59 protein-coding genes (1 of these 59 running past the window's edge) are annotated in these 57,671 nt (G+C 41.4%); 34 read left to right on the top strand and 25 right to left on the bottom strand.

The annotated features are described in order from the left end of the window. From potE to C9I86_RS06735, 4 genes are all read right to left on the bottom strand, one after another. On the bottom strand, positions 1-1,096 hold a 1,096-nt coding region (potE, locus tag C9I86_RS06720; protein ID WP_107275985.1), incomplete at its 3' end, for a putrescine-ornithine antiporter. Positions 1,097-1,788: 692 nt separating this feature from the next. Continuing rightward, positions 1,789-2,256: a glycine zipper 2TM domain-containing protein gene (locus tag C9I86_RS06725; protein ID WP_080159257.1), complete on the bottom strand. Its 468-nt coding sequence runs from the start codon at positions 2,254-2,256 to the stop codon at positions 1,789-1,791. 130 nt (positions 2,257-2,386) lie between these two features. Then, the gene (locus C9I86_RS06730) at positions 2,387-2,968 is read right to left on the bottom strand and encodes a tRNA-uridine aminocarboxypropyltransferase (RefSeq protein WP_080159256.1); all 582 of its coding nucleotides are present in this window, start codon (positions 2,966-2,968) and stop codon (positions 2,387-2,389) included. An 81-nt stretch (positions 2,969-3,049) separates the two neighbouring features. Then, positions 3,050-3,469: a hypothetical protein gene (locus C9I86_RS06735; RefSeq protein ID WP_107275986.1), complete on the bottom strand. Its 420-nt coding sequence runs from the start codon at positions 3,467-3,469 to the stop codon at positions 3,050-3,052. A gap of 61 nt (positions 3,470-3,530) precedes the next feature. Between C9I86_RS06735 and C9I86_RS06740 the strand changes: the two genes are divergently transcribed. Next, positions 3,531-3,989 carry an EVE domain-containing protein gene (locus tag C9I86_RS06740; RefSeq protein WP_080159254.1) on the top strand — a complete coding sequence of 153 codons (459 nt, stop codon included), beginning with the start codon at positions 3,531-3,533 and terminating at the stop codon, positions 3,987-3,989. Positions 3,990-4,060: 71 nt separating this feature from the next. Here C9I86_RS06740 and C9I86_RS06745 read toward each other — a convergent pair whose 3' ends face one another. Together C9I86_RS06745 and C9I86_RS06750 are read right to left on the bottom strand one after the other, a co-directional pair. After that, on the bottom strand, positions 4,061-4,864 hold the full coding sequence (locus C9I86_RS06745) for a Cof-type HAD-IIB family hydrolase (RefSeq protein WP_080159253.1): 804 nt from the start codon (positions 4,862-4,864) through the stop codon (positions 4,061-4,063). Positions 4,865-5,028: 164 nt separating this feature from the next. Then, the gene (locus tag C9I86_RS06750) at positions 5,029-5,997 is read right to left on the bottom strand and encodes an alpha/beta fold hydrolase (protein WP_107275987.1); all 969 of its coding nucleotides are present in this window, start codon (positions 5,995-5,997) and stop codon (positions 5,029-5,031) included. A 202-nt stretch (positions 5,998-6,199) separates the two neighbouring features. Between C9I86_RS06750 and rhtB the strand changes: the two genes are divergently transcribed. Then, positions 6,200-6,817 carry a homoserine/homoserine lactone efflux protein gene (rhtB, locus tag C9I86_RS06755; RefSeq protein ID WP_080159252.1) on the top strand — a complete coding sequence of 206 codons (618 nt, stop codon included), beginning with the start codon at positions 6,200-6,202 and terminating at the stop codon, positions 6,815-6,817. Positions 6,818-6,883: 66 nt separating this feature from the next. Further along, complete coding sequence (locus C9I86_RS06760) at positions 6,884-8,110, top strand: EAL and HDOD domain-containing protein (RefSeq protein ID WP_107275988.1); 1,227 nt, start codon at positions 6,884-6,886, stop codon at positions 8,108-8,110. Between the two features lie 155 nt (positions 8,111-8,265). Here the strand turns inward: C9I86_RS06760 and C9I86_RS06765 are convergent, their stop codons facing one another. The 3 genes from C9I86_RS06765 to C9I86_RS06775 all read right to left on the bottom strand — a co-directional run bounded on the left by C9I86_RS06765 (position 8,266) and on the right by C9I86_RS06775 (position 10,735). Continuing rightward, positions 8,266-8,742 (bottom strand): Dps family protein, encoded by a 477-nt coding sequence (locus C9I86_RS06765; RefSeq protein WP_107275989.1) that lies wholly within the window; start codon positions 8,740-8,742, stop codon positions 8,266-8,268. Positions 8,743-8,878: 136 nt separating this feature from the next. Continuing rightward, entirely contained in the window at positions 8,879-9,766 is an 888-nt protein-coding gene (locus C9I86_RS06770; protein WP_107275990.1) for a patatin family protein, read from the bottom strand. A 111-nt stretch (positions 9,767-9,877) separates the two neighbouring features. Beyond that, positions 9,878-10,735 carry a LysR family transcriptional regulator gene (locus C9I86_RS06775; RefSeq protein ID WP_080159248.1) on the bottom strand — a complete coding sequence of 286 codons (858 nt, stop codon included), beginning with the start codon at positions 10,733-10,735 and terminating at the stop codon, positions 9,878-9,880. Positions 10,736-10,941: 206 nt separating this feature from the next. Between C9I86_RS06775 and C9I86_RS06780 the strand changes: the two genes are divergently transcribed. Then, on the top strand, positions 10,942-11,664 hold the full coding sequence (locus C9I86_RS06780; RefSeq protein WP_080159247.1) for an SDR family oxidoreductase: 723 nt from the start codon (positions 10,942-10,944) through the stop codon (positions 11,662-11,664). Between the two features lie 156 nt (positions 11,665-11,820). After that, a complete protein-coding gene (locus C9I86_RS06785) occupies positions 11,821-12,825 on the top strand; it encodes an acyltransferase (protein WP_107275991.1) in 1,005 nt (334 codons plus the stop codon). Between the two features lie 51 nt (positions 12,826-12,876). Here the strand turns inward: C9I86_RS06785 and C9I86_RS06790 are convergent, their stop codons facing one another. Beyond that, positions 12,877-13,209, bottom strand: a complete 333-nt coding sequence (locus C9I86_RS06790) for a DUF2500 domain-containing protein (RefSeq protein ID WP_080159245.1) — start codon at positions 13,207-13,209, stop codon at positions 12,877-12,879. 183 nt (positions 13,210-13,392) lie between these two features. Here C9I86_RS06790 and C9I86_RS06795 point away from each other — a divergent pair, with 183 nt between their 5' ends. Both C9I86_RS06795 and C9I86_RS06805 read left to right on the top strand, forming a co-directional pair. Continuing rightward, positions 13,393-13,752, top strand: coding sequence for a DUF4145 domain-containing protein (locus tag C9I86_RS06795; RefSeq protein ID WP_107275992.1), 360 nt, complete (start codon positions 13,393-13,395; stop codon positions 13,750-13,752). An 857-nt stretch (positions 13,753-14,609) separates the two neighbouring features. Then, positions 14,610-14,927 carry a putative signal transducing protein gene (locus tag C9I86_RS06805; RefSeq protein WP_080159243.1) on the top strand — a complete coding sequence of 106 codons (318 nt, stop codon included), beginning with the start codon at positions 14,610-14,612 and terminating at the stop codon, positions 14,925-14,927. Positions 14,928-14,992: 65 nt separating this feature from the next. Here C9I86_RS06805 and C9I86_RS06810 read toward each other — a convergent pair whose 3' ends face one another. Continuing rightward, the gene (locus C9I86_RS06810) at positions 14,993-15,259 is read right to left on the bottom strand and encodes a DUF1145 domain-containing protein (RefSeq protein ID WP_036789251.1); all 267 of its coding nucleotides are present in this window, start codon (positions 15,257-15,259) and stop codon (positions 14,993-14,995) included. Continuing rightward, entirely contained in the window at positions 15,256-15,861 is a 606-nt protein-coding gene (gene rsmD, locus C9I86_RS06815) for a 16S rRNA (guanine(966)-N(2))-methyltransferase RsmD (RefSeq protein WP_080159242.1), read from the bottom strand. Before rsmD ends, C9I86_RS06810 begins: the two co-directional genes overlap by 4 nt. A gap of 84 nt (positions 15,862-15,945) precedes the next feature. Here rsmD and ftsY point away from each other — a divergent pair, with 84 nt between their 5' ends. The 9 genes from ftsY (at position 15,946) to glpD (ending at position 26,185) form a co-directional block, all read left to right on the top strand. Further along, positions 15,946-17,352 carry a signal recognition particle-docking protein FtsY gene (gene ftsY / locus C9I86_RS06820; protein WP_080159241.1) on the top strand — a complete coding sequence of 469 codons (1,407 nt, stop codon included), beginning with the start codon at positions 15,946-15,948 and terminating at the stop codon, positions 17,350-17,352. A 4-nt stretch (positions 17,353-17,356) separates the two neighbouring features. Next, a complete protein-coding gene (gene ftsE, locus C9I86_RS06825) occupies positions 17,357-18,025 on the top strand; it encodes a cell division ATP-binding protein FtsE (protein ID WP_080159240.1) in 669 nt (222 codons plus the stop codon). Continuing rightward, on the top strand, positions 18,015-18,947 hold the full coding sequence (gene ftsX / locus C9I86_RS06830; RefSeq protein WP_080159239.1) for a permease-like cell division protein FtsX: 933 nt from the start codon (positions 18,015-18,017) through the stop codon (positions 18,945-18,947). Before ftsE ends, ftsX begins: the two co-directional genes overlap by 11 nt. 178 nt (positions 18,948-19,125) lie before the next feature. Beyond that, complete coding sequence (rpoH, locus tag C9I86_RS06835) at positions 19,126-19,986, top strand: RNA polymerase sigma factor RpoH (RefSeq protein WP_080159238.1); 861 nt, start codon at positions 19,126-19,128, stop codon at positions 19,984-19,986. A gap of 547 nt (positions 19,987-20,533) precedes the next feature. Next, complete coding sequence (gene glpE, locus C9I86_RS06840; RefSeq protein WP_080159237.1) at positions 20,534-20,854, top strand: thiosulfate sulfurtransferase GlpE; 321 nt, start codon at positions 20,534-20,536, stop codon at positions 20,852-20,854. Between the two features lie 111 nt (positions 20,855-20,965). After that, positions 20,966-21,805, top strand: a complete 840-nt coding sequence (gene glpG, locus C9I86_RS06845) for a rhomboid family intramembrane serine protease GlpG (RefSeq protein ID WP_080159236.1) — start codon at positions 20,966-20,968, stop codon at positions 21,803-21,805. Between the two features lie 360 nt (positions 21,806-22,165). Beyond that, positions 22,166-23,536: a glycerol-3-phosphate transporter gene (glpT, locus tag C9I86_RS06850; protein ID WP_080159235.1), complete on the top strand. Its 1,371-nt coding sequence runs from the start codon at positions 22,166-22,168 to the stop codon at positions 23,534-23,536. Positions 23,537-23,656: 120 nt separating this feature from the next. Next, positions 23,657-24,418, top strand: coding sequence for a DeoR/GlpR family transcriptional regulator (locus C9I86_RS06855; RefSeq protein ID WP_080159234.1), 762 nt, complete (start codon positions 23,657-23,659; stop codon positions 24,416-24,418). 231 nt (positions 24,419-24,649) lie between these two features. Next, positions 24,650-26,185, top strand: a complete 1,536-nt coding sequence (gene glpD / locus C9I86_RS06860; protein WP_107276052.1) for a glycerol-3-phosphate dehydrogenase — start codon at positions 24,650-24,652, stop codon at positions 26,183-26,185. Between the two features lie 60 nt (positions 26,186-26,245). Here glpD and C9I86_RS06865 read toward each other — a convergent pair whose 3' ends face one another. Then, complete coding sequence (locus C9I86_RS06865; RefSeq protein ID WP_107275993.1) at positions 26,246-26,668, bottom strand: flagellar basal body-associated FliL family protein; 423 nt, start codon at positions 26,666-26,668, stop codon at positions 26,246-26,248. A 169-nt stretch (positions 26,669-26,837) separates the two neighbouring features. Between C9I86_RS06865 and C9I86_RS06870 the strand changes: the two genes are divergently transcribed. Further along, a complete protein-coding gene (locus C9I86_RS06870) occupies positions 26,838-27,380 on the top strand; it encodes a chorismate lyase (RefSeq protein WP_107275994.1) in 543 nt (180 codons plus the stop codon). Beyond that, the gene (gene ubiA / locus C9I86_RS06875; RefSeq protein ID WP_080159230.1) at positions 27,374-28,237 is read left to right on the top strand and encodes a 4-hydroxybenzoate octaprenyltransferase; all 864 of its coding nucleotides are present in this window, start codon (positions 27,374-27,376) and stop codon (positions 28,235-28,237) included. The genes C9I86_RS06870 and ubiA overlap by 7 nt, the downstream gene beginning before the upstream one ends. A 67-nt stretch (positions 28,238-28,304) precedes the next feature. Here the strand turns inward: ubiA and plsB are convergent, their stop codons facing one another. Continuing rightward, positions 28,305-30,743 carry a glycerol-3-phosphate 1-O-acyltransferase PlsB gene (gene plsB / locus C9I86_RS06880; RefSeq protein ID WP_107275995.1) on the bottom strand — a complete coding sequence of 813 codons (2,439 nt, stop codon included), beginning with the start codon at positions 30,741-30,743 and terminating at the stop codon, positions 28,305-28,307. Between the two features lie 350 nt (positions 30,744-31,093). Between plsB and lexA the strand changes: the two genes are divergently transcribed. From lexA to C9I86_RS06905, 5 genes are all read left to right on the top strand, one after another. After that, positions 31,094-31,714 carry a transcriptional repressor LexA gene (lexA, locus tag C9I86_RS06885; protein WP_080159228.1) on the top strand — a complete coding sequence of 207 codons (621 nt, stop codon included), beginning with the start codon at positions 31,094-31,096 and terminating at the stop codon, positions 31,712-31,714. Positions 31,715-31,994: 280 nt separating this feature from the next. Next, entirely contained in the window at positions 31,995-33,131 is a 1,137-nt protein-coding gene (gene coxB, locus C9I86_RS06890) for a cytochrome c oxidase subunit II (RefSeq protein ID WP_107275996.1), read from the top strand. Positions 33,132-33,149: 18 nt separating this feature from the next. Then, the gene (gene ctaD, locus C9I86_RS06895; RefSeq protein WP_080159226.1) at positions 33,150-34,739 is read left to right on the top strand and encodes a cytochrome c oxidase subunit I; all 1,590 of its coding nucleotides are present in this window, start codon (positions 33,150-33,152) and stop codon (positions 34,737-34,739) included. A gap of 11 nt (positions 34,740-34,750) precedes the next feature. Continuing rightward, positions 34,751-35,329, top strand: a complete 579-nt coding sequence (locus tag C9I86_RS06900) for a cytochrome c oxidase assembly protein (protein WP_080159225.1) — start codon at positions 34,751-34,753, stop codon at positions 35,327-35,329. Continuing rightward, on the top strand, positions 35,313-36,215 hold the full coding sequence (locus C9I86_RS06905; protein WP_080159224.1) for a cytochrome c oxidase subunit 3: 903 nt from the start codon (positions 35,313-35,315) through the stop codon (positions 36,213-36,215). Before C9I86_RS06900 ends, C9I86_RS06905 begins: the two co-directional genes overlap by 17 nt. Positions 36,216-36,252: 37 nt before the next feature. Here C9I86_RS06905 and C9I86_RS06910 read toward each other — a convergent pair whose 3' ends face one another. Next, positions 36,253-36,465: a DUF2909 family protein gene (locus C9I86_RS06910; RefSeq protein ID WP_107275997.1), complete on the bottom strand. Its 213-nt coding sequence runs from the start codon at positions 36,463-36,465 to the stop codon at positions 36,253-36,255. Positions 36,466-36,534: 69 nt separating this feature from the next. Between C9I86_RS06910 and C9I86_RS06915 the strand changes: the two genes are divergently transcribed. From C9I86_RS06915 to C9I86_RS06945, 7 genes are all read left to right on the top strand, one after another. Further along, positions 36,535-37,218, top strand: a complete 684-nt coding sequence (locus C9I86_RS06915) for an SURF1 family protein (protein WP_241956857.1) — start codon at positions 36,535-36,537, stop codon at positions 37,216-37,218. After that, positions 37,215-37,748, top strand: a complete 534-nt coding sequence (locus tag C9I86_RS06920) for a cytochrome oxidase (protein ID WP_080159222.1) — start codon at positions 37,215-37,217, stop codon at positions 37,746-37,748. Before C9I86_RS06915 ends, C9I86_RS06920 begins: the two co-directional genes overlap by 4 nt. A gap of 29 nt (positions 37,749-37,777) precedes the next feature. Continuing rightward, a complete protein-coding gene (locus C9I86_RS06925) occupies positions 37,778-38,833 on the top strand; it encodes a heme A synthase (RefSeq protein ID WP_107275998.1) in 1,056 nt (351 codons plus the stop codon). Then, entirely contained in the window at positions 38,826-39,749 is a 924-nt protein-coding gene (gene cyoE / locus C9I86_RS06930) for a heme o synthase (protein ID WP_080159220.1), read from the top strand. The genes C9I86_RS06925 and cyoE overlap by 8 nt, the downstream gene beginning before the upstream one ends. A 100-nt stretch (positions 39,750-39,849) precedes the next feature. Next, a complete protein-coding gene (dinF, locus tag C9I86_RS06935) occupies positions 39,850-41,187 on the top strand; it encodes an MATE family efflux transporter DinF (protein ID WP_080159219.1) in 1,338 nt (445 codons plus the stop codon). 115 nt (positions 41,188-41,302) lie between these two features. Further along, entirely contained in the window at positions 41,303-41,692 is a 390-nt protein-coding gene (locus tag C9I86_RS06940) for a 3D domain-containing protein (RefSeq protein WP_080159218.1), read from the top strand. Positions 41,693-41,800: 108 nt separating this feature from the next. Continuing rightward, entirely contained in the window at positions 41,801-42,181 is a 381-nt protein-coding gene (locus tag C9I86_RS06945) for a 3D domain-containing protein (RefSeq protein ID WP_080159217.1), read from the top strand. A gap of 88 nt (positions 42,182-42,269) precedes the next feature. Here the strand turns inward: C9I86_RS06945 and nfuA are convergent, their stop codons facing one another. Both nfuA and C9I86_RS06955 read right to left on the bottom strand, forming a co-directional pair. Continuing rightward, complete coding sequence (gene nfuA, locus C9I86_RS06950; RefSeq protein ID WP_199190754.1) at positions 42,270-42,854, bottom strand: Fe-S biogenesis protein NfuA; 585 nt, start codon at positions 42,852-42,854, stop codon at positions 42,270-42,272. Positions 42,855-42,983: 129 nt separating this feature from the next. Beyond that, the gene (locus C9I86_RS06955; protein WP_107275999.1) at positions 42,984-43,691 is read right to left on the bottom strand and encodes a phosphoribosyltransferase family protein; all 708 of its coding nucleotides are present in this window, start codon (positions 43,689-43,691) and stop codon (positions 42,984-42,986) included. A gap of 35 nt (positions 43,692-43,726) precedes the next feature. On the opposite strand from C9I86_RS06955, the gene bioH reads away from it, so the two are divergent. Together bioH and C9I86_RS06965 are read left to right on the top strand one after the other, a co-directional pair. Further along, entirely contained in the window at positions 43,727-44,491 is a 765-nt protein-coding gene (bioH, locus tag C9I86_RS06960; protein WP_107276000.1) for a pimeloyl-ACP methyl ester esterase BioH, read from the top strand. Between the two features lie 134 nt (positions 44,492-44,625). Further along, positions 44,626-45,084 carry an ATP-dependent Lon protease gene (locus C9I86_RS06965; RefSeq protein WP_107276001.1) on the top strand — a complete coding sequence of 153 codons (459 nt, stop codon included), beginning with the start codon at positions 44,626-44,628 and terminating at the stop codon, positions 45,082-45,084. 56 nt (positions 45,085-45,140) lie between these two features. Here the strand turns inward: C9I86_RS06965 and C9I86_RS06970 are convergent, their stop codons facing one another. The 3 genes from C9I86_RS06970 to greB form a co-directional block, all read right to left on the bottom strand. Next, positions 45,141-47,471, bottom strand: coding sequence for a Tex family protein (locus C9I86_RS06970; RefSeq protein ID WP_107276002.1), 2,331 nt, complete (start codon positions 47,469-47,471; stop codon positions 45,141-45,143). After that, complete coding sequence (locus tag C9I86_RS20035) at positions 47,389-47,565, bottom strand: hypothetical protein (protein ID WP_158258929.1); 177 nt, start codon at positions 47,563-47,565, stop codon at positions 47,389-47,391. Before C9I86_RS20035 ends, C9I86_RS06970 begins: the two co-directional genes overlap by 83 nt. A 65-nt stretch (positions 47,566-47,630) precedes the next feature. Continuing rightward, positions 47,631-48,104 carry a transcription elongation factor GreB gene (gene greB, locus C9I86_RS06975; protein ID WP_080159211.1) on the bottom strand — a complete coding sequence of 158 codons (474 nt, stop codon included), beginning with the start codon at positions 48,102-48,104 and terminating at the stop codon, positions 47,631-47,633. A 501-nt stretch (positions 48,105-48,605) separates the two neighbouring features. Between greB and ompR the strand changes: the two genes are divergently transcribed. Both ompR and envZ read left to right on the top strand, forming a co-directional pair. After that, positions 48,606-49,325 carry a two-component system response regulator OmpR gene (gene ompR, locus C9I86_RS06980; RefSeq protein WP_060997756.1) on the top strand — a complete coding sequence of 240 codons (720 nt, stop codon included), beginning with the start codon at positions 48,606-48,608 and terminating at the stop codon, positions 49,323-49,325. 3 nt (positions 49,326-49,328) lie between these two features. Then, entirely contained in the window at positions 49,329-50,660 is a 1,332-nt protein-coding gene (gene envZ / locus C9I86_RS06985; protein WP_080159210.1) for a two-component system sensor histidine kinase EnvZ, read from the top strand. An 85-nt stretch (positions 50,661-50,745) separates the two neighbouring features. Here the strand turns inward: envZ and C9I86_RS06990 are convergent, their stop codons facing one another. The 5 genes from C9I86_RS06990 to rpoZ form a co-directional block, all read right to left on the bottom strand. Then, positions 50,746-52,155 carry a uracil-xanthine permease family protein gene (locus tag C9I86_RS06990; RefSeq protein ID WP_080159209.1) on the bottom strand — a complete coding sequence of 470 codons (1,410 nt, stop codon included), beginning with the start codon at positions 52,153-52,155 and terminating at the stop codon, positions 50,746-50,748. A 274-nt stretch (positions 52,156-52,429) separates the two neighbouring features. Continuing rightward, positions 52,430-54,511, bottom strand: coding sequence for an ATP-dependent DNA helicase RecG (recG, locus tag C9I86_RS06995; RefSeq protein ID WP_107276003.1), 2,082 nt, complete (start codon positions 54,509-54,511; stop codon positions 52,430-52,432). Between the two features lie 2 nt (positions 54,512-54,513). Further along, positions 54,514-55,242, bottom strand: a complete 729-nt coding sequence (gene trmH, locus C9I86_RS07000) for a tRNA (guanosine(18)-2'-O)-methyltransferase TrmH (protein WP_107276004.1) — start codon at positions 55,240-55,242, stop codon at positions 54,514-54,516. Between the two features lie 124 nt (positions 55,243-55,366). After that, on the bottom strand, positions 55,367-57,469 hold the full coding sequence (gene spoT / locus C9I86_RS07005) for a bifunctional GTP diphosphokinase/guanosine-3',5'-bis pyrophosphate 3'-pyrophosphohydrolase (RefSeq protein ID WP_080159206.1): 2,103 nt from the start codon (positions 57,467-57,469) through the stop codon (positions 55,367-55,369). A 17-nt stretch (positions 57,470-57,486) separates the two neighbouring features. Then, positions 57,487-57,671, bottom strand: the 3' portion of a protein-coding gene (rpoZ, locus tag C9I86_RS07010; protein ID WP_036789323.1) for a DNA-directed RNA polymerase subunit omega. 94 nt of this gene lie beyond the right edge of the window; the window shows 185 of its 279 coding nt (coding positions 95-279); the start codon falls outside the window, past its right edge; its stop codon occupies positions 57,487-57,489.

Here is a 57,671-nt window from a genome sequence, read left to right on the forward strand (position 1 = left end):
TGTAAGGTACCATGTTAATGAATACGGCTAGGTTCAATAGTGCGTTGAACTGACTGATCAAGTTAGGAGAGATAGTCATTACTGCTAGTAGAATCTCAGCCGCAAGCATGATTAACATACCTGCAATCGGTGCACCTGCTTTGTTTGTTTTAGAGAAGATTTTAGGGAATAGACCTTCATCAGCCGCGGCTTTAGAAACCTGGGCGTTAGTGAACTGCCAGCCAAGTAGTGAGCCTAGACATGCAACAACTGCTGCCAGTGTAACAATGTTACCTACTGTTGGGTTGAACATGTGGCTGAAGACAAGACCAAACGGTGCAGTTGATGCTGCTAGTTCTGAGTTAGGAATAATACCTTGAATAACACCCGTTGAAGCAATGTAAACAATCGCTGCGAAACCAGTACCAAACAGTACTGCAAGGGGTACGTTACGCTCTGGGTTTTCAACCGCATCAGAGTTAGCACCTGCAGATTCAATACCTAGGAAAGCCCATAAAGTCAATGCGATACCAGAAGATACTGAGTGCATAGCTGTGTCATGATGTGGGTTCCATGCGCTCATGAATGTTTGTGGATCGAACCACCACCAACCGATGATAGATAGACCTGCAACAGGAATAATAATACCCCAAACAGTAAAGGTTGAGATTTGACCTGTGATTTTTGCACCGCCAAAGTTAGCTACCATAGTGAAGATAAGGATAGCGACTACACCGTAGAAAGTGTGCATAGGTGTATCTAGCCAAGGCATAAATGGTTTGATGTAACCTAAACAAGAAACGGCAATAGCAACACAGCTAATCACCAAACACACGTAGTAAGTGTAAGAAGAGATGAAGAAAGATGATTTTCCGTGTGCTTCTTCTGCGTAAGCTGACATACCGCCAGAGCGTTTACAAAATGCACCACATTTAGCGAATGTGTAAGCAATACACATTGCACCTAGCGCAGTCACAACCCAAGATAACATTGAGATTGCACCAACTTGCGCCAAGCTTGCTGGTAGCATAATAATACCGGAACCCATCATGTTAACTGCAACAAGTACAGTTAAGCCGACAAGACCCATTTTTTTAGTGCCAGTATCTGATGACATTATATTCACCTATGATTGAGGAGGATATAAACGCTATAAAAATAGTTTATTTATCGTAATGAAAATAAAGTCATGCTAATTAAAAAATTCAACGCCGATAAATAATTAAATTATTTTTTTGATTGTCTTACCTAACCAAAAAAATAAATTAAATATACTTTTTCATTGCTGGAATTACTTAATCTCATCACCGTTTACTTATTTAACGAGTGCTATGATGCTGCTATTTTGATAAAAAAAAAACCGTAAAAGCGCAAAGAAACGTTGCATATTTAGAGAGTAAATTAATAAAGAGTATCGTTATTCGATTGCTTAATTTCGTGAAAATTAACATTCCATTATGAGGCTATAAGGATTAATAATTAAAAAGCATTAATAACAGTAGCTTGAACTGATAACTAGATAGTGATTATGCTACAAACTCCACGTTTGCAACTGTAAGCATAAAATAGTTATGCATTAATAGTGAGGTTGCATGCCTTGTTATGTGGGCATTTATTTTACTAATAATGCGCCATAATAACCGCGACTCTCTATCTTTGAGAGGATTACCTACCAATAAACGTACAGATTGGTATGAAGCTACCGAGGAATAGCAAGGGATTTTAGTCAGTGATGACTTTCAAATATGGCTTTTTTTGAATAATAAAAAAGGAGTCGCAACTCCTTTTATCAAAATAATAGCACTATTTTTATGCAGGTGTTACTCGCGAAGTACCATCATCACTAAGGTTAACTTGTACTCGCTCTCCGGTATGAAACATAACTTGAGGATTAACTTGTTGCACAATAGATACCGTGCGACCACTATCCATTTTTATGGTTAAGTTAACCCCATTGTGTTTGGTTACTTGATTACCTGCTTCATTGCCCAGGAACCCACCCAGCAATGCGCCACCAATAGAGGCTATTTCAGCACCTTTACCACCGCCAACGCCAGAACCAAGAATGCCACCAATTGCGCCGCCAGCTAAGGTGCCGATGCCATTACCATTACCGTTTAGCGTCACAGCTTGGGTTCGCACCACTGTACCGTAGTAAACTTGTTGCATCTGGCGAGCATCATTTACATTGTAGGCATTGCCATAAGGATTGGCCGCACAGCCTGCAAGACCTAAGGTCGAAGCTATTATTACTACAGCAAGAATTTTGGTTTTCATGGTATCTGCTTCACTAAAAATACGGTGTATAAAATGGTTATTTCTAATTTGAGCCTTTTTATTTAGAAAATAAAGCAGTAAATCTGATATTACAAAAACAACTGTTAGATAGTTTAATCGCAACCGGTGGTTATTTTGCGTGACCACTTTTATCGGCGTGGTAAGTATTAATAAAATGATTAAAATAGGTTTGTAGTTGTTGTGCCGCTTGAGGTTGTTGCAGTAAATTTAATAATTCAATACCGACCTCACAGGTACATAGATGTCCTGGTTGTTGATTGCGACGCAAAGCGTAGTTAGATGTCTGCTGAGGGGTGATTGCAATACGAGGTAATTGGCTTAGCCATGGACTTTTACGCACCATTTTGCGGGCTTCTTGCCAAGTTGCATCTAGAATTATTAATAATATTTTTGCATCGGTTGCTGTTGGTAATGTTAAAGGTTGTGCCAAATGTTGTTCATCACTTGGAAAGACTAACCATGCTTGATAATGAGGATTTTGTAGTTGGTCTAGTAATCGTTGTGGTGGTTGTGTGCGGTGCCACATTTCAACGCGACAACTGGGTAGAGTTCGAGTCATTAATACGCCAGTATTAGTGTCTTTGTTGCATTCACGAGGATGAGTTAGCAGGATAAAATCGGCCGCTGATTGTAATTGTGGTTCGATGTCACAAATACAATTAAATTGAAAACCGCAACGCTGGCAAGCCATGATTTTTCTCATAGTAAACAATAAAGGTGGCAGTGTGGCATAACGCCACCTTTGAGTCACGATAGAGAATAATATTGATCGTTATTGGCGTTGCAGAATTAACCCTTCAACGCCAAGTTCATAAGTTTGACCATCGACAGTTTCTTGTTTTGTGCTTAATTGTTCACTATGAGGATCATAACTATAAATGCGTTCGCTATTTAATGGGCGTCCTTGATGGGTAGTCATTGTGACTTTGACTGTGGTGGTATTGATTGCTTGCCAATGACCTGTTTCTAATAAATCAGGATCACCATTAGTATAAGTGTAAGTCGTTGTTGCGTCATGATCGTCAGCTAAGTGAAGATGTGTCGTTAGACCCATTTCAGTATCACTTTTATAATTTCCCACCCATTGTGACTCTGCAGGATCGCTTTTAAAAGCAGCGGGTATCCAGCTAGCACAGCCCGATAAGGTGGTTGCCGCTAGCAGTAATGCAAGTGATAAACGTGGGTATGGCATTATGTACTCTCTATGGTAGGCTCAATTTCAACATTGAAATTAGCGTAATGAGGGAAAATCTATGGCGTATTGGTTATTTAAAACCGAACCAGATACCTTTTCAATAGACACCTTAAAACAACAAAAAGTTTCACCATGGGAAGGGGTGCGTAATTACCAAGCTAGAAATATGCTACGCGATGAGGTTAAATGTGGTGATCTAGTGCTGATTTATCATTCTTCTTGCAAAGCTATCGGTGTGGTTGGTATCGCGAAAGTGGTGAAAGAAGCCTATGTTGATCATTTTCAATTTGAACCAACAAGTGCGTATTTTGATCCCAAGGCCAGCTGTGAAAAACCACCGTGGGTAATGGTGGATATTGAATACCAACAACATTTGCGATTAGTAAGCTTAGCACGAATGAAAAAGACGCCTGAGTTAGCTGAAATGCCATTAGTGAAAAGAGGCAATCGACTCAGTGTGATGCCAGTAACAGCGGCGCAATGGCAACACATATTAGCCATGACGGGACAGTTTTAAATAAAACAGTGACAACATAGAGCGCTATGACTGTCACTGATTTAGATTTTTCAAGCATAAAAACGGCCAAATTAGCGCGTTAACAAATGCTGTTCTAAATAATGTGCTACTGCTTCGTCAGCGTTTGAGCCAATAACTTCATTATTTGGTAATGCCTGTTTCACTTTTTCGTGTGAGGTTCCCATTACCAGACCTTTACCGGCCATTGCTAACATTTCAGCATCATTCATACCATCACCAAATGCAATACAGTCAGCCAGTTGGTAACCCAGAGCTTCAGCGACGGCTTTAAGTGCATGACCTTTTGACACTCCCGCATCCATTACTTCAAGACACCAGGGAGTTGAAAAGGCGACGTTGGCTTTATCACCAAAATGGGTATTGAAACACTGTTCCCATTTCACTAACGCTTCATGATCTTCGTCATCACGAGTAAAAAAGATTTTAGCCACGTTTTCTACTGGGGGATTATTGGCATCATACAAGTGATAACTAAAGCTATCATGGAACTCTTTTAGCTGTTCATTATCATGATTTAAAAGCCATTGATCGCCACAATACATATGAATATGTAATGCAGGATCGTCTTTAGCGAGTTCAATTACACCACGAATAACGTCAGCACTTAGATCTTGTTGAAAGACCAGTTCGCCTTGGCTGTTATGTACGCGAGCACCATTAGAGGTGATCATATAAGCTGGAATAGCTAATTTTTCACGTATTTCTTCGACATCGATATGATGACGGCCAGTGGCGAAGACAAAATTTATTTGTTGTTGGTCAAGGCGCTGTAATACATCGCGAGTAAATGGCGCAATTTTATGGTCGGGATTTAGTAAGGTGCCATCTAAATCTGAAGCAACGATTTGATACATGAAAACTCTCAATAAATAGAAATGTAGCGAAAATAAAGATAACGAGATCAAATGTGAGTCGCTAATCTTAAACTACTATGAGAGATAAAAAGGGGTTGATGTTAGTAATAAATATTTCCGCTTTTATTTTTGTGATGGCGTAGTCTTTTTGAATTTATTTACTATTATGATGCCGCAAAATGGTTGCAAATTTCCATTAAAGCAATATTACGATATTGGTCTTTTTCAAATAATAATTCGTGACGAGCATCAGCGATCGTGACTATTTGACTGTAATTAGGCGTGTGTTGGCAGAAATGATAATGGGCTTGGTTATCGACAATATGATCGGCACTACCTTGTAATATTAAGGTTGGAGTGATGATGTTCTTAGCTTCAGCAATACAATGACGGGTCGCGGCCATACTTTGCCACACCCAACGATTACTGGCACCCCCTAAACGTAATTGGGGTTGTTGTTGGTATAAACTTTTGCTCCATTGAAAACGCGTTTCGCTGTGTGTCAGTGGATTATTTGCAAACGGTTTTGGGTAGTAAGCGCGTTGTCCTGGTGCATAAGTGGGTTGGCGATGAATGTAATCATTAAAGCGTGCTAATGGCTCAGCAAAAAAACGCAAACTGGGTTTAAGATGAATACCATGCATTGGTGCACTTAATACCGCTCGATCAATCAGTTTAGGATGACGAGCAAGCAGTAGACTACTGATAGCTCCCCCCATCGAATGACCTAATAGAAAGTGATGTTGATAACCTTGAGGTTTGACAATATCGGTGATGAAGGTATGCAGATCCGTAACGTAATCATCAAATTGATCAACATACCCCATTTCAGGATCCGCCGTTAATCGTTGTGACATGCCTTGGCCACGGTGATCAAGGGCGTAAATATGGTAGCCTTGATTGATTAAATCAAAAAATAGTTCTTGGTATTTGTAGTAACTTTCAATGCGCCCATTCACAATCACAATGACTTTATTGCTGGTACCCGGCGTTAAACTAACCCAACTTAATTGGCACTGATTGACACCTTGCAACGTGCCTTCATGCCGTTGTTGCCATAGCGCAGTAATTGGGCCTGCCATCATATTACTGAAGCTAGCTTCTTGTGAAAAATGCAAGGCGGAGTGGGTCATAACGTTTCCGAAAGTTGTGAACTACGAGGCAAAGAATTGAATGATAGTTTTGCGAACGAGCTATCTCGTTGCTTATTATCATATTTGCCAGTATACCTTATTTATTGCCCACCGCGTAATAAAGCAATAAGTTGCTTGTTTATCTAATGTCGAGGTATAACACAGCCTTATAATAGCTTGATATAATAATAAGGGAATATCAATGAGTGTGGAGATTTGGCTAACCTATGTTGTTGCAGCCATCGTATTTAGTTTTGCTCCAGGATCTGGAACGGTTAATTCCATCAGTAACGGCATGGTGTATGGCTGGCGTAAGTCGTTAGCATCTATTGTGGGGTTACAATTGGGAATGGCGGTTCATATCGTGCTTGTTGGAGTTGGATTAGGTGCATTAGTAGCGCAATCAGCAGTGGCTTTCTCGCTGATAAAATGGATTGGTGCCGCGTATTTAGTCTGGTTAGGTATTCAAAAGTGGCGTGAGCACAATGCGTTATCACTTGAAAATGTTGATAAGTCAGTCACTGCTGGATGTTTATTTCAGCGTGCAGTTTTGGTGAATTTAACTAACCCTAAAACGATTGTTTTTTTAGTGGCACTATTTCCGCAATTTATAAACGCTACGCAGCCACAATTACCACAATTATTAATTTTAGGTATAACGACATTGGTGATTGATGCCAGTGTAATGTTGTTTTATGTCTGCTTGGCGTCACGTTTTACCCACTATATTCGTTCAGCTACGATAATGACGCGTCTTAATCGTATTTTTGGTTCGATGTTTATTGGTTGTGGAGCATTGCTTGCATTGGCTCGTGCGTAATAAAAGTGGGGGTTAGTCTTGAATTAATGTGTCATTAATCGCTGTGATCTAAAAGGTATTATTACAATGTTTTCTTACGTCGCTCGTCAGCCCATTTTTAACCGTCGTCAACAAACGATTGGTCATGAGCTGCTATTTCGTAATGGAGAGTGCAATGCTTTTCCTGTAATAGAGGCTAACGAAGCAACATGTCGGCTTGTACTTGAAAACTATATGGCAATTGGTAATGAACGTACTTTTAAAGGACAACGAAACTTCATTAATTTTCCTCAACATTGCTTAGTGAGTTTAATGCCGTTACTGTTACCAAAGAGCAAAGTGGTTATTGAAATATTAGAGACCTGTATTCCCGATGATGAATTATTTTCAGCCATCAAACATCTTTACCACAAAGGCTATATTATTGCGCTGGATGATTTTGAATACGATGTAAGATGGCAACGTTTCTTTCGTTATGTACATATTATTAAGCTTGATCTATTGATGCTTGGCTTGGATAAAGCGTGTGATTTTGTGCGTAATAATCATCATATGAAGGTGAAGTTTTTAGCTGAAAAAGTAGAATCATATGATGACTTTCAGGTTGCTCTTACTGCTGGGTTTGACCTGTTCCAAGGTTATTATTTTAGTCGCCCTGAGCTTCTTAAACGACGCAAAGTTGCCTCCTCTGAGTTAACAACTATTCAATTATTACAGGCTATTAGTACTGAGCCTGTGAATTTTTCCGATATTGAAATGATCATCAGTAGTGATGTGTCATTGTCTTATTTGTTATTACGTTATGTGAATAATGCAAACCGACGCTTGATTGAGCCGATCAGCTCTTTTCATCAGGCTTTAGTTTATTTAGGCGAAGAAAAATTACGGATGTTTGTTGGCGTTGTTGCCACTGCACATGCAGCATTAGATAAGCCTAAAGCTTTGTATGTACTGTCATTACAACGTGCCAAAATGTGTGAGAAATTGGTACATTACAGCTCATTAATGATACCGTCTGAACAAGCTTTTTTGGCAGGAATGTTCTCATTGTTGGATGCGTTATTAGATAGCTCGTTAGCTGAATTATTGGTGTTATTAAAACTGCAGCCACATATTAAACTGGCATTATTACATCGCCAAGGAGACTTAGGGATGGTGCTTAATGTTGTTGATGCTTTTGATAAAGCGGATTGGCAGCAAGTGACATTAGCCGCTGGTGAGTTAGGAGTATCAGAACAGCAAGTACAAGAGAGTTATTTACAAGCCGTTGCATGGGCAGAAAAATGTACTCAACTTGATTATTCAAATGAATAAAAAAAACGGGGCCGTAAAGACCCCAAAAGAACCATATAATGTATTGCGTTAGTCAGGCGGATCGCCTTGGATAGAAATACACGGGTATGACACTTGTATATTTTTAAATGTTAGCCAGTGACTAGTTTACTAACATTTTGTAGTGTTAATTTTAGTTATTGCAGATAAGCGTTAAGCATCCACAATAATTTTTCTTGCTCGCGAATATAATCGCCCATCAATGCCGCTGTTCCTTCATCACTTGCATCGCCTGCCGCCGTAAGAATGCGACGTTGTTGACCAAGTAGAATGCTGAATCCATCGACTAAGCCTTGCACTCCTTGCTGACCATCACTGACATTTTGGTGTTCTTGGATGTCACTTGCCGTTAAATAACGACTGAAGCTGTGATCGGGTGTGTAACCAAGGGTTAAAATACGTTCTGCTAATTCATCAATTTTGATTTGCAAATCAGTATAAATTTCTTCAAATTTCAAATGCAATTCGAAAAATTGTTGGCCTTTGATATTCCAATGGTAACCCCGAGTATTCATATAAAATACTTGGTAGTTAGAAAGCAGTTGATTGAGGTCAGCAGCCAGCGCTTGGGCTTTATCACTGTCAAGACCGATTAAATTGGTTTGGTGAGCCATGGTACATTCCTCATAAAATGGTTAAAAACAAAAGCAGGTTTTGTTTTGATGAAGTTAGTATAGGTAAATAGTCTTGATAGATATAACTGTTGCTATCTATTGTAATGATAGATTTAATCTATGAATGCACGATGGCTTAGGCAACTAACGGTTCAGGATCGCAATGATCACCTTCACAAGGAATAATGCCACAGACATGATGACCTGCTTGTTTTCCTTGTAAGTAACCTTGTTCTAATTTATTGAGGTTGCGAGTTAGGCGGCCAACATGGAAATCGTGATTAGGGGCAATAACGGTAATGGTGCAATCTGCTGGCGGATGATTAATGAAATCAAGCGCTGCATTATAACGGCTAGGACGCGTCATCACGGCTTCTGCAAAGGCTGGGTGATCATGAAACATCGATTTGATTAACCATGGTAATTTGGTGTCGTGTTTATGAAACCCTAGTGGTTTTGATAAAATTACCGTGATCTTACGTGCTCCACGACGATACGCTTCAATAACTGGAATTGAATCGCCAATACCGCCATCACTCATTGCAACGCCATCAATGGTTGGATTATGACGATAAGCGACGGGTAGGGCGCAGGTTGCTTCCATTAGCGGCATAATATTATGCCGCGTTACCTTAATATATTCAGCGGCACCTGTTTCTAGATTGGTTGTGGTCGCATAAAGGGGAATTTGACGTTGTTCATATTTGAGTAGGTTTAACGGTAAATAACGTGAAGTTGTGCGCCATAACCAGTCAATATCGGTTAAATGACCGCCATGGGTAAAACGAGAAAAATTAATAAATTGGGGATCACGAGAATATTGAGTAATGATCTTATGGCTACGGCCGTAATTACCACTTAAATACCCAATTAAATTTGTCGCTCCGGCTGAGACGCCAATAGCAAAATCAAACGGTAAATAGTTATTTTCAAGGAATGCATCAAGTACACCGCTAGCAAAAATGCCACGCATTGCACCACCTTCGACAACCAAGGCATGGGAAGTGGGTTGGATTGTATTCATTGCATAACCTATTTATTTTAATCTATTTAACTGACTTTGCTCTAATTTCAGAATAAACAGATTTACAGCAATAAAAAATTCGATTTTTCTTATTGCTGTGATAGGTAAAACTTAACCATTGGATTGATGGTCAATTGCAACCTGTTGGCTTAATACTTTAATGCAAGCTGCTAACGCTGGATTTAACGTTTTAGTGGCGGGATAGCATAACCCTAAGCGACGGAACATACGTGGACCTTCTAGAGGAACAGTAACCAATTGGGTCGCACTTTCTAGGACACCCGTTGGTAGAAAAGAGATCCCTAATCCAGCTTGTACTAAATGCATTACTTGGGTTTTATGTTCAGCTTTTGCCACTAAATTAACCGATAGACCATCACATGCCAGTAAGCCTATGGTTTGTTGGTGAGCCTCACACGGCGGACATTCAATAAAATCATGTTGGTGTAATTGCTGTGGCGATACGCTGGTTAGGCTTGCTAGTGGGTGATCGGGCAACATACACAGCACATAATCTTCATCCCATAATGGCAGAAAAATCTCATCTTCAGCTTTAAACATGTCTAGTGTTAATCGCGCATCGGCTTTTTTATCATGATCGACTAATTCAATTAAAAGATTAGGAATTTGCTGGTGCAGTTGTGCTAATACAATCGCTAACTGACTTTGGCTAAGATCGGCAAAATTAGCCAGTGTTAGCGGTAAACGTTCAGTACGTTGCTGAAAGAGTTGCGGCAGGGTATTAACGTCATTTAACAATCGAATCGCTAATGGATAAAGGTAGTGTGCTTCATCGGTAAGGTTAACCCCTTTTTTATGACGAATAAAAAGCTGAGTCGCTAACTCTTGCTCTAATTGCTTGATGCCACTCGATATTGATGGTTGAGACACACAGCATCGTTCTGCGGCTAAGGTGATATTTTTTTCTTCATAAACAGCAATAAAAAATCGTAATAAGCGTAAATCCATCCGTTAATACTCGATTGAAAAAGACCTTGTTAGCCTATCACATTGCTGAAACTTATGACGGTTTGTTGTTATCCATAGTTTTTGTTGATGATAAACCAAGGAAATAGATATTTTTCAGCTGTGGTAATTCGTTCTATAGTTATTGCCATCAACAGCATCTTAGCTGGCTGCATCAATAGTGCGGTTTATTCTAGAGGAAAAAAAACATGTCGAAATCTTTAGTTGTGATCACGGGTGCAAGTTCAGGTATTGGTGAAGCTACTGCGCGTAAATTAGCTGCGGAAGGGTATCCGCTATTACTTTTAGCACGTCGTGTTGAAGCGATGGAAGCACTAAACCTACCTAATACATTGTGCCGCAAAGTAGATGTAACGGATGTTAAAGCAATTGCGGCGGCAGTTGCTGAAGCTGAGCAAAAATTTGGCCCAGTAGATTGCTTAATTAATAATGCTGGTATGATGCTACTTGGTCTTGCTGATGAGCAGGATCCTACCGAATGGCAAACCATGTTTAATGTCAATGTAATGGGGATGCTAAACGGTATTCATGTGGTTCTTGCGGGCATGAAAGCACGTAAAACAGGTACTGTTATTAATATCAGCTCAATCGCTGGTCGTAAAACATTCCCTAATCATGCAGCTTATTGCGGTACTAAATTTGCGGTACACGCTATCACTGAAAATATTCGTGAAGAAGTGGCAGATGATAATGTGCGCTTTATTACTATTGCCCCTGGCGCTGTTGAAACTGAGTTATTAAGCCATACTAGTAGTGATGCGATTAAAGCAGGCTACCAAGAATGGAAACAAGGCATGGGGGGTGTAATTGCACCGCAAGATATTGCCAACGCGATTAGCTATGCTTATAACCAGCCTCAAAATTTATGTGTGCGTGAAATTGTATTAGCTGCCACACGTCAACAGCCTTAACTATCAGGTAAAATTGCTGTCAACAATGAGTGAGTTATCGGTTAATTCATCACTGTGATAGATACTTGCTGCTAAGTGACTGCTATATTCAAAGCAGAGCCGTAAATGATTATGGCTCTGCTTTTTTGTATCTGCTTTTTATATAAGGGGCCATTGGTGAGAGAAAAAATAGGATTTTTTGATTTACTGCGAGTGGTTGCTGCCTTGGCAGTTGTCGTGATCCATGTCCTTGGCCCCTATCGAGATCAAATTGGTCAGATACCCGATTGGCAGTGGATGAGTGCAATTACGTTTAATAGCCTTAGTCGCTGGGCTGTACCGGTGTTTATTATGATCACTGGTGCTCTTATGCTTAGTGATCAACGTTCTTTTGATCCCGTCTACTATATTAAACGTCGGTTTGGCAAAGTACTGATTCCCTTTTTAGTATGGTCGGTGTTCTATGCCTTCTTCTCTGGTCTAACGGTTAATGGTTTTGATAGCGCATTAAGTTGGTCGGTACTGAAAAAACTACCGACCCATGAAACCTATTATCATCTTGGTTTTTTCTATTATTTCATTCCGCTTTATTTGGTTATTCCGGTTATTCAGTGGTGGGTACAAAAAGCAGAACCAGGACAAGTGAAGGGGGTCATTATGGTATGGCTGCTGATCACCGGTTTATATCTGTTTTATATTGACGGTTTATGGAGTGAAACCTATTTATTATATAGCGGCTATTTATTACTTGGTTATTGCCTGTATCAATACCGTTGGCCAAGTTTAAAGGTGTTATTGCCATTAGCACTGATTGCGGTTGTCGCAACTGACTATAATGTGATCAGTCATAGTTTTGCTGCTGATGAATATAAAGTCGCTCGCTGGATGTCATATAAAACCTTGAATACAGCGGTGGTTGCAGCAACGGTATTCTTACTTTGTCGAGCGGTGAGTAATAAGTTTAGTGCGTCGACTCAGACTAAATTAGGTTGGTTAAGTAAATATAGCCTTGGTGTGTATTTGATCCATCCGATCTTTTTGTGGCCATTACGTCAATATGATCTTTATTTTGCCAATCCATTAATTGCGATTCCAGTATGGACATTAATTGCTGCGAGTTTAGCTTTAGCGACCAGTTGGTTGTTGAGTCGTCATCGTTATACGGCGTGGTTGGTGCCATAACCGCATTTATCATCTGTTTGCTCATTAGACAATGAGCAAACAGTGCGATATTTATTGGCGTTGTAACGCGAAATGAATGAATTGTTGGCCACGGTAGGTCATGGTGCCGATGTCCCCAGGATTAAGCGCATGGTAATAATGAATGCCAATCATGAATTCACGTTTAGGCCCCCCTGTTAACGGTTGTACATAAAACCAATATTCTTCATCTTCCTCTCCTGGTTGGGCACCAATAATACGGTTACTTTGTTTATCTAAAATCTGAACTTCAATCTTTTTTTCTGGTGCATCAATACCTAAGATATGACGGCGATAGTTATAGATAAAATAGGTTAATGCCAGTAGTAATAGTAGGCATAGTACGACAATAATCCATGTCGGCATCTCCAAGCTCCTTGGTCGTTAATCAGCTATATTAAATAAATACAGCGATATTATTCACAGCAAATTTATACATACCTAACTATGGATAATAAAATCGTGATCTGAATACAATTATTTTACTAAAACACTATGTTGAATGGGTAGCTTAGGTAAGGTAATCATAATTGAATATTTAGGGAGGTGATGATGGATATTGAACAAGTCATTGAGAGATCACGTCGGTTAGAAGACTTATTACGCCAACATTATCACGCGAAAGGCTCTGACTTAACTCAATTAGTTGAGAGTTGTGATAATCGCTTTCCTGATGAAATCTCTAGTAAATTAAATGAAATCAATGTAATACATCAGAAGTTAATGACGGAAGATGGCTTTGATACTGAGAATTATCAATTGTTTATGGATTTATGTGCTGAGTGTGAAATGGAATTAATGCCACGCAGTAGTCGCTTAGTGTGGGGAGCTGCTGTTTTGCTTTTGGGTGGGATTACGTTAGCGGCGTTGGGGTTCTATTTTTATCATTGGCAGCACATTACGTTATAACAATGCTGAATATTCAGGGTATAGATAAAAAAATGGCGCCATTAGGCGCTATTTTTTTGTTTCTTGAATGAGGCTTAGTAAATAATAGGTAGTGTCATTAGACCAACAACAACAGCAATCATTACAAGGCCTTGTTTTTGTGAATGTGTCAGCATGTTTTCAATCCTTGGAGGTGGTGTGTTTTTTATCTTGACAACAAAGATAACATGTTTTTAACCATTTTGACAAGGTTGAGTGGTGATTATCTTGGATAAAAACATTTTAGAGTGACAATAAAAGCCTTTTATCACCATTAAAACAGTGTTTTCTTTGGTGTTATTTTTATGTTAATTAGTGTTGTTTGCTTTTCTTATTTGGTTTACTCTTTGTTTTTAATGCGATTTTTTGTTTTATTGTGAGGGTTGATTATCACTCTTAATGATTTTTGTTATAAATACGCAAAAAATGGAGATATTTAACTGTAATGCTGTTTTGGTGTTATTTTTTAAATTTATCATTTTTGGGGGTTATAGGTTTTGTATGAAAAACAGCTAAGTTGTTGGTTTTTCATTATTTTTAAATATTTAATACGTTGTTTTTATCTTTTTATTCAATGTTGGTTGGTTTTATATATTATTTTTGTTTTTTTGTGATGTTTAAAAAATAACCTTTTGTATTTTATTGTTTTTTTTGAGTGGTTTTTTATTTTTATATTGGTTGTTTTTGGGGTTTTTATGTGTTTTTGTGAGGTTGTTTTATTTACTTTACGTAGTGATTTGGCTACTGACATCATAAAATGGGTTTAATATTAGAGACAGAGATTTGATTATCTATTGCTATCTTTAAATGATGATTAGTCCGTTTATTGGAGCAGGAGTATGACGGATCAACAATGGCAATGTGTATATAGCGCAGGCAATAGTTTAGAAGCACATAGTTTAAAAGGATTGTTAGAAAACACAGGGATATCAGTACGGTTGACTGGGGAAGCATTGGCCGCGGCAGCAGGAGAGTTACCGATGAGTGTGGTTGAGGTGCAGTTATGGGTGATCGGGTCTCAATGGCAACAAGCGTTAGTGGTGATTGGTAATTATTTACGTAACGATTATCTTGATTGGTATTGTGGTCATTGTGGTGAAGTGAATCAGGGGCAATTTGAATTATGTTGGCATTGTCAGCATGATCGTGAAGAATAATGCGTCAGTGTTTGGAATAAAAGAAATAAAAGCGAGCACCAGTGATGTTGCCCGCTCAATGGATATTACATCATGTGCTTGCGACGAATATCAAGCAGCGCGAAGATACCAAAAATTAAAATTGACCAATGCTCCCAACGCGACATATTGATTTTATCACCAAACGCACCAACGAAAATCAGCATTTGCAAACCGTGCATCATGAATAAAAATGCGGTCATGATATAAAGTGCTATTGCAGAAACCCCAGGGAAAGGGTGGACGATGTTAATAAATAATATCAGCCATACTAAGGCTATCGCTATTTTGGCAGTAATGATCAGTGCTTTCATGGTTCCTCTCTAGCAAATAAACGGTAGCACACTTGGCCTGCGTTTTTTTCGCGATGTAAATGCCAGTGGCTAGGGATTGCCAACTGACCTAATTCCTTTTCTGCTTCAATATAAATCATTGCATGTGGTGTTAACCAGCCATTATTTTCTAACGCTGTGATAACATCCTGAATAAGATCTTTTCTAAACGGTGGATCGATAAAAATAATATCGTGTGGCGTACCTGTTTGTGACAAAAAGCGTAAACTGTCGCCATTTACTACGGTGGCATTGGTCGCTTTTACTGTGTTGAGGTTGATTTCAAGTTGTGCGGCGGCTTTTTTATCAAGCTCAAGCATCGTAACGCTTTCTGCACCACGAGAAAGTGCTTCAAAACTTAAACCACCACTACCAGTAAAGAGGTCAAGGCATTTAGATTGATAAATGTCTTGCGCTAACCAGTTGAAAAGTGTTTCTTTGACACGGTCAGTGGTTGGACGGAGTCCTTCGACATCATGAACGGGTAATTTGCGTCCACGCCATTGTCCGCTGATGATTCTAACGAACCCACCAGGACGATTATTTTGTGTTTTGCGAGTTGTTTGCTGTCTTCGCTGCGTCATAGATTTTTTTGACCGTTAAGAAAATGATAGTATACACCTGTTTTTAGGCCGTAAATTGTACCAATCAAGCGCTAGGATTTGCCAATGGCAGAAAAAAAGAAACGCGGATTATTTTCATGGCTAGGATTTAGCTCTGAAGATAACGACGCACCAAAGGAACAAGCTACTGATCAATCAGTAGTTGATGGCTCGGTTGATAGCCAACAATCAACACATTCCTCTGACGATGAGCCGTTGAAAGCCAGTCATAATCATGAACTTGAGCTAGAAACACCCATCGAATCAGAATTAGTAGCTGAAACGAATGATCGCCAATTGGCTGCAACGTTGCAAGAAAATGATCATCAAAAAGACACCTTAGTAACAGACAGTGTCATTGATGATGAAAATGTAATCGCAGCCAATACCAAAAAACCTTTAGCTGATGAACCTAATGATGATAGTGAGTTATTACTAACATCAGTTGAGGAAACCGCTGAAGAGGTAAGTGGTAGTGAGACAATTACCACGACAGATGATACTGATGTGGCTGTGGTTACCACTGCTGTTGAACAAGAAAAACCAAAATCAGAAGGCTTTTTTAGCCGTTTAATGCGTGGTTTAAAACGCACAAAAACCAACTTTGGTGCTGGTTTCTTTGGTTTGTTCCGTGGTAAACAAATTGATGATGAGTTATTTGAAGAACTAGAAGAGCAATTATTAATTGCTGATGTGGGGATGGATACCACATTAAAGATCATTAATAACCTGACAGATAAAGCGTCTCGTAGTGAATTGCATGATGGTGAAGCATTATACGGTTTATTAAAAGATGAGTTGGGTGAAATGCTGGCAAAGGTTGAGCAACCATTAGTGGTTGATATGACCAAAAAGCCGTATGTTATTTTAATGGTTGGTGTAAATGGTGTCGGTAAAACGACCACCATTGGCAAATTAGCCAAGCAATTTCAAGCGGAAGGCAAATCGGTAATGTTGGCGGCAGGTGATACTTTCCGTGCAGCTGCCGTTGAGCAGTTACAAGTTTGGGGTGAGCGTAATCATGTTCCCGTGATTGCTCAACATACCGGTGCCGATAGTGCGTCAGTGATCTTTGATGCGATTGAATCCGCTAAAGCGAAAAACATTGATGTTGTTATTGCTGATACCGCAGGGCGTTTGCAAAACAAAGGCAACTTAATGGAAGAGTTGCGTAAAATTGTGCGAGTAATGCAGAAGGTTGATATCGAAGCACCGCATGAAATTATGCTGACATTAGATGCTGGTACAGGTCAAAATGCCATTAGTCAGGCCAAATTATTTAGTGAAGTGGCGCCAGTATCGGGGATCACTATTACTAAATTAGATGGTACTGCTAAAGGTGGTGTTATTTTTGCAATTGCTGATCAATTTAATATTCCGATTCGTTATATTGGTATTGGTGAAGGGATTGATGATTTACGACCGTTTGCGGCCGATGAGTTTATAGAAGCGTTATTTAGCAACGAGGAATGATAAAGTGATTCGATTTCAGCAGGTAAGTAAAGCTTATCGTGGTGGTAGGCAAGCCCTACAAAAAGTAGATTTTCACCTTAAACCAGCAGATATGGCTTTTCTAACGGGTCACTCTGGGGCCGGTAAAAGTACCCTGCTGAAGTTAATTTGTGCCCTTGAGCGTCCAAGTGACGGCAAGATCTGGTTCAATGGTCACGACATCACTCGATTGCCAAATAAGCAAATCCCATTTTTGCGCCGCAATATTGGTATTATTTTTCAAGATCATAAGCTTTTAATGGATCGCAGTGTTTTCGATAATATTGCGTTGCCATTACGGGTTGAGCAAATGAATGAACATGATATCAAACGTCGTGTGAGCGCAGCGTTGGATAAAGTTGGATTATTGGATAAGGCGAAATGTTTGCCTATCCAATTATCTGGTGGTGAGCAACAGCGCGTGGGTATTGCGCGTGCTGTTGTTAACAAACCAATGTTACTGTTGGCTGATGAACCAACGGGTAACCTTGATGCAGAATTATCACAACAAGTGTTGCGATTATTTGAAGAATTTAATCGCGTTGGTGTCACCGTATTGATGGCAACGCATGATACCTCATTGCTTGCTAGCCGTGATTATCGTCGTTTAGATCTACATAAAGGTAATTTAAGGGAGCTTGCACATGGCGCGTAAATCTATTGGTTTTTTTGCAATTCATCGCCAACAAGCAAGCTCTGCATTAAAAGACATGTTTCGCCGTCCATTGGGGAATTTTTTAACCCTTGCGGTGTTAGCTGTCGCATTAACCTTGCCATGTACTTTTTATTTAATGGCAAAAAATATTACAGCAGTTGCTGACGCATGGCAAAACCCAAGTCAAATAACTTTGTATTTACAGCATGATACGACTAATGACGATGGTCAGGCTCTGGCTGATAAAATTAAAAACTGGTCACAAGTTAATAGCGTTAAATATATTACTGCCGATCAAGGATTAGAACAGTTCCGCCAAAATGGTGGCTTTGATAAAGCCCTCAGTTTGTTTGACGAGCAAAATAATCCTTTACCCGCGGTAGTGATTGTTGAGCCGAAAAGTGATTGGCAGACAACGGCTAAAGCCAATGAATTAGCTTCAAAATTAGGCCAGCAAAATCACGTTGCAGAAGTGCGTTTAGATCGTGACTGGCTACAGCGCTTAGCCGCTATTCAACAATTAGCGATTGCATTAGCGTTATTAATGTCAGGCTTAATGTTATTTGCAGTGTTCTTAATTGTTGGTAACACGCTGCGTTTACAGGTGCTTAGCCATAAAGATGAAATCCAAGTCATGAAAATGGTGGGTGCAACCAATAGTTATATTCTACGCCCTTATCTGTATGTCGGGGTGTGGTATGGCTTGATTGCCGCATTAATTGCATGGGGGTTAACCCAAGGGGTGAGTTTATTATTAGGTGATGCTGTTGCACAGCTATCTAATTTATATGGCAGTAATTTTAGAATGTTGGGACTTAGTTGGGATGAAAGCTTGATCATGATAATGGTCGCAACCTTCCTTGGTCTGATGGCTGCTCGTTTAGCAGCTGGGCGTCATTTACGTGAAATTAACCCGGTATAAGCGCTGTTGTTAAGGATTTTAAAACAACACGATAAGAAAAAATGATGCTTATAAGCATATATATTTGCGCTACGGCTTGCATTTTAACTATGTTTACAGGCATCATTGTCGGTTCACACAACGTTAGCACATGCTCAATAACCGTTGTGATCGCACAAAAATTACACGAGGTTTTCGAATGTCAAATGAGATGTCGAAATTAGTTCTAGTTTCGGCGGATAGTCTTGAAAGTTATATTCAGACTGTAAACCGTTATCCAATGCTAACGCCTGAGCGTGAGAAGGAGCTTGCTGAAGCTCTACACTATGACGGTGATATTAATGCTGCTAAAGCGTTAGTGATGTCCCATTTACGATTCGTAGTACATATTGCGCGTGGATATTCTGGCTATGGCTTACCTATTGCTGATTTAATTCAAGAAGGCAACATTGGCTTGATGAAGGCGGTTAAACGCTTTAATCCTGAAGTCGGCGTTCGATTAGTGTCGTTTGCGGTACATTGGATCAAAGCTGAGATCCATGAATATGTACTACGTAATTGGCGTATCGTTAAAGTTGCTACCACCAAAGCGCAACGGAAATTATTTTTTAATTTACGTAAATCAAAGAAGCGTTTAGGTTGGTTTAATAATGACGAAGTGAATATGGTCGCTGAACAGCTCGGTGTAGAGCCGGCTGAAGTACGTGAGATGGAATCACGTTTAGCGGCACAAGATCCGACGTTTGAAATGCAAAATGATGACGATGAACGTGACTCAACGCCGATGGCTCCCGCTTATTTCCTTGAAGATAAAGGCTCAGATGTTGCCTTGAGTTATGAAGAAAGTAATTGGGAAAATCATGCCAATAATCGCTTATCACAAGCATTAGCCAGTCTTGATGAACGAAGTCAGCACATTGTTCGTTCGCGCTGGCTTGACGATCAAAAGTCGACGCTACAAGATTTAGCTGATAGTTATGGCGTTTCTGCTGAGCGTATTCGTCAGCTAGAAAAAAATGCCATGAAGAAGCTTAAAGATGCCGTTGGTGATTTTTACTAATAAGTGTCATTAATCGATGCAATAAAAACCGACCTTAGTGTCGGTTTTTTTGTAGCTGTTGATCGCCTTAATTGGCGGTGGATAATCGTGATTTGATCAGCTGCGGTTATCTACCTGATTTTATGTGTTATAGGTCACATTTGTGAATAGTTGTGTGTATGCTTAGCTGACTTATCCACAGCTTATAGTAGGATCCGATCTACATATAGTGGATCTTTTTATAGCAAACCACATTATCAACGCAATCCACAGATTTTTCCACAGGTGGTTACTTTGTGTGCGGTTGGTAATTATAATCAGCAATAACCCCTTGTTGGTATTGAACTGTTATTGTTGTTACGGATGGTTATTATGTGGATAAAACCTTATTTTTTGGTGGGAGATACCGCAGTTAAGCTGAGGTACAATAGTCATTAACTGCCGTTTTGAGCAGATCAATTGTCAGGATCGTGTGTTGTCGATCTCATTTCGATAGCATCGATCGTGATCATAAATAGCATTTCAGCCATTGCTATTCACGATATTGTCACTCTAAAAAGGAAGACCCATGGAACAGTTTCAACATATTTCAGTACAAGATGCCCTGCAATTATTACAACAACCACAAGCCGTATTGGTTGATATTCGCGATCCCCAGTCTTATGCACTAGCGCATGCTCAAGCAGCCTTTCACCTTACTAACGATACAATGGTAACATTGATGGATGAAGTTGATTTTGAACAACCATTGTTAGTGATGTGCTATCACGGTGTCAGCAGTCAAGGCGCCGCGCAATATTTAGCTAATCAGGGTTATGAGCAGGTGTATAGCATTGATGGTGGTTTTGAAGCTTGGCGTCGTGAAGCCTTACCTATGGTACAAGCTTAGTTAAGTTTGCCATTGATAAAATAAGAATAAATTGGCATATGTTACGTGTATTTAAGTTACACGTTGCCGTTTTTACTACTTATTTATGTCCTATCCATTAGAGTGATAACTATGCATCGCTTAGCTGAATTTTATAACCCTCGTCATGCGCAAGCATTTATTGATTATATGGCTTCGCGAGGTATTGAACTGACTTTAGCGCCAGAGCCTGAAGGGAAGTTCGCACTATGGTTATCTGATAGCCAATATCTGATAGAAGCCGAAGCTGAATTAAAGGCATTTATTGCTAATCCCAATGATAGTAAATATCAAGAAGCATCATGGCAAGTTGCAGAAAGCCGTACTGCAAAATTTGATTATTCCAGCCCTAGTTTAGTGTCGATGGTCAAAGCGCAAGCGGGTCCATTTACCTTGTTGGTGATGGTGGCATCACTGGTTATTTACGGATTGTGGTTATTAGGGTTTGAATCACTGTTATTTAATTGGTTCCATTTCCCATTTATGAATGGTGATCAATGGCAGCTGTGGCGTTATTTTAGTCATGCCTTGCTCCATTTCTCAGCGCTGCATGTGATTTTTAACTGTTTGTGGTGGTGGCTTTTAGGTGGGCAGATTGAACGCCATAGTGGTTCTGCAAAACTCGTCCAGTTATTTTTGATCTCATCATTGATTTCAGGTTTTGGTCAATTCTGGTTGGATGGACCTAATTTTGGTGGCTTATCTGGAGTCGTTTATGCCTTATTAGGTTATATCTGGTGGATGGGTTGGCTTGCACCACAGCGTGGGTTAGTGATTGCTCGCTCTTACGTGGTATTTATGTTGGTGTGGCTTGTTATTGGTTTTGCTGAACCGGCTGGGATTGCAATTGCCAATATGGCTCATCTAATGGGACTATTAACTGGCTGTGCGATTGCTTTCGTGGATGCTAAATTACTGCGTTCTAAACACTAGCTTTGTGCTTGTTTCCCCTGCAACTACCACGGTGATGTTAAGCCTACTAATATCACTGTGGTAGTGATTATTATATTGATATTAACTAAAGCTGTTGATTATTTGATAGTGAGTCCAATGTTGATATAAACCCGCGTTATTTTCATATCTATTCATATTTATCTGTCTGTCTTTGACTGTTTTCACATTTTTAATCAACCATTCGCGCAATAATTCGTGTTGTTTTGATCGATATCGAAAATAAAACGATTGTTTGTAGGTTAAATCCAAAAACAATCCCCATAAGATGCCAGCAACGTATTGATATACGTCAACGGCACACGCTGCCCTACAGTAGTGAGATAACAGAAAGGAACATCTATGTTTGGTTTATTTACCCCCGTAGCGCATAAACAGCGCTTGCCTGATGGCAGTATTGATCCGGTCTATAAGCGGTTACGGTGGCAATTGTTTGTTGGTATTTTTTTTGGTTATGCCGGTTACTATTTAGTGCGTAAAAACTTTTCGCTAGCAATGCCCTATTTGATTGAAGAATATGGCTATAGTCGCGGTGAATTAGGGGTTGCGTTAGCGGCAGTATCAATTGCTTATGGCTTATCTAAATTTTTAATGGGGAATGTATCGGATCGATCCAATCCTCGCTTCTTTTTAGCCTCAGGATTGATATTGTCATCAATAGTGATGCTGTGCTTTGGTTTTATGCCATGGGCGACAGGCAGCATTACAGCGATGTTTGTGCTGTTATTTTTAAATGGCTGGTTTCAAGGGATGGGATGGCCAGCGTGTGGGCGAACCATGGTTCACTGGTGGTCACATAAAGAAAGAGGTGGATTGGTTTCGGTATGGAATGTGGCCCATAACGTTGGTGGCGGTTTAATTGGTCCATTATTTATATTTGGTTTATGGGCGTTTAATGATGATTGGCGTTCTGCTTTCTATGTTCCGGCTTTCTTTGCGCTGCTGGTGGCTGGGTTTACCATCTTAGTGATGCGTGACACTCCGCAATCTTGTGGTTTACCACCGATTGAAGAATACAAAGATGATTATCCTGAAAGTTATGATAAGTCGTTTGAACAAGAGATGACGGCGAAAGAAATTTTCTTTAAATATATTTTTAATAATAAATTATTGTGGTTCATTGCGATTGCGAACGCGTTTGTTTATTTGATTCGCTATGGTGTTTTAGATTGGGCTCCCGTGTATTTAGGCGAAGCTAAAGGTTTTACCGTAGATAAATCATCATGGGCCTATTTCCTTTATGAGTGGGCAGGGATCCCGGGCACATTATTATGTGGTTGGATATCCGATAAGCTGTTTAAAGGTCGTCGTGCGCCTGCCGGAATTTTATTTATGGCCCTAGTGACCGTTGCGGTATTGGTCTACTGGTTGAATCCTCCGGGTAATCCAAGTGTCGATATGATGGCATTGGTTGCGATTGGTTTCCTTATTTATGGCCCAGTAATGTTAATTGGTTTGTATGCGTTAGAACTGGCACCTAAAAAGGCCGCAGGAACCGCCGCTGGATTAACCGGGCTATTTGGTTATTTAGGGGGGGCGGTTGCTGCAAACGCATTGCTTGGTTATACCGTTGATCATTTTGGTTGGGATGGTGGCTTTATTGTTCTAACGGCCTCGTGTGTGCTTGCTATTTTCTTCTTTATTATCACTATGATTGGTGAAAAGAAGGCCTATAAACAGCAACAACTTGAGTTACAACAGCAAAATGGGTGATTAAATTTGGCTTCTTAGTTGAGCTGTAGGTAATATAAAAAGGCTTCGCATTGGCGAAGCCTTGTTTTTATTACCTTTCATTGCTGAATATGGCAGGTATAGATAGGAGCTTTCTCAGCCGTGAAGCAAAGTAAACGTCATCAAGAAATTATTGATTTAGTTATGAGTCAGGGATACGTCAGTACGGATGATCTTGTGGCACGTTTTAATGTAAGCCCACAAACTATTCGTCGTGATCTTAATGAATTGGCTGATGAAAATAAAATTCGCCGTCATCATGGTGGTGCAACGGTTCCTTCCAGTTCAGTGAATACTGCTTATACCACCCGTCAGGTATTACAATTAGAGCAAAAAGATCGTATTGCTCAAGCATTGGTGAGTCATATTCCAGATGGCGCAACCTTATTCATTGATATTGGTACCACTCCAGAAGCAGTGGCTCGCGCGTTAATGAATCATAAGGATTTACGGATTGTCACCAATAACTTGAATGTCGCCAGTTTATTGATGGCGAAGGAAGACTTTCGCGTTATTTTAGCCGGCGGTGAGGTGCGTAATCGTGATGGTGGTATTGTCGGTGAAGCAACTCTCGATTTTGTGTCACAATTTCGGTTAGATTTTGGCATTCTAGGTATCAGTGGTATTGATCTTGATGGTTCATTATTAGATTTTGATTACCATGAAGTTCGCGTTAAGCAAGCGATCATTGAAAATAGTCGCTGTGTGATGTTAGGTGTTGATCATACTAAATTTGGTCGTAATGCGATGGTGAATTTAGGCGATATTAGCCAAGTTAATATGCTGTTTACTGACCAACTTCCTCCTGTCAGCCTTGTTGAACGGTTGCAGGAAAATGAGATCCATTTTGAAGTTGTGGTGTAAACGCTTACCGCGATAAATAAAGACTGCACTAACGGGCTTCTATTAAAGAAGCCCGTTTTTTTTGCCCAAATAGCGATAAACATCAAATTTGCGCTAATGATCAAACTTATGTCACAACAATATTAACTAAGGCTGGATTAGATCAATATATACGCTATTATCAAATTAATTACTTTCGAACGAACATTTATAGTTCGTTTTGTTATGTTTGATTGAATGGGTGTGAATATTATGACAGTAGCATTAAGCGGCCTCGAAAATAGTCAAACGTTAGATTTAATAGTGATTGGTGGCGGCATTAATGGTACTGGCATTGCTGCTGATGCCGCAGGTCGCGGGTTGAGTGTCGGTCTTTATGAAGCCGATGATTTTGCTTCTGCGACCTCATCAGCAAGCTCTAAGTTAATTCATGGTGGCTTACGTTACCTTGAGCATTATGAATTTCGATTAGTAGCAGAAGCCTTAGCTGAGCGGGAAGTGCTACTTAAAAAAGCGCCCCATATTGCCAAACCAATGCGTTTTCGACTGCCACATCAACCGCATTTACGTCCCGCATGGATGATTCGTGCTGGATTATTCTTATATGATCACCTAGGAAAACGCACCACTCTCCCTGCCAGTAAAGGGTTATCATTTGGTGTTGAATCAGTATTAGTACCCTCGATTAAACAAGGTTTTGAATACTCTGATTGCTGGGTTGATGATGCGCGACTGGTGATTTTAAATGCGATGGAAGCTGACCAAAAAGGCGCTGAAGTACGCAATCGCTGTCGAGTAGAACAAGCCGTTCGAGAAGGGGATTTGTGGTGTGTCACCATTAAAGATCAGTTGTCGGGTGAGGTTTTTCAACGTTATGCGCATGGGTTGGTGAATGCGACCGGACCTTGGGTGAAATCGTTTTATGATCACAGCACTGATTTGATTTCGCCACGTAATATTCGGTTAATTAAAGGCTCCCATATTGTGGTGCCACGAGTGCATGATCAACCACAAGCGTATATTCTTCAAAATGAAGATAACCGGATTGTGTTTGTGATTCCATACTTGGATCGCTTCTCGGTGATAGGTACCACCGATGTTGAATACCATGGTGATCCACGTGATGTCGCTATTGATGATCAAGAAATTGATTATTTACTTAAGGTGTATAACAACCATTTTGTGCACCAATGCCAGCGAGAAGATGTGGTATGGAGTTGGAGTGGCGTTCGACCATTGTGTGATGATGAATCCGATTCCCCACAAGCGGTGACACGTGATTATACCTTAGAGTTAGAGCAGCAAGCAGATGAAGCGCCTTTACTGTCGGTTTTTGGTGGTAAGCTCACTACTTATCGAAAATTGGCAGAATCAGCGTTAGCTAAGTTAGCGCCATTTTATTCTCAAATAGGCCCATCTTGGACTAAAGACAGTTATTTGCCAGGGGGCAGTGCTAATTTTGATGGTGATAAATTAGCCGCACAGTTGCAGCAACAGTACCCATGGTTAACGACGTTTACTTGTCAGCGCATCGCACATAATTATGGTATTCGAGCAGAGACGTTATTTGCTGGAATCACCACTGAAGCTGAAATGGGACAACATTTCGGTGAAGGGGTTTATCAGTGTGAGCTGGATTATTTAATGGCGTATGAGTTTGTACAAACCGCAACTGATGCGCTATGGCGTCGAAGTAAATTAGGTTTGTATTTAACGCCATTACAACAACAATTGATTGGTGATTATATTACTGAGCACCAACCACAAGCAGTGATCGCCGCCGCATAGCCATTATTATAGAAAACGGCTATAAAAAAAAGCGCCTTTGGGCGCTTTTTTTATGGGTAATTATTGGTATAAGTATCGAGTAAATAACAATTCATTAACGGAAGAGTGACCCGTTTCAGCGACTAATAATTGGTTAATTTTTTGTTTGCTTAACTGACGAATTTTTTCACGTCCAGCTAAGGATTTTATTTGTTGTTCCGGTTGTTGGTTAATAATGCTGATAATGCTATCGCGAATCAGTGGCGCATGGTGTTCAATGTTAGCCCGTTGATTATTGTCGGTGAGCATTAAGTCAACTTGGAGTCGAATATACCCGAGACGAGTACCATTAATAACATAATTAGTTATGATATCAGGTGTTAAGGTGTAATAAGTAATACCTGACTGAGCCGACTCAGTTGCGGGCTGTTTTGCATAAGTGATTGGCGAAAGGAATGTTATCGCCATCAAGAAACTTACTACAAAAACAGTTTTTTTCATCATGATACTCATGCAGTTAGGGACATTTAGACGCAACAAGGTGTAATCTACTAGCGTTAACGATATTCGAAGTCGTTACCTCTTGCTACAATAGCAGATCAATATGGTAATAAATTAACCGCTTTCTACCAAGTGTTTTGATCACGTGTTTGTTAATTTTGTAGTATAAAAAATGTCGGAATTCAAGCAGTTGTACAGTCCCCTGATTCAAAGTGCTAAATGGTACTCGGTGCAATCATGGGCATTAGAACAAACATCACATGGAGCCTGGTTGCTAGAATCGGCATCATTGTCACGTCGATTGGCACAATATTGTCAACATTTTACAGTGACGGTGTTAGCGCAGACAATGATCAGCAACAGCCATCTGTCAGTAATGGAACGGCAGCTTATCGGTGACAGTGATTGTTTAGAACGAGAAGTTATGCTTTATGGTGATCAACAACCATGGGTATTTGCGCGAACGTTGATCCCAATGACAACCTTAAGTGGTGCAGAGCAAGACCTTGTCGATTTAGGCAATATACCGTTAGGTTATCGTGTTTTTAATGATAGAAATTCACGCCGTGACGCTTTGGAAGTCGCCAATCTTGGCACTCAACAGCAGCCTCGATGGGCACGACGTTCGCGATTATGGATCAATGAAAAGCCAATGCTGGTGGCGGAGCTATTCTTAACCGAATCGCCAGTATATGCTAAGGAAAAAGGATGTTAGAAATAACCAAGGCCAGAGCTTTTTGGCAGTTAGCCCGTTTTGATCGCCCAATTGGCAGTTTATTGTTGTTATGGCCAACCTTGTGGGCGTTATTTTTAGCTGGGGATGGTTTTCCTAAATTAGATGTATTAGTGGTGTTTGTGCTGGGGGTGGTGTTTATGCGCGCCGCGGGTTGCGTGATCAATGATTTTGCAGATCGCAATGTTGATGGCCATGTAAAGCGTACCGCTAATCGTCCAATGCCATCAGGGAAAGTCTCTGAACGTGAAGCGTTAGGGTTATTTATTTTATTGGTGTTAGTGTCGTTTTTATTAGTACTCACCATGAATAACCTTACCATTATGTTGTCGGTAGTCGCTGTAATACTGGCTGCGGCTTATCCATTTATGAAGCGTTATACTCATTTACCACAATTGGTATTAGGGGCGGCATTTGGGTGGTCAATTCCGATGGCATACGCTGCTCAATCGGGTGCGTTACCTGCCGTGGCATGGTTATTATTTGCAGCCAATATTTTATGGACCATTGCTTACGATACGCTGTATGCGATGGTTGATCGTGATGATGACCTCAAGGTTGGAATTAAATCCACCGCGATTCTTTTTGGTCGGTTTGATAAATTAATTGTGGGTTTATTACAGTTAGCAACGATCATGTTATTGATTGCTATCGGTGGTATTTTACAATTAAATCAAGGTTATTATTGGGCATTGTTATTAGCTTCAGCTTTGTTTGTTTATCAACAAATGCTGATTCAAGGCCGCCAACGTGAACAATGTTTTAAAGCATTTTTAAATAATAATTACGTCGGAATGGTGATATTTATCGGTATTAGCCTGAGTGTATTATGGCAATAAGCGATCAATAGCCATGATCTTGGAGCATAAAAAAAGCGCCGTTAGGCGCTTTTTTTATGGCGAACCGTTAGTCGTTGGTTGGTTCTTCATCTGGCTGCATCACAGCTTGAATGGTTAATTTCACTTCAGGTGAAACTAATGACGTCAATAAATCTGCCAGTTTCTCTACCGGTTGTGTCACAGCATGACACTCATCATTAAGGTAGCCTTCATTACGTAACGTTTTGACTAATGTACTAAATACGCCTTTATCGAAAAACTCAGGAGCATTAATACCATGTAAGCGACTTAAACGCTGAGCAAGCACTTGGCTCTGTTGTTCTAAATCGGTTTTTGGTAATTGCGGATCAGCGTTGAGTAGCGTCAGTGCAATGGCGTAACGTTGTAAGGTTTCAGTAATGGTACGAGCTAGCAGTTGTAATGGCCCAATTCGAGCATTATTAATCGCAATGCTGTCACCATTAAGTAGTAATAATCGCTGGCGAACAAGCTCTGCGATTAGACGATCAATTTCTAGCGTTAATTGCTCTGCATCAAAACGTAAGAACAATTCAGCTTTTAAGAACGGATACAATAATTCAACTTTTTGATGGATTTCAGCTCGGGTTAAGCATTGTTGTTGTATCACCATATGAGCAATTAGTGACGGTAGCGCAAACAAGTGAATAATGTTGTTGCGATAGTAAGTCATTAAGATTGATTGCTCACGATCCAGTGAGATAATTTCACCGAGTACGTCACGCTCAACCAAGAATTTATCCATGGTAATCGCATGATCAACTAATTGAGTGGCATTATCTTTTGGCGTAGTGCAATGACTTGAGTACGGTGCATTACGTAGCAGTTCAAGATAACATTCAATTTGCTGCTCTAATGAACTACGGCTTAATGCTCGTTGGCGAGATGACAACAGTGCTAGCGCACATAATGTTAGCGCGTTAGTGGCGGCTGCATCATTAATATGGGTCATCATCTTAACCGCTAAATCATTCACCACTGGTGATAGCCAGTTTGGACGCTGCGGCTCTATTGGATTGATATCTTGGTGCCAGTCAGGCACGTTATCATTTAAATATTGATTGAGTGATAACGGCTCACCAAAGTTGACGTAGCCTTTACCAAAATTACGTAATTTACGTAGAGTACGCAGTACTTGGCCGACATTTTCTTTTTCTTTGCGTTTGCCTTGTAGCTCTTTGGCATACGTACCCACTTCCATTACGTGCTCGTAACCAATATAAACCGGTACCAAGGTCACAGGGCGATTTAAGCCGCGTAACATCGCTTGAATGGTCATTGATAACATGCCTGTTTTAGCGGGAAGTAAACGCCCAGTACGAGAACGGCCGCCTTCACTGAAATACTCAACCGAGTAACCTTTAGCAAATAACTGAGCTAAATATTCGCGGAAAACCGTCGAATAAAGGCGATCACCTTTAAAACTACGGCGAATAAAGAATGCACCACCTCGACGGAAAATAGGTCCGGCAGGGAAGAAGTTAAGGTTTATACCAGCGGCAATATGCGGTGGTACTAATCCTTCTTGGTACAGTACATAAGACAGTAACAAGTAATCCATATGGCTACGGTGGCAAGGGACATAAACAATTTCATGACCATCTTGTGCTAACCGACGAATTCGCTGCGCATTGGTGATGTTAAGCCCTTGATAAAGCTTATTCCATAGCCAACCTAAGAAACGTTCACCATTTTTAATTAATGGGTAAGAAAAATCAGCCGCAATTTCTTCCATCATCGCAATCGCTTCACGACGTACTTTTTCAACGGGTACTTGACGGCTTAATGCTTCTTCTTGTACTACCTTATCAATCGCTTTTGATGCTAATAAACGTTTGAAAAGTTGTTTACGATCTGGCAATCGAGGGCCTGATGTTGCGAGTAATTGACGTGAAAAGTGAATTTTTGCCACGCGCGCTAATTTTTGTGCAATCGCATCATCAGTACCGTGGTTATCTGCCATATAGCGAAGAGACACTGGTGTGCTTAGACGGACAACACAATCACGACCATGACCGACAATTGCCCAGGTTTTTTTAGGACCATTAAGAGGACGTAAAATAGGTTTGTTTTTTGATTCTTTACCTGGAGCACGACCCCATAAAATAGACGCTGGAATTAATTGAATATTTAATTCACTGTCTTGTTTATGTAATTCCAATAGCTCACTAAAAAGTGTAATTGAATTTTGTGGTAAGCCGGTTTTATTACCAAACACACTTGGATTTTCGGCAACACAAACGAAGCGTGGAAATGATTGGCCATTAATTTCTAATAGCGATAATGGGTCTGGTAAGCCTGATGCAAGTGCACTGCTACGTAGAGTTAATAGATCAGTATTAGAACGGTACGGCAATATATAGACGATTGGGCGTGCTAAATCGAGTTCTAGGTCAGCAACTGGATCAGATGGAATCGAATGAGGTTTTACCAACAAAGAAAGTGGCAATTTTAATAATTGTTGATAGATTTTCTGCCCGCTTGACATAGATATAATTAGCCTCTGAATCTTAATGCGCCGCACAATAGCAGAAAAATGCAGCTTTCATGCAGGAGATATGCGGTAAATAAACGTTAAAATACCACTTTTTTAACTAAGTCATGGTTTATTTTTGTGACAACTTTTGGATTAAAAATCGATCTGGCATGACCAGTTAAGTAAAGATGATTGATTCTGTTAGAATTATTGCCACAAATAATAGCATTATATTTTTTCAATCCAAGTGACTGAATGGCTTTGAATTCCTACTCAAATTGCTGTTTTCGTAAACAATTGGCTTTTATTGTCTTTGAACACTGGATATACTCACAGCAACTGTATAAAAAGACAGGTGACTCATGAAGCCGTTAACGCCGCGACAACAACAAGTCTTTGATTTAATCAAAGCAAAGATTGATGACTGTGGAATGCCACCAACACGTGCTGAAATTGCACGTGAACTTGGTTTCCGTTCTGCTAATGCAGCAGAAGAACATTTAAAAGCCTTAGCTCGTAAAGGTGTATTAGAAATTATTCCCGGCGCATCACGCGGGATCCGCTTATTAATTGCGGATGATGTTGCCGATGAAAAAGGGTTACCTTTAATTGGCCGTGTGGCTGCAGGTGAACCTATTTTAGCGCAAGAGCATGTTGAAGCGCATTATGAGGTTGATCCAAGCTTGTTTAAACCTCGCGCCGATTTCTTATTGCGTGTGAATGGTATGAGCATGAAAAACATCGGCATTATGGACGGTGATTTACTCGCTGTACATAAAACGCAAGATGTACATAATGGCCAAGTTGTTGTTGCTCGTGTGGATGACGAAGTGACGGTTAAACGACTGGATAAGCAGGGCTCAAAAGTATTACTTCATGCTGAAAATGAAGAATTTTCGCCGATTAAGGTTGATTTAGAGCATCAAAACTTAACCATTGAAGGTATTGCTGTTGGCGTGATCCGTAACGCTGATTGGATGTAACTATCCGCTAACGACAGATTGAGTCAACACCAAATAGCGTAGCGCATAAGCTGCGCTTTTTTTTTGCTTCGTAAAATGATTTTTGGCGATTATGTCTCGAATATCATTGGCTTATCTACTAATTTGTTAGTAATTATTTGTGGTGATTTTTTGCGCTATTGCTGTTTAGTGCCTAAGTTAAACATAGAGGAATGTTATTTTAGCTTTGCTGCGGGTGAATAAAAGTGTCGCTGCATGTGCTGTGGAAGGTGGAATGTCGCCGACAAAGGAGGTCAGGACGATGGTGCGTAAACTGATCGGTAGTAGTGGATTAATTGTATTTTCATCCCCATTGCTGGGTGAAACAATGCAACTTAATATGACGCGGGGTGTTACCGCAATAAGCCAAGATGTGTTTGGTTTACATATGACGATTCTTTATATCTGTATTGCTATCGGTGTGGTGGTATTTGGGGCCATGTTTTGGTCTATTTTCCACCATCGAAAATCAAAAGGTGCTGTTGCTGCCTCTTTTCATGAAAGTACCAAAGTTGAAATTATTTGGACGCTGATCCCCTTTATCATCTTAATTGCGATGGCTATTCCCGCTACGAAAACCTTACTTGCAATGGAAGACCCCTCTAAATCTGATCTCACTATTCAAGTGACAGGCTCGCAATGGAAATGGCATTACCGCTATTTTGATCAAGACGTTGAGTTTTATTCTCACCTCGCGACCAGTGCTGCTCAAATTGATAACCAACGCCCGAAAAGAGCCAATTATCTGTTAGAAGTTGACTATCCATTAGTGGTACCGATTAACAAAAAAATCCGTTTTTTAGTGACGTCACAAGATGTTATCCATTCTTGGTGGGTACCTGCGTTTGCCGTTAAAAAAGATGCTAATCCGGGGTTTATTAATGAAGCATGGACACGCATTGATGAACCGGGCATTTATCGAGGTCAGTGTGCGGAGTTGTGTGGTAAAGATCATGGTTTTATGCCAATTGTGGTGATTGCAAAAACACAGCCAGAGTACGACCAATGGCTGCAACAAACCCAAGCGAGTCAACGTCAAGCACGTGAGCAAGAACAGCGGTTATTAGATATGACCATGCCGATAGATGAATTAATGGTTTTGGGTGAAAAAACCTATAACAACCGTTGTGCGATGTGTCATCAAGCCAATGGTGAAGGGATTCCGGGGGCTTTTCCTGCATTAGCGGCTGAAGGGGTATCGATTGATCCGCAGCAGCGTATTGAACATATCAAAATTGTGGTGCATGGCAGTACGGGGACGGCGATGCAAGCTTTTGGCCCGCAATTAAGCCTTAAAGAATTAGCGGCCGTGATTACCTATGAACGTAATGCTTGGGGAAATAATACCGGAGAAACCGTGCAAGCCGCCGATGTTCAAGCAATTAAAAATGGACTGTAGTGATAAGGAATGACCAGCATGACGGATATATCGCCTCACCAACCTAGCGTTGATCACCATGAACATCATCCGCCAAAGGGAATTAAACGGTGGATCTTTACCACTAACCATAAAGACATTGGTTCGTTGTATTTGCTGTTTAGTTTGTCGATGTTTTTTATTGGCGGAGCGATGGCGATGGTTATTCGTGCTGAGTTATTTCAGCCCGGATTACAATTAGTTGAGCCTAACTTTTTTAATCAAATGACCACCGTTCATGGTTTGATTATGGTATTTGGTGCGGTGATGCCAGCCTTTACTGGTTTAGCTAATTGGATGATTCCATTAATGATTGGTGCGCCAGATATGGCATTGCCACGGATGAATAATTGGAGTTTTTGGATCCTACCGTTTGCCTTTAGTTTGTTGTTGGCATCATTATTTATGGAAGGCGGCGGCCCGAATTTTGGCTGGACATTTTATGCACCGTTATCAACCACCTATAGCCCTGCGAGTACTGGATTGTTTGTGTTTGCGATTCATATTATGGGTATCAGTTCGATCATGGGGGCGATTAATGTGGTGGTCACCATTATCAATATGCGCGCTCCGGGCATGACTTACATGAAAATGCCGTTGTTTGTGTGGACATGGTTAATCACCGCTTTTTTATTGATAGCAGTAATGCCGGTGTTAGCGGGTGCGGTAACCATGGTATTAACCGATAAATATTTTGGTACCAGTTTTTTTGATGCCGCGGGTGGTGGCGATCCGGTGATGTTTCAACACATCTTTTGGTTTTTTGGTCACCCTGAAGTTTATATTATGATTTTGCCGAGTTTCGGTATTATTTCGGCCATTATCCCTGCATTTTCGCGTAAAAAACTCTTTGGTTATAGCTCCATGGTGTATGCCACCGCTTCGATTGCTGGACTGAGTTTTCTGGTGTGGGCACACCATATGTTTACCACTGGTATGCCTGTTGCGGCAGAGCTGTTTTTTATGTACTGCACCATGCTGATCTCTGTGCCTACGGGGGTGAAAGTGTTTAACTGGGTAGCCACTATGTGGCGCGGCTCATTGACCTTTGAAGTGCCGATGCTATTTGCGATTGCGTTTATTGTGTTGTTTACCATTGGTGGCTTTTCGGGATTGATGTTAGCTATTACGCCGGCTGATTTTCAATACCATGATACCTATTTTGTGGTGGCTCACTTTCATTATGTATTGGTGTCTGGGGCTATTTTTTCGATTATGGCAGCAGCGTATTACTGGCTCCCTAAATGGACCGGGCATATGTTCAATGAACGCCTAGCTCAATGGCATTTTTGGTGCTCATTAATTTCAGTCAATATTTTATTTTTCCCAATGCATTTTCTGGGATTAGCGGGAATGCCTCGGCGAATCCCTGACTATGCGTTGCAGTTTGCTGATATCAATGCGGTGGTCAGTATTGGTGGGTTTTTATTTGGCTTATCGCAGCTGTTATTTGTTGCAGTGGTGGTGAAGTGTATTCGCGGAGGAGAAAAAGCAGCATCAAAACCGTGGGAAGGTGCTGAAGGGTTGGAATGGACCGTTCCTTCTCCGGCGCCGTATCACACCTTTTCAACGCCACCTAAAATTGATTAACGGAGGCTGATATGGAATCGCAATCGAAACGCTCTGTTATTGCATTGGTGTTTGCAGCAATAGCCATGTTTGGATTTGCGTTTGCGTTAGTGCCGTTATATGACGTCTTTTGCGATATCACAGGAATTAATGGCAAAACAGCAACCACACCAACCAAGGTTAGCGACAATGTTGATCGTAGTCGAACCGTGACGGTTGAGTTTGTTGCTTATATTAATCCAAATGTGAAGTGGCAATTTACACCACAAGTGACGCAAGTTGATGTTCACCCAGGGGAAACAAAAATCATTAAATATGATGCTAAAAATCTCAATTCACAGCCGTCAATTGGACAAGCTGTACCCTCGGTAACTCCCGGCATTGCGGCGAAATATTTTAATAAAATTGAATGTTTCTGTTTTAACCATCAGCCACTAGCTGCGGGTGAACAAGCGCAATTACCGTTGGTGTTCTATGTCGATCCTGATTTACCGCGCGATATTACGGTGCTGACATTAGCCTATACGCTTTATGACGTGACCCCTGACGTGCAACCCCTTCCTCAATTGACTGAGCAAGAGAATGAGGTGAAAAATGTCGAATTCTTATAATGACTCCGAGCAGCCAGCGGTAGTAAATCCTGATGAATATTATGTTCCTGAAGCGAGTGGGTGGCCTATTTTAGGCGCTGTAGCATTATTTTTAATTGCTTTAGGTGCAGGCGCAACTGTGGGGGATTTATTAGCAGGACAAGGCCCCTGGATTTTATTAACTGGGGTTGGACTGCTTTTGCTGATGTTGATTGGCTGGTTTCGAGATGTTATTACGGAATCGATGGGAGGCTTGTATAGTACTCAAATGGATCGCTCGTTTCGACAAGGCATGAGTTGGTTTATTTTTTCTGAAGTGATGTTTTTTGGTGCGTTTTTTGGGGCGTTATTTTATCTACGAATGATTGCTGTGCCATGGCTTGGCGGCGCCAGTAATAATGCAATGACCAATATGGTGTTGTGGCCTGATTTTATTGCCGATTGGCCGTTAGTGTTAACGCCAGATGGTACTGAAACGCAAGCTATGGGGCCGATTGGATTACCGTTGTATAATACGATTATTCTGCTTACCTCATCAATAACCCTCCATGTTGCTCATCTTGCATTAGAAAATAATCAACGGCGTCGATTAAGTCTGTTTTTATTAGTCACAGTACTACTTGGTGGCGTGTTTGTTTATCTACAAGCGGTGGAATATATCCATGCTTATCATGAGTTAAATCTACGTTTAGAAAGTGGTGTTTACGGCAATACTTTCTTTATGCTCACTGGCTTTCATGGTGTGCATGTCACCTTAGGTGCCATCTTATTATTTATAGTGTGGTGTCGAGTATTAAAAGGCCATTTTACCCCTAAGCATCATTTCGCTTTTCAGGCTGGGGCTTGGTATTGGCATTTTGTTGATGTGGTGTGGTTATGCTTGTTTGTGTTTGTTTATATTTTATAACCGCGACTGATTAAATAAATGATTACAGGATAATAGGTTATAGCGTGTATGGGCTTGGGTTTGGTTGAATAACTCCGGTCATTAAAGCGATAACTACCAGTCCAAATAATATCACTGCAATCAGTAATCGACGCCCAAGGTAATGCGATAACGGACGTGATGATTGGCCTTTAATGATGGCTGGTAATGCACAAAATAAGCACATTACCATCAATAGTAATAATATGATAAATAACAATTTAATCAGCATTTAATGTGCTCCTTTGTGGTTGTTTTAAGCATAGCGGGTTTTAACGGTTAGCGATAATAAGGAGAGGTAATGTTGCGAACTGTCGCTTTTATTGTTTTTTCTATTGCAGTGGTAAGTTTGCTACTCAAACTTAGCTGGTGGCAATTGAGTCGTGCCGATGAAAAAAAACAGCTGCAATCACAAATTCGAGATCGCCAACACAGCATGATTGTTGATTTAGTTCAGCTACCTGCTGAGCCGTTATGGCACAGCGTGACACTGGAAGGTGAATTTGATAATCAACATCCTATTTTGTTGGATAACCAACTTTATCGTGGTCGTTCGGGGTATCACCTCTATTTACCATTTATCAGTCAACAACAACGAATATTAGTTAATGTTGGTTGGATTGCTGCACCACCATACCGTGAAATATTACCGATATTGCCCCAATTTAAAGGGCGTACAGTGATTCATGGCGTGATTGCTCCGGCTCAGAAACTGTTGCAATTTAAACCTGACTCTACTCAACAGCAATGGCCACTGCGTGTGCAAAATATTGAATTAGAATGGCTTTCTCAACGATTGCAACAGCCGTTATTACCCTGGGTTATTCAAATATCAGCTTCAAGTCCAACCGCTCTTATTCAAACATGGCAACCTGTCGTGATGGGGCCTAAGAAACATTATGGTTATGCGATACAGTGGTTTCTACTCGCGATTGTTGTCGGTGTTATTTCTTTATTATGGTTACGCAGGGAGCGCGAAGAATGAAAAAATATCAATTATTATTAGTGATTGCCTTAGTGTTTGCACTACCGATTATTATTGCAAAAGTGATATTACAGCAGCAATGGTATCAAGGTGGGGCGATGAATCGAGGCCAGCTGCTACACCCAACAATGACGATAACTGCATTTTCAAAACCACAAACATGGCAACTGATTTATTGGTTACCATCTGCCTGTGACGAACGCTGCCAAGGGGCATTATTTAATTTACGTCAAGTGCCGCAAGCCGCTGGCGCTGATAATGGGCGGCTACAAAGTGTGGTTCTTGTTGCTGATCAACAACCGTCATCTCATGCCTTATTACAGGGATTAGAACAGCACCCAGTGAATGCCGCATTACGGCAGCAATTAGCCCAATTAGAATATGGTTTAACCTCGATTTATATTGCTGATCCGCACGGTAATCTGTTAATGGCATATCCCTTAGTTGCCGGCGAAGTGGCTATCTTAAAGCAGGGTAAAGATGTATTACGTGACTTAAAAAGGCTGCTAAAAGTCTCAAAAATTGGCTAAGTCATTGCGGTTATTATGGAGGATAACAAATGATTACCACCAACAATAATGATCGATACTTCTTTTATCTCGTTAGTTTTAGTTTTGTTTTATCACTAGCCGTGGTGGCATTAGGTGCGTTTACTCGCTTAACGGAAGCAGGTCTTGGTTGTCCTGATTGGCCTGGTTGCTACGGTTTTTTAACTGTACCTCAAACGGTTGCTGAACAGCAAATGGCCGCTGACTATTTCCCTCAAACACCACTTGAACCTCAAAAAGCTTGGAATGAAATGCTACATCGCTATATCGCAGGTAGTTTAGGTGTGTTTATTTTAGCTATCAATCTTATGGCGTGGCGACAATCATCCCGACCTAAATTATTGCCAGTGTTGTTGCTATTAATGGTTATCTTTCAAGCCGTATTAGGTATGTGGACAGTGACCTTAGTGCTTATGCCTGTGGTGGTAATGGCACACTTATTAGGGGGCTTTACCATTGTTTGCTTACTGTGGTTATTACGGTTACAGCTATCTTCACCTCTCGTTAATATGGTTCATATTGAATTAAAAACAGTCTCTAGGCTGCGAATAGTAGCAATATTCAGTGTAGTGGTGGTCGTTTGCCAAATAGCGCTAGGGGGCTGGACTGCCGCTAACTATGCAGCCTTAGTGTGTAGTCAATTACCTATTTGTGAAGCTAATTGGCAGCAGTTATTTGATAGTAAAGCTTTTTTATTAATACAGCCACAGCATGATAGTTATCAATATGGGGTGCTTGATTACGGACAGCGAGTTTCCATTCATGTGGTACATCGCCTTGGTGCGATAGTAACAACTGTGGTGGTATTAGCGATGGCGTGGTTATGTTGGTTACAGCCCGCATTACGAAGTAATAGTTTGGTTTTGGTGTTGTTGCTGACACTACAAATTGCATTAGGCGTGACCAATGTTGTTGCCAGTTTGCCTATTGCTGTTGCGGTCGCACATAACATTACTGGGTTGGGGTTATTAGTGGCGATGGTAACGGTTAACTATCGAGTAAGGCGTTGTTCGCAATCATCACTCTGCATAGAACAACCGTTAAGGGAGGATCAATCTCATGGATAAATTACAATGGCTTGAGCGTGGTAATACATTATCAGCACCAACGGCAATCTGGCGTGATTATCTCACCATGACTAAGCCTAAAGTAGTGGCAATGTTATTGTTAACAGCCTTAGTCGGTATGTGTCTTGCTGTACCTACGGTGCCAACGATAGAGGTGGTGATATTAGGGTTAGCAGGGATCGGTTTGCAATCAGCCGCCGCTGCTGTGTTTAATCATGTGCTTGATCGTCGCTTTGATGCTCAAATGGCACGTACTTATCATCGTCCATTAGCTAAAGGACGCATAGCAACCTCAAAAGCGGTGTTGTTTGCATGTGTATTAATGGTCTCGGGGTTTATTATATTGTGGCAGCTTAACCCCTTAACCGCATGGCTGACGATGGCAAGTTTAGTTGGTTATGCGGTGATTTATACTGTGTGGTTAAAGCATGCAACTCCGCAAAATATTGTGATTGGCGGTTTAGCCGGAGCGGCACCACCATTACTGGGTTGGACTGCCGTGACGGGAAGTTTGAATCCCCACGCGTTATTATTAGTAATGTTAGTGTTTGCGTGGACGCCGCCCCATTTTTGGGCATTGGCGATCCATCGGCGTGATGATTATGCTAAAGCTGGCATTCCAATGTTGCCGGTGACACATGGCATTGCATACACAAAAACCATGGTGTTGTTTTATACCTTGTTATTGTTTGCCGTTGGATTATTACCGTGGTTAACCGCCATGAGTGGCTATGTTTATCTTATCGGTAGTAGTGTCTTGAACCTTGGCTTTATTGGGTATGCGATTAAACTTAAATTCTTTGATAGTACTGGTCACGCTTGGGCGACATTTAAGTATTCAATCTGGCATTTATTAACATTGTTTGTAGTGTTATTGGTTGATCATTGGTGGTTAAACTGGGGAGTAAAATACTAGTAATGTGAGCAGTTGCTCTGTTGTTACTAGGATCAGACTGTTGTCACTGTCTTCAAATAGGTACACTAAGCCCTTATTTAAACTCAAGTAAGGGACGAGTGTGCTGGCTGCATTAAAAGATAAATCACTGCATTATCAAGTTTTCGCATTAGCACTGCCTATGGTGCTATCTAATATTACCGTCCCCTTACTTGGATTAGTCGATGCCGCGGTGATCGGCCATCTTGATCAATCGTGGTATTTAGGTGGTGTGGCTGTTGGCGGCACCATGATTAATGTCACTTTTTGGCTGCTTGGCTTTTTACGGATGGCCACCACTGGCATTACTGCACAAGCGCAAGGTAGTGCAGATAAAGATGCCCAAGCCGTAATTTTTGTTCAAGGCATGGCGTTGGCGTGGCTATTTGGTGTCGCATTAGTTGTATTACACCAACCAGTAAGCCAAGTTATTTTTCACTTTAGTAGTGCTGGCAGTGAAGTCAAACTGTATGCCGCGCAATATTTCTCTATTCGTATTTGGGGCGCGCCTGCTGCTCTCGCTAATTTTGTAATCATGGGTTGGTTGCTTGGTATGCAAAATGCCAAATTACCGATGTGGCTATTAATTGTAACGAACGTTGTCAATATAGCGCTAGATTTGCTGTTTGTACTGGGTTTTGGTTGGAAAGTACAAGGTGCCGCGGCAGCGTCAGTGATTGCCGATTACAGTGGCATGATATTGGGATTGTGGTTTGTGGCTCAACAATGGCTACAGTTAGGATTACCCCCGTTAAAACAAAAGTTAGCCAGTGTTCGCCATGGTATGGGACGATTACTTAAACTTAATCGTGACATCTTTTTACGTAGTTTATGTTTACAAGCCACTTTTACTTTTATGACTTTTCAAGGGGCACACCTAGGCGATAATGTTGTAGCTGCCAATGCTGTATTAATGAGTTTCCTAATGTTAGTTTCCTATGCAATGGATGGCTTTGCTTATGCGATGGAAGCTTTAGTAGGGAAAGCAGTAGGGGCTAGAAATAAAGGTCAGCTAGAGCGTTATTTGGTGGGAACTACATTTTGGAGTTTATTAATCTCATTAGTGCTAACCGCTATTTTTGTACTCTTTGGAACCCAAATTATTGGTGTAATTTCTGATATTCCAGCGGTACAACAACAAGCGGATCAATATTTACCTTGGTTAACGGCAGTGCCTTTGGTTGCAATGTGGTGTTTTTTATTGGATGGAGTCTTTATTGGAGCGACACGAGGTAGAGACATGCGTAACAGTATGTTTTTAGCTACGTGTGGTTTTTTTGCGATTTGGTGGGCAATGAGTAGCTATGGTAATCATGCTTTATGGGCGGCAATGATTGGTTTTATGGCGTTACGAGGGGGAATATTAGCTGTGAGATTTATCTCTTTATGGCGAAAAAATATATTTTTGCCACATGCTTAATAAACAATAAGTTATATTTACAAAGTATACTGTTGATGATTTTTTGTACAAAAAAGTCTTTCAATCCTGATTGTGATTTGCTTAAATGCGTTCACTTCTTATCCAGGTGGTGCGAATGACAACTAAGATTATAGGTTATTTTTTACTGGTACTGAGTTTAACCTTCAGTATTCATAGCTATGCCAGTAGTTTCAAGAAATTAAATGTTACAGCAACAGCATATAATTCAGTACGAGCACAAACGGATTCAAATCCAAGCATTGCCGCTTGGGGGGATCGTTTAAAACCTGGCATGAAAGCCATCGCTGTTTCTCGTGATTTACTCAAAATGGGATTAAAGCGTGGTTCTAAAGTTAAAATCTCAGGTTTACCCGGTGAGTACGTGGTGCTAGATAAAATGCATCATCGTTGGAATCGCAAAATAGATATCTATATGGGTAAAGATGTTAGAGCGGCTAAGAAGTGGGGAAAACGGCGGGTAACTATTACCGTTATTAGGGCATAAAACGTTTTATTATGAGTATTTTTTATTGTTGGTATTGATCGGTAAATATATTCTTGATTAACTATTTTTGGTTTAATACCACGTTTTGATTCTCAAGGCGTGTAGACAATGAAAAAGTCGATCTATTTTATTCTGTTATTGTCACTGTTTTTTAGCTTTCAAAGCTCAGCTCATTCAGTCAAAACATTACGTGTTACCGCGAGTGCTTATAACTCAGTAGCAGTACAAACTAATCATCATCCCAATCTTACTGCTTGGGGAGTGCGTTTAAAGCCCGGAATGAAAGCTGTGGCTATATCGCGTGATTTACTCCGCAAGGGACTTAAAAAGGGTTCTCGAATTACCATTCAAGGACTCTCTGGGGAATATGTTGTGTTAGATAAAATGCATCGCCGTTGGCATAATAAGATTGATATTTATATGGGCAACGATATAAAGGCAGCCCGGAAATGGGGTAAACGAAATGTCACGATTACTGTACTTGATTGACGTTTAATGTTTTGTCTTAAAATAAGTTAATAAAAAAGCCGCATATCGATGCGGCTTTTTGCTATCTGTAATGAGTGGCTCAAAACGATTAATAATAAGAATGATCGCCACGAGCGTGATCGGTAATATCACGTGCACCCGTTAACTCGCCTTCAAATTGTGCTAATAGCTCTTTCTCGATGCCTTCTTTTAGCGTGACATCAACCATAGAACAACCATTACAACCGCCGCCAAATTGTAGAATGGCAACACCATCTTCAGTAATTTCAGACAATGATACATTACCACCATGGCCTGCAAGCTGAGGATTGATTTGCGTTTGTAATACGTAATCAACGCGTTCAATTAATGATGCATCATCAGCCACTTTACGCACTTTTGCGTTAGGTGCTTTTAATGTTAGCTGTGAACCCATTTTGTCAGTAACAAAATCAATTTCAGCGTCATCAAGGAAGGGAAGGCTTAATTCATCAATAAAAGCAGAGAATAGCTCAAGTTTCATTTCTGTATCACTTGCTTCAACCGCATCTTGTGGGCAGTAGGATACGCCACATTCAGCACTTTGAGTGCCTGGGTTTACAACAAAAACACGGATATTAGTACCCTCAGGCTGCTGAGCAAGAAGCTTGCTAAAGTGCTGCTGAGCGTTTTCAGTAATAGTGATCATGGACACGATGTAATACCTGACTTATTTAGTAAGTTTTATTCATTCTACTCTTTGTGAGTGATTGTCGCATCTCTAAAGCGACATTTTTTATTTGACCACGTTTTATTAATTAATGCGCGTCTTTTTTGTGCAATATTAATTAACTGATTGTTCAGTATGACATAACGTATAAATATCGACTTGTTTAACGCCACGCTGAATCAGTAATCGAGTGAGTTGATCGACGGTCGCACCCGTAGTGACAACATCGTCAACAATAGCGACATGGTCTGGTAATGTTATTGGTCGCAATTGAAACGCATGGTGTAAGTTATGTCGCCGTTGGTTTTGTGTCAGTTGTTGCTGGGGTTGAGTATGTCGTAAACGCTGAAATACACGGTGATTAACGCGACTATTTAAAATTGCGCCAAGGGCCAATGCCAGTTGATGGCTCTGATTAAAACCGCGCTGGCTGTAACGTCGCCAATGCAAAGGAACGGGCAATAAGAGAGGGGCTGGCTGAGTAATTTGGTGGGCCAACTGTTGTGCCAATGGTCGTGCCAGCCAAAATTTTCCGCAAAATTTTAGTTGATGTACCAGTTGTTGTAGTGGGGGGCGATATTCACCTAAACGGTAAAGACGATGCCAACGTGGCGGTTGGGTGAGGCAATGACCACAATGGGCGACGCTGGTTAGGGTGGTTGAACCACAATGGTGACAATAGGGCGGTGATGGAAAATGTGAAATACAGTGCTGACACCAATAATGTTCAGCGTGGGCTAAAGGGAGTTGGCACAAGCCGCAATGTCGAAATAACAAATGATATAAATTATCTCGCCATGATGGCATTCTGTTTGGCATCATTATTACTCATTCACAATTGATGCAAGGAAATATAAATGACATCACTGTTTAATTGGCACAGTGAAGGCCAAGGACCTGATCTGGTTCTCATTCATGGATGGGGAATGAATACGGGTGTATGGCAAGATGTGATCCCACAACTAAGTCAGCACTATTGTGTTCATTGGTGCGATCTTCCCGGTTATGGTGATAATGCCGCGATTGTTGCGCCATCATTAACTGATATTGTGAATGTGTTATTGGCACAAGCCCCGGCTCACGCTGTTTGGCTCGGGTGGTCACTAGGTGGCATTATTGCCAGCCAAGTGGCCTTGACTGCACCACAACGGGTCACACAATTGATTACCGTTGCAAGCTCACCCTGTTTTATGTCTCGAACAGATTGGATGGGTATTCAACCTCGCGTTCTGGCTAACTTTCAAACCCAGCTCGTCACTGATTTCGCACTCACTATTGAACGCTTTTTAGTATTACAGGCTTTGGGGAGTCAAACAGCAAAAGAGGATATTCGCCAATTAAAAGCAGCAGTGTTATCTCGGCCGCAACCGCAATTAGCCGCCTTAACGCTAGGGCTAGAATTATTAGAGAACATTGATTTACGCCAATCACTGACAGAATTATCACAACCATGGTTGCGTGTGTACGGTCGATTAGATGCTCTTGTGCCGATTAAAACTGAATCGCAATTAAGCGTGTTATATCCTCAATCACAACGTTATGTTTTTGCTAACGCATCTCATGCACCGTTTATTTCTCATTTGGATGAATTTATTACAGTAATAAAGACATTCATAGATTAATCAGTTTTAGTGCTTTACGTCAGACAATGAAATTTATAACGGTCGGTATAGGTAAATAATTAACGTGAGCGGTCGATATTATGACTAAGATGATATAACTGTATTTCGAGCATAGTGACAATGGATTATCTACTATGGTGATTGCGCCGTTACAATCAACAACACCAGTATTAGCGACGACTATTAATCCATTAACGGATCAAGTTACGCGGGACAACCGTGTGCGTGAAAAGATTGTACCGATTGTTGAAAGTAGGGCGGCAGCCGCTGAAAATGCTCTTAGTGCAGAAGAGAAACAACGTAATAAACCGAGTTGGGACCCAAGTGAACATCCTGATTATGCGCAACCACAAGCGATGACTTTTAAAGGTTATCAGCAGCAGTTAGTACAGCTAGTGGCGGTTCTTTCGTTGGGGAATTATGTGACACCAGATCAGCCATTAGGTTATTCGATGCACATTGAACTTCCACGAGAATTATTACAACAATTAGCGCTCATCAGTGCCAGTGAACGCACCAAAGGTGTTGTGAGCCATTATTACGCGCAAGCGACATTGCCCAATCCTCCCACGCAATATCTTAGTGTTATCTAAAACAACAGCCAGCGTTAATGGCTGGCTGTTGAGAGGTACCATGATATCAGTGGTAATTATTTTTTCTTAGCGTTAGCAAATGCCGCAGCAAAAGCACCGCCCATTGGAGGTGAGTTCTTTTGTGGTGCAGATGTGTTGGTTTGACGTGGCTGCTGATGAGATGGTTGCTGGCGAGGTGCTGGCGTTGATTGACGAGTGGGCTTTTCCTGTCCAGGCTCATCACTTAAACGCATCGTCATTGCAATACGTTTACGCTGAATATCAACTTCCATCACTTTAACTTTAACCACATCACCGGCTTTAACCACTTCTCGTGGATCTGAAATAAATTTATCAGATAGAGCAGAGATATGGATCAAACCATCTTGGTGCACACCAACATCGACGAAAGCGCCAAAGTTAGTCACGTTGGTGATCACGCCTTCTAATACCATTCCTGGTATTAAATCTTTTACTTCATTTATACCATCAGCAAAGGTGGCCGTTGTGAACTCAGGACGTGGATCGCGACCGGGTTTATCGAGTTCGCTAATAATGTCTGTTACGGTCGGTAAACCAAAATGAGTATCAGTATAATCGATAGCATTAAGGTTACGTAAAAAGTCACTATTACCAATAATAGCGTCAACAGGTTTGTTATTGGCTGCTGATATTGCTTTAACGACCGCATAAGACTCAGGGTGAACCGCAGAGCCATCAAGAGGGTTTTTACCGTTCATGATTCGTAAGAAACCCGCACATTGTTCAAATGCCTTTGGCCCTAAACGTGCGACTTTTTTAAGGGCTGTACGTGCATCAAAGCGGCCATTTTCATCTCGATAGTTGACAATGTTCTGGGCAATAGTGGCATTTAAACCAGCAACACGTGTTAGTAATGCTGCGGAGGCCGTGTTTACATCAACACCAACGGCGTTTACACAGTCTTCGACCACTACATCCAAACGTTTAGCAAGCATGCTTTGGCTAACATCATGCTGGTATTGGCCAACACCGATGGATTTCGGATCGATTTTAACTAGCTCTGCCAATGGGTCTTGTAGACGACGACCAATGGAGACCGCACCACGAATCGACACATCCATATTAGGAAATTCTTTGGCGGCTAATTCTGATGCTGAGTAAACTGATGCACCGGCTTCACTGACCATTACACTTTGTACTTTAAGCTGATTATCTTTAATAAGCTTTGCGACAAATGCATCTGTTTCACGTGAAGCAGTGCCATTACCAATCGCAATTAAATTAACGTTATGCTTATTGATCAGCGCGACAACGACTTTGGTTGATTCAGTAATTTTATTATGTGGTTGGTGAGGGTAGATGGTGGCGGTATCTAAAACTTTACCAGTTTCATCAACCACGGCAATCTTACTGCCTGTTCGTAAACCGGGATCAAGTGCTAGTGTGACTCGTGGACCCGCAGGTGCTGCCATTAATAAGTCATGCAGGTTATCAGCAAAAACTTGGATTGCGCCATCTTCAGCTTTTTCACGCAAAACGCTCATAAGCTCAGTTTCCATGTGCATTAAAATCTTAATGCGCCATGTCCAACTGATCACTTGTTTGCGCCATGCATCTGCTGCTTGAGTGCCCAGAGTAACGTTATAATGCTCAGCAATGATGATTTCACAATATGAACTACGAACGGCTTGGTCTTTATTGGGATCAGCATTCAGTGATAGTTGTAGAAAGCCTTCATTACGACCACGGAATAATGCTAACGCACGGTGGGACGGAATATTTTTAATCAGCTCGTTATAGTCAAAGTAATCTTTAAATTTAGCGCCGTCATGTTCCTTACCTTCAATGATACGTGAAGTAAGTTCAGCATAAGTATTTAGTTGACGACGGATTTTTTCAAGTAGTGCTGCATCTTCAGCAAACTGTTCCATCAAAATGGCACGTGCACCATCTAGCACCGCTTTACTATCAGCAAAGCCTTGCTCTGGATTTAAATATTGTTCTGCTGTGGTTTCTGGTGAGTGTTGAGGTTGATTCCATAACAGTTCAGCCAGGGGAGCGATACCAGCTTCAATCGCAATCTGACCTTTGGTGCGGCGTTTTTGTTTGTAAGGCAGGTAGAGATCTTCAAGACGAGTTTTACTGTCAGCACTATTAATTTCAGCCGCTAGTGCAGGCGTGAGTTTACCTTGCTCGGTAATGGATTTTAGAATGACCTGACGGCGGCTATCGAGTTCACGTAAGTAGCCTAAACGTGATTCTAAATTACGAAGTTGAGTGTCATCCAATTCGCCAGTAACTTCTTTACGGTAACGGGCAATGAAAGGCACTGTGTTGCCGTCATCAAGTAAGGTGACGGCCGCATTGACTTGTTCCGTGCGTACATTCAGTTCGGTGGCGATCTGGTGGTTGATAGCGTTGCTCATCCGTTGATTTCTCTTGTTGATCGTTAAGCGTCCATTCTACGGCTGAATCTTGATCTGGCAAGTCAACCGCGGTGAAGAGTGTGTCAGACTGCATAAAGCGAGTCATTTTTTATTGTCTGTTACTAATAATAGCGGGTTGGCGGTTGGTTTCGATGTGATTTAATCATGGTAACGAATACGATTAATAAACCATGTTTTTTTGCCTAGTGGCGTTGGTACTACTGCATCATCGTCAACCTGCTTACTTAATAAAGCGCGCGCCATAGGGGAGTCGATCGAGATGTAATCATTACGGCCATAGATCTCATCAGGGCCCACGATGCGAAAGGTTTTTTGTTCACCCGCCTCATTTTCAATCTCGACCCAAGCACCAAAGAAGACTTTGCCGTCTTGTTGAGGGGAGTAATCAATAACTTTAACCGCTTCTAAACGTTTTCGTAAAAAGCGTACTCGACGATCAATTTCACGTAATCGTTTCTTATTATATTGATAATCCGCATTTTCACTGCGGTCGCCTAAACTCGCCGCCCAAGTCACTTTTTTGGTGACTTCAGGGCGATCTTCACGCCATAAATAATTTAATTCTTGTTCTAATTTATCAAACCCTTCCCGGGTAATTAAATTGGTTCTCATCATTATTCTCAAACAATAGTTTGGCATTGTTCTATCATCGCTAAGGTAAAATAGAAAGCAATAGCACGATAAAATATGACCGTTAAATGGGGGGTAATTCGCTGAAGGAATTAATTGTTAACGGGGCGCGAATCAGTGAAATGTGATCTTGTTTACGTCGTAAATTAATCTCTCAAGTAAAGTAGTGTTCAGAGTTGAATCACCATGCTATAAAGGCATATCAAAAGGGATGTTGTTAGAGATGATGATAATACTAATAACACAATCATGATAATAATTAGCATGTTATAATCATTATTATGCCGTAATTAGTGTGTGTCGGTAATAATTACTCCCCTATAATCAATATAGGCTGTGATAATGTTCACTTCGATTGATTTGGTTGAATGTTCTTAGGCAACCGTGATTGAGGTGAAGATGTTCACCGCTAAATTAAACGTTAGTTATTACGACTGCGTACATTTAGTAACAATACGTTATCGTGATCGATGAAGGTGAAAAATGCAGGAAAATTATAAGATTTTAGTGGTCGATGACGACATGCGTTTACGTGCGTTACTTGAGCGTTATCTTTCTGAGCAAGGGTTCCAAGTACGCAGTGTCGCTAATGGCGAACAAATGGATCGTTTACTTGCACGTGAAACTTTTCACCTGATGGTATTGGATTTAATGTTACCAGGTGAAGATGGTTTATCTATTTGTCGTCGCTTACGTAATGCTAACAATATGCTGCCTATTCTAATGCTAACGGCGAAAGGCGATGAAGTTGATCGTATTGTCGGGCTTGAAGTCGGTGCAGATGATTATTTACCAAAACCGTTTAATCCACGTGAATTACTTGCCCGTATTCGCGCTGTTTTACGTCGTCAAACCATTGAAGCGCCGGGTGCGCCAAGTGTTTCCAGTAAAGTGATTGAGTTCGGTGAATTCCGTCTAAATCTTGGCACCCGTGAAATGTTCCGCGGTGATGCTCCTATGCCACTGACATCGGGTGAGTTTGCGGTATTAAAAGCCCTTGTAACTAATGCACGTGAGCCAATGTCACGGGATAAATTGATGAACATGGCGCGTGGTCGTGAATATTCAGCAATGGAACGTTCAATTGATGTGCAGATTTCACGTCTACGTCGAATGGTTGAAGAAGATCCTAGTCGTCCGCGTTATATTCAAACGGTATGGGGTTTAGGATACGTGTTTGTCCCTGATGGTCGTGAGGCGTAAGCCATGCGGTTATCGCCCAAAAGTACTTTTGCGCGAACACTGATATTATTAGCTGGCTTGTTAATCGCAAGCCAGATTTTTTCATATCTGACAATCGTCAATTACGCGCTACTTCCTAGTATTCAGCAGTTTAATCGTATTTTAGCGTACGAAGTAAAATTGATGCTGAAAGAAAATATTAAGATGGCTAATGGCCAAACCATCTATCTTGATCGTCCTATTCGACGAGAGTTACTTGAAGAATTAGGTGTGACGTTACATGCGCCTAATTCACCCGGTGCAGCAGAATTTCATGATGCCACTCATATCACTTATTTGAGTGAAGAAATGTCGCGTGAATTACATTCGCCGACTGATGTGCGGTTATTGCTTGGTGCCCATAGTTATGTGCTATGGATGAAAACCGATGCGATGCCAAATTTCTTAATGCGTATTCCGTTGTCTGAATTGCAAGAAGATGATTTTTCTCCTTTATTTCGTTATAGCTTAATTATTGCCTTTTTAGTGATTGCTGGCGGATGGTTATTTATTCGTATTCAAAATCGGCCTTTAGTCGAATTGGAGCAAGCCGCGTTGCAGGTCGGACGGGGTGAAACCCCACCACAATTACCAGAACAGGGTGCATCGGAAATTCGCTCAGTAACCAAAGCTTTTAATCAAATGTCACAAGGGATTAAACAGCTTGAAGATGATCGAGCGCTATTGATGGCTGGTGTCAGCCATGATTTACGAACGCCATTAACCCGGATTCGGTTAGCGACAGAGATGATGTCAGCGGAAGATAGTTATTTAGCTGATTCGATGATCACTGACACTGAAGAGTGTAATGCTATTATTAGTCAGTTTATGGATTATCTTAAATCGACTAAAAAACAAGCCGAAGAAGATGTTGATCTTAATTTGCTGTTAGAAGATGTTGCTCATACTGAAGGTAGCTATGGCAATGTTATCGAGCAGCAATTAACGCTGATTCCCGGCACTGTTTCAGTCAATGCTGTTGCCCTTAAACGTGCAGTTGCAAACTTGGTCATAAATGCCCAACGCTACGGTAATGGCTGGGTTAAACTTTCCAGTGGTGCTTCGGCTGATCGTAAGTCAGCATGGTTTTGTGTTGAAGATAACGGGCCCGGTATTGCCCCGGATCAAGTCACTAAGATGTTCCAACCATTAACTCGTGGTGATTCTGCCCGTGGCAGTGAAACTGAAGGTACGGGTTTAGGATTGGCGATTGTGAAGCGAATTGTTGATCAAAATGAAGGTTCAATTTCGGTGCGTAACCGCAGCGATGGTGGCTTAAGAGTTGAGATCAGTTTGCCGTTACATAAATTGAAGTAATCTTCTGTAACGCAGTCAACGTGGTTATTGGTGAAATAAAAACCCGCTTTCATTGTGAAAAGCGGGTTTTTTTATGAGGCAATAATTAGTGTTCGGTTGCGGTTGCTTCATCAATCAGTTCAATCGATTCAGCATGTTCGTTTGGTAAAATAATATTTAATAAAATCGCAGTAATACCGCCAGCAGCCATACCAGAAGAAAGAATACTTTTTACTATCTCCGGTAAGAATTGCAGTATTTCAGGTTTTTGGGCGATGCCTAATCCCATTGAAAACGATAATGCCATGATTAAAATCGCACGGCGATCAAGATGACAGCGTGAAATTATACGAATCCCTGATGCGGCAATGGTGCCAAACATGACAATGGTTGCGCCGCCCAATACTGGCTCTGGAATCAATTGAACCAAGCTTGCTACATCAGGAAATAACCCGAGTAGAACCAACATTCCTGCCACAAAGTAGCCGATATAACGGCTCGCCACGCCTGTTAATTGAATAATGCCATTGTTCTGGCTAAAGGTTGAATTAGGAAAGCTATTAAACACAGCAGCCATGGCTGAGTTAAGGCCATCAGCAAGAACGCCGCCTTTGATTCGTTTTAAGTACAACGGCCCTTTTACCGGCTGTTCAGATGTTTCTGAGGTTGCCGTAATATCGCCAATGGCTTCCAGTGACGTAACCGCAAACACTATCATTAACGGAATCAATAAACCCCAATCAAAACTAAGTCCATATTGCATTGGCATTGGAATTGCGATTAGGGTATCAGATGTGGTGATGTTGGTATTTATCATCCCTAGTGACCATGCAAGCAAAGTACCCGCTGCCATTGAAATGACAATAGATGACACCCGTAAATAAGGATTTTTAACACGGTTGAGTAATACGATAAAGCCTAATACCGTGCCTGCTAACATCAGATTATCAAGGCTGCCAAAGCTACCGTCGGCAATTGCACTGTAACCGCCACCAATCGAGGTTAGGCCAATCTGAATTAAGGTTAAACCGATTAATGTCACCACAATACCAGACACTAATGGCGTAATTATGCGTTGGGCATGTTGTAAAATGCGAGAGATAAACACTTCAGTAAAAGCGGCAAAAATAATGGTCCCAAAAATAGCCGCCATCATGGTTTGAATATCAGCACCGCCAGCTTTAAGGGCTAGGCCTGCACCAATAATAGGCCCCAAGAAATTAAAGCTGGTACCTTGAATTGATAATAAACCAGAGCCAATTGGGCCAAAGGTTTTAATTTGAATAAAAGAAGCTATCCCTGATGCCAGTAATGACATACTGACAATAGTATTAGTATCACTCGCGGGTAAGCCTAGTGATTGGCAGATGATCAACGATGGCGTAATGACCGCAACAAACATTGCCAGTAAATGTTGTGTGGCAGCAAACAACGTTTGTGGTAGTGGTGGCCTATCATCTAAGCGGTAAATAAGGTCAGAATTTTTTGGCGTTGCGCTAGTGTGATGCTGAGTCATACGTGATCCTAACTGGCACTCTGAAATCCATTATTCGCGCTGAATGGGCGATTATTGTGTTGTTGGCGGTGATCTGTGATTGCTGTTACTCAGAACCAAATCAACACTGGCAGAGCGTAAAGTGGCAAAATTTTGTCGCTATTGTAGTGATCTTTTGAAAAATAGCAATCGTTTGCTTTATTTTTAATAATGGCGGCCGCTAGGTCTAAATCTATAAGAGAAAGTGAATCACGGTTAATTACTTTTGGCTGTTATAACCGTGATAAAAGAAGAGTTAAGCGTTAGAGTAATTTTCGCGTTGACCTATCCAACGATCGATAATAGCGCTGGCGTTATCAGGATATTGGTCATGAATATAGCGGGCTAATTTTTGGACTTGAGGAATCAAATATTGGTCGCGAATTAAATCAGCCACTTTAAAATCAGCAATGCCGGTTTGTTTAGTACCCAGTAATTCACCTGGGCCTCGAATTTCAAGATCGCGTTGCGCTATGACAAAGCCGTCACTGCTTTCACGTAATACCGCTAAACGTTTCTGAGCTGTTTTGGTCAGTGGCGCATGATAAAGCAACACACAATGGCTGGCAATTTGACCTCGACCAACACGACCTCGAAGCTGGTGTAATTGAGCGAGTCCAAGTCGTTCGGGGTTTTCAATCACCATTAAACTGGCATTGGGTACATCAACCCCAACCTCGATAACGGTAGTCGCTACCAGTAAATCAATTTCCCCAGCTTTAAAGCTTGCCATAATGGCTTGTTTCTCTTTGGGCTTCATGCGACCGTGAACTAAACCTACTTTAAGTTCTGGCAGTAAGCGCGTTAATTCATCGGCAGTATCTGAAGCGGCTTGTGCTTCTAGTACTTCTGACTCATCGATTAAAGTACAGACCCAATAAGTCTGTCGACCTTCTTGTTGGCATGCGGCACGAATACGTTCAATTATTTGCGGACGACGGCTATCAGGCAACGCTACTGTTTGAATTGGCGTTCGTCCTGGCGGTAATTCATCAATCACCGAGGTATCCATGTCGGCATAAGCCGTCATGGCAAGAGTGCGCGGAATCGGGGTTGCAGTCATGACTAATTGATGCGGGTAACGTCCATTTGTTGCGCCTTTTTCGCGAAGATCAAGCCGTTGATGGACGCCAAAGCGGTGTTGTTCATCAATAATAATCAGCGCGAGGTTATTAAACACTACTTGGTCTTGAAATAAGGCATGGGTACCAACCACCATTTTGGCCTCACCACTGGCAATTTGCAGCAGCTCTTTTTCACGGGCTTTGCCTTTGAGCTTACCTGCCATCCAGCCAACTTTAATCCCCATCGGGTTAAGCCACTGGGCAAAGTTAAGTGCATGCTGTTCTGCTAATAATTCTGTCGGCGCCATTAATGCAACTTGATAGCCATGTTCAATAGCGCGTAAAGCGGCAAGGGCTGCAACCAAGGTTTTACCTGAGCCTACATCCCCTTGTACTAAGCGCATCATTGGCTGTGATTGGTTTAGATCTGCCTCAATATCTGCTACCACTCGTTGTTGGGCGCCAGTGGGCGTAAACGGTAAGCTGGCAAGCAATTGCTGTTTAAGGCTATCTTGCGGTGTTAATGACCAACTTTGATGTTGCTGACTTTTACTACGTAGCGCCAGCATCGATAAATTTTGGGCCAATAATTCTTCTAAAATAAGTCGTTTCTGAGCGGGGTGCTTTCCTGCATCAAGTTGTTCTAATGAGATATCAGCTGTAGGACGATGCATCAATTGTAATGCTTGAGCAAGGGTCATTTGTTGATCGTATAACCCGGTTGGAAGTAATTCTGTTACGGCTGATTTTTCAAGTAGAGCTAAGGCTTGATCGGTTAAATTACGTAATGTTGTTTGGCGTAAACCATCAGTGGTTGGGTATACCGGAGTGAGGGTTTCTTCGACACTTAATTCGGTCGGCTCTGAAAAAAGGCGGTAATCAGGATGAATGATTTCTAATCCAAATTGGCTGCCTTTAATTTCACCATAGGCTTTAACTTGTTTGCCTTGGCTAAAGCTATTTTTCATCGCGGCATTAAAATTAAAAAACTTTAATGTCACTGAGCCTGTAGTGTCGCCAATTTTTACTGTCAACATCTTACGTTTGCCAAATTGAATACTGCAATGGCTAACTTCACCTTGAACCGTTAAAAATTGGCCAGGAGAGACGCGATTAATCGGCCAAATGCGGGTGCGATCCTCATAACGAAGTGGCAAATGAAACAGCACATCTTGAACATTATTAAGCCCAATTTTATGGAGTTTTTCTGCCATTTTTGCGCCAACACCTGCCAGTTCGGTGAGGGCGACAGTGTTGAGGAGTTGTCCGCTCATGGTTAGTCCTTTTTAATTTCGCTAGCTGCGACGGGATGTTTGATTTTCTTCGCTTGCATTGCAGCCCACCATTGTTCATCAGCAACAATTTGGCCTTGATCATCTAATTGTGGGTAAGGTAAGTTTTTCTGTTTAGCGACATTGGCTAATACTGGGTGACCACGCTCAAATAAAATGCGATTGACTACATTGTCATCAAGTAAGGTGGTGGTGCGATCATACATACCTGCATTTTGACGTTGGCGTTGTGCTTCATACAAAATTAATGCACTTGCAACGGAAACATTGAGTGACTGTACCATGCCTACCATTGGAATAATGATGTCTTGGTCTGCCAGTGCTAATGCTTCAGCGGTGATCCCATTTTTTTCACCACCGAGAATAATCGCGGTCGGTTTTGTGTAATCAATCTCACGAAAATCGACGGCAGTGGTCGATAAATTGGTTGCTAGTACCTGCATTCCCTGAGCTTTTAAGGCGCTAATGGCATTGACCATTGTTGTGTGAGTTTCAAGTTCAACCCAATTACGAGCTCCCGCTGAGGTATGACTCAATACTTTCATCGCTTCTTTGGGCCATACGGCATGCACTTTATGAACCCCAACTGCATCGGCGGTACGAATAATGGCAGAGACATTGTTGGGTTTATGGACTTCTTCCATACACACGGTGAGATCAGGTTGGCGAGTGGCTAAGACTTGATGAATTCGTTGAAAGCGATCTGGCGTCATCTGGTTATACTATTTATGAGAATAAGGATGACGTTATAATAATATGGATCGGAATCCAAATACACAAAACGCCCACAAGTGGGCGTTTTATTCATATCATTAACAAGCTATCACGCTGATAGTGCTAATTCTTTTGTCGAGCAACTCGTACTACGTCAGGCATAATACGAATACGACGCATGATATTGGCCAAGTGCACACGGCTCTTGGTCGTCAGGCGAACGGTAATCGTATATAAACGGCCATCTTTTTCTTCGGTCGATAAACCTTGAATATTAGAGCCAGTTGCCGCGATAGTATTGGTTAAATCAGCCAATGCACCTTGGTGATTTTGCATATCGACTTTGAGGTTAGTGACAAACTCTTGTTCAAAATCTTCACTCCATTCAACCGCCATGTACTTATCCGGTTCTTTACGATAGCCCCGAATATTGGCACACTCTTCACGGTGAATAACAAGGCCTTTGCCTGGGCTTACATGGGCTACAATAGGATCACCATGAATCGGATGGCAACAGTTAGCAAAGGTTAGCAAAATACCATCGGCACCTTGAATCGGTAATCGACGATCGCTGTTTTTCGCCGTCAGTTCGTCGGCATTACCCAATAATCGGCGCGCAATAACCACACTCATCAGTTCACCCAAACCAATTTCTGTCAGTAAATCATCGACAGTTTCTAGTTTAAGATCGCTTAATACTTTGGCGATATTCTCTTCCGCAATTGTCTGCATGTTCACACCGCCTAAGGCATGATTCAGTAGACGACGGCCGAGGGTTATTGACTCATCACGACGCATAGTTTTTAAAATTTGACGAATTTTAGTACGCGCACGTGATGTCACCACATAGTTAAGCCATGCGGCATTAGGTCGAGCACCAGGGGCGCTGATAATGTCGATGGTTTGACCATTTTTCAGCGGCTTACTTAATGGATAAGGTTGGCGATCGACGCGAGATCCAACGCAGGTATTACCAATGTCAGTATGCACGGCGTAAGCAAAATCAACCGCCGTGGCACCAACTGGCAATTCAACAATGCGGCCTTTGGGGGTGAAAACGTAAATTTCATCTGGGAAAAGATCAGATTTGACGTTTTCGATAAACTCAAATGAGCTACCGGCGCTTTGCTGTAATTCAAGCAGGCTTTGCATCCAACGTTGGGCTTTAATTTGAGCAGTGGTGCCTGGGGCTTCACCGTCTTTATATGTCCAATGGGCTGCAACCCCTTTATCCGCCATTTGATCCATGTCTTCAGTACGAATCTGAACTTCAACCGGTACCCCATGCGGGCCAACCAGTGAGGTATGCAGCGACTGATAGCCATTGGCTTTTGGAATGGCGATATAATCTTTCATTCGACTTGGGCGTGGCTTGTACAGATTATGTACCTGACCTAATACTCGGTAGCAAGTATCAAGATCATCGACTAAAACGCGGAAGGCGTAGATATCCATGATCGAATGGAAGCGTTGTTCTTTATTCTTCATCTTGTTGTAGATGGAGTATAAATTCTTTTCACGACCAGAAACGACCGCGGTTATTCCCGCATCACTGAGGCGACCCTCAATTTCAGCGTGAATTTTAGTAATGATTTCTTTGCGATTGCCACGGGCTGCTGCGACGACTTGTTTTAGGACGCGGTAGCGGTTGGGATATAACGCTTCAAAGCCAAGCTCTTCAAGTTCAGATTTGATGTTATGGATACCAAGGCGGTGGGCAAGCGGAGAGAAGATTTCAAGGGTTTCACGAGCAATACGACGTCGTTTATCAGGGCGTAAAGCACCTAACGTGCGCATGTTGTGAGTACGATCGGCAAGTTTGATTAGAATAACGCGAATATCATGCGCCATTGCCATGATCATTTTGCGGAAGTTTTCAGCTTGCGCTTCTTTACGATCGCGAAATTTGAGCTTATCGAGTTTAGAGACGCCATCAACCAATTCGGCAACAGTATCGCCAAAGCGGCAGGCTAGATCCTCTTTAGTGACCTCGGTATCTTCAATCACGTCGTGCAGCAATGCTGCCATCAATGCTTCAATATCGAGACGCATTTCCGCCAGAATACGGGCGACCGCAACTGGATGGATAATATAAGGCTCGCCGGTTGAACGAGTTTGGCCTTCATGGGCGTCGCGAGCAACAAGATAAGCCTGTCGAAGCACCTCAATTTGAGGCTCCGACAGGTACTTGGTTGCGACTTCTTTCAGGCTATCAAAAAGATACAATTCGCCTGGTTCCCTGATTAACGGTGATGGTCGCCAGCAATAGCACTTACCGCAGCTAATTCAGCTGCTTCTTGCTCTTGCAGTTCCTGACGCTCGCGAGCATCAAGGATATCTTTAGTAATTAGGCCTTCTTCGATTTCACGAAGTGCAATTACTGTGTATTTGTCGTTTTCTTCAGGAACCAATGGATCCTTACCGCCGG

The sequence above is a fragment of the Photobacterium sp. NCIMB 13483 genome, assembly GCF_003025475.1.
Classification (GTDB): Bacteria; Pseudomonadota; Gammaproteobacteria; order Enterobacterales; family Vibrionaceae; genus Photobacterium; species Photobacterium piscicola.

What these genes read in the sequence shown, in the direction of transcription:
- C9I86_RS06725 (WP_080159257.1), bottom strand. Translation starts at nt 2,256, where the DNA reads ATGAAAACCAAAATTCTTGCTGTAGTAATAATAGCTTCGACCTTAGGT.
- C9I86_RS06730 (WP_080159256.1), bottom strand. Translation starts at nt 2,968, where the DNA reads ATGGCTTGCCAGCGTTGCGGTTTTCAATTTAATTGTATTTGTGACATC.
- C9I86_RS06735 (WP_107275986.1), bottom strand. Translation starts at nt 3,469, where the DNA reads ATGCCATACCCACGTTTATCACTTGCATTACTGCTAGCGGCAACCACC.
- C9I86_RS06740 (WP_080159254.1), top strand. Translation starts at nt 3,531, where the DNA reads ATGGCGTATTGGTTATTTAAAACCGAACCAGATACCTTTTCAATAGAC.
- C9I86_RS06745 (WP_080159253.1), bottom strand. Translation starts at nt 4,864, where the DNA reads ATGTATCAAATCGTTGCTTCAGATTTAGATGGCACCTTACTAAATCCC.
- C9I86_RS06750 (WP_107275987.1), bottom strand. Translation starts at nt 5,997, where the DNA reads ATGACCCACTCCGCCTTGCATTTTTCACAAGAAGCTAGCTTCAGTAAT.
- rhtB (WP_080159252.1), top strand. Translation starts at nt 6,200, where the DNA reads ATGAGTGTGGAGATTTGGCTAACCTATGTTGTTGCAGCCATCGTATTT.
- C9I86_RS06760 (WP_107275988.1), top strand. Translation starts at nt 6,884, where the DNA reads ATGTTTTCTTACGTCGCTCGTCAGCCCATTTTTAACCGTCGTCAACAA.
- C9I86_RS06765 (WP_107275989.1), bottom strand. Translation starts at nt 8,742, where the DNA reads ATGGCTCACCAAACCAATTTAATCGGTCTTGACAGTGATAAAGCCCAA.
- C9I86_RS06770 (WP_107275990.1), bottom strand. Translation starts at nt 9,766, where the DNA reads ATGAATACAATCCAACCCACTTCCCATGCCTTGGTTGTCGAAGGTGGT.
- C9I86_RS06775 (WP_080159248.1), bottom strand. Translation starts at nt 10,735, where the DNA reads ATGGATTTACGCTTATTACGATTTTTTATTGCTGTTTATGAAGAAAAA.
- C9I86_RS06780 (WP_080159247.1), top strand. Translation starts at nt 10,942, where the DNA reads ATGTCGAAATCTTTAGTTGTGATCACGGGTGCAAGTTCAGGTATTGGT.
- C9I86_RS06790 (WP_080159245.1), bottom strand. Translation starts at nt 13,209, where the DNA reads ATGCCGACATGGATTATTGTCGTACTATGCCTACTATTACTACTGGCA.
- C9I86_RS06795 (WP_107275992.1), top strand. Translation starts at nt 13,393, where the DNA reads ATGATGGATATTGAACAAGTCATTGAGAGATCACGTCGGTTAGAAGAC.
- C9I86_RS06805 (WP_080159243.1), top strand. Translation starts at nt 14,610, where the DNA reads ATGACGGATCAACAATGGCAATGTGTATATAGCGCAGGCAATAGTTTA.
- C9I86_RS06810 (WP_036789251.1), bottom strand. Translation starts at nt 15,259, where the DNA reads ATGAAAGCACTGATCATTACTGCCAAAATAGCGATAGCCTTAGTATGG.
- rsmD (WP_080159242.1), bottom strand. Translation starts at nt 15,861, where the DNA reads ATGACGCAGCGAAGACAGCAAACAACTCGCAAAACACAAAATAATCGT.
- ftsY (WP_080159241.1), top strand. Translation starts at nt 15,946, where the DNA reads ATGGCAGAAAAAAAGAAACGCGGATTATTTTCATGGCTAGGATTTAGC.
- ftsX (WP_080159239.1), top strand. Translation starts at nt 18,015, where the DNA reads ATGGCGCGTAAATCTATTGGTTTTTTTGCAATTCATCGCCAACAAGCA.
- rpoH (WP_080159238.1), top strand. Translation starts at nt 19,126, where the DNA reads ATGTCAAATGAGATGTCGAAATTAGTTCTAGTTTCGGCGGATAGTCTT.
- glpE (WP_080159237.1), top strand. Translation starts at nt 20,534, where the DNA reads ATGGAACAGTTTCAACATATTTCAGTACAAGATGCCCTGCAATTATTA.
- glpG (WP_080159236.1), top strand. Translation starts at nt 20,966, where the DNA reads ATGCATCGCTTAGCTGAATTTTATAACCCTCGTCATGCGCAAGCATTT.
- glpT (WP_080159235.1), top strand. Translation starts at nt 22,166, where the DNA reads ATGTTTGGTTTATTTACCCCCGTAGCGCATAAACAGCGCTTGCCTGAT.
- glpD (WP_107276052.1), top strand. Translation starts at nt 24,650, where the DNA reads ATGACAGTAGCATTAAGCGGCCTCGAAAATAGTCAAACGTTAGATTTA.
- C9I86_RS06865 (WP_107275993.1), bottom strand. Translation starts at nt 26,668, where the DNA reads ATGATGAAAAAAACTGTTTTTGTAGTAAGTTTCTTGATGGCGATAACA.
- C9I86_RS06870 (WP_107275994.1), top strand. Translation starts at nt 26,838, where the DNA reads ATGTCGGAATTCAAGCAGTTGTACAGTCCCCTGATTCAAAGTGCTAAA.
- ubiA (WP_080159230.1), top strand. Translation starts at nt 27,374, where the DNA reads ATGTTAGAAATAACCAAGGCCAGAGCTTTTTGGCAGTTAGCCCGTTTT.
- plsB (WP_107275995.1), bottom strand. Translation starts at nt 30,743, where the DNA reads ATGTCAAGCGGGCAGAAAATCTATCAACAATTATTAAAATTGCCACTT.
- lexA (WP_080159228.1), top strand. Translation starts at nt 31,094, where the DNA reads ATGAAGCCGTTAACGCCGCGACAACAACAAGTCTTTGATTTAATCAAA.
- coxB (WP_107275996.1), top strand. Translation starts at nt 31,995, where the DNA reads ATGGTGCGTAAACTGATCGGTAGTAGTGGATTAATTGTATTTTCATCC.
- ctaD (WP_080159226.1), top strand. Translation starts at nt 33,150, where the DNA reads ATGACGGATATATCGCCTCACCAACCTAGCGTTGATCACCATGAACAT.
- C9I86_RS06900 (WP_080159225.1), top strand. Translation starts at nt 34,751, where the DNA reads ATGGAATCGCAATCGAAACGCTCTGTTATTGCATTGGTGTTTGCAGCA.
- C9I86_RS06905 (WP_080159224.1), top strand. Translation starts at nt 35,313, where the DNA reads ATGTCGAATTCTTATAATGACTCCGAGCAGCCAGCGGTAGTAAATCCT.
- C9I86_RS06910 (WP_107275997.1), bottom strand. Translation starts at nt 36,465, where the DNA reads ATGCTGATTAAATTGTTATTTATCATATTATTACTATTGATGGTAATG.
- C9I86_RS06915 (WP_241956857.1), top strand. Translation starts at nt 36,535, where the DNA reads ATGTTGCGAACTGTCGCTTTTATTGTTTTTTCTATTGCAGTGGTAAGT.
- C9I86_RS06920 (WP_080159222.1), top strand. Translation starts at nt 37,215, where the DNA reads ATGAAAAAATATCAATTATTATTAGTGATTGCCTTAGTGTTTGCACTA.
- C9I86_RS06925 (WP_107275998.1), top strand. Translation starts at nt 37,778, where the DNA reads ATGATTACCACCAACAATAATGATCGATACTTCTTTTATCTCGTTAGT.
- cyoE (WP_080159220.1), top strand. Translation starts at nt 38,826, where the DNA reads ATGGATAAATTACAATGGCTTGAGCGTGGTAATACATTATCAGCACCA.
- C9I86_RS06940 (WP_080159218.1), top strand. Translation starts at nt 41,303, where the DNA reads ATGACAACTAAGATTATAGGTTATTTTTTACTGGTACTGAGTTTAACC.
- C9I86_RS06945 (WP_080159217.1), top strand. Translation starts at nt 41,801, where the DNA reads ATGAAAAAGTCGATCTATTTTATTCTGTTATTGTCACTGTTTTTTAGC.
- C9I86_RS06955 (WP_107275999.1), bottom strand. Translation starts at nt 43,691, where the DNA reads ATGATGCCAAACAGAATGCCATCATGGCGAGATAATTTATATCATTTG.
- bioH (WP_107276000.1), top strand. Translation starts at nt 43,727, where the DNA reads ATGACATCACTGTTTAATTGGCACAGTGAAGGCCAAGGACCTGATCTG.
- C9I86_RS06965 (WP_107276001.1), top strand. Translation starts at nt 44,626, where the DNA reads ATGGTGATTGCGCCGTTACAATCAACAACACCAGTATTAGCGACGACT.
- C9I86_RS06970 (WP_107276002.1), bottom strand. Translation starts at nt 47,471, where the DNA reads ATGAGCAACGCTATCAACCACCAGATCGCCACCGAACTGAATGTACGC.
- C9I86_RS20035 (WP_158258929.1), bottom strand. Translation starts at nt 47,565, where the DNA reads ATGCAGTCTGACACACTCTTCACCGCGGTTGACTTGCCAGATCAAGAT.
- greB (WP_080159211.1), bottom strand. Translation starts at nt 48,104, where the DNA reads ATGAGAACCAATTTAATTACCCGGGAAGGGTTTGATAAATTAGAACAA.
- ompR (WP_060997756.1), top strand. Translation starts at nt 48,606, where the DNA reads ATGCAGGAAAATTATAAGATTTTAGTGGTCGATGACGACATGCGTTTA.
- envZ (WP_080159210.1), top strand. Translation starts at nt 49,329, where the DNA reads ATGCGGTTATCGCCCAAAAGTACTTTTGCGCGAACACTGATATTATTA.
- C9I86_RS06990 (WP_080159209.1), bottom strand. Translation starts at nt 52,155, where the DNA reads ATGACTCAGCATCACACTAGCGCAACGCCAAAAAATTCTGACCTTATT.
- recG (WP_107276003.1), bottom strand. Translation starts at nt 54,511, where the DNA reads ATGAGCGGACAACTCCTCAACACTGTCGCCCTCACCGAACTGGCAGGT.
- trmH (WP_107276004.1), bottom strand. Translation starts at nt 55,242, where the DNA reads ATGACGCCAGATCGCTTTCAACGAATTCATCAAGTCTTAGCCACTCGC.